Origin of the sequence: Tepidimonas taiwanensis, assembly GCF_020162115.1 — a bacterium.
Classification (GTDB): Bacteria; Pseudomonadota; Gammaproteobacteria; order Burkholderiales; family Burkholderiaceae_C; genus Tepidimonas; species Tepidimonas taiwanensis.
In genome coordinates this window covers 166,523-224,193 of the sequence record NZ_CP083911.1, presented here as the reverse complement: position 1 = coordinate 224,193, position 57,671 = coordinate 166,523, and the positions used below count along the sequence as shown (strand labels likewise).

Below are 57,671 nucleotides of genomic sequence, written 5' to 3'. Positions count from 1 at the left end.
AGTGCCAGGACGACCGCAGCCAGCACCGCAACAAGGCCAAAGCGCTGCAGATCCTGCTCGCGCGGCTGCAGGAGCGCGAGCGGCGCGAGCGCGCGGCGCGCGAGGCGGCCACCCGCAAGGGCCTCATCGGCAGCGGCGACCGCAGCGACCGCATCCGCACCTACAACTTCCCGCAAGGACGCGTCACCGACCACCGCATCAACCTGACGCTGTACAAGCTGCCGGCGGTGCTTGAGGGCGACCTGGACGACCTGATCCACGCGCTGCAGCTCGCACACGGGGCGGAGCAGATGGCAGAGCTGGAAGCGCAGGCGAACGCATGATGGGGGCCGGCGACGATCCCACGCCCCCGATGCCCGCCAGCGCCTCGGCGCTGGACGCGATCGGCACCGCCGAAAGCGTGACGGACGCGGTGCGCGCCGCGCAGGCCGCGGGGCTGGAGCGACTGGACGCCCAATGGCTGCTGCTGCATGCGCTCGGCCGGCCGCTGGCGCGCGCCTGGCTGCTCGCGCATGGCGACGAACCACTCGCCCGCGACGCCGCGCAGCGCTACGCGGCGCTGTGCCGGCAGCGGCTCGACGGGGTGCCGCTCGCGTACCTGACCGGGGAGCGGGGCTTCCACGGCCTGCTGCTGCGTGTGGACGCGCGCGTGCTCGACCCCCGCCCGGACACCGAGACGCTGGTCGATTGGGCGCTGGAGCGGCTGCCCCCCGACGCGCCCGCGACCGTGCTGGACCTGGGCACCGGCAGCGGCGCGATCGCGCTGGCGATCCAGTACGCGCGGCCCGCCGCCCGCGTCTGGGGGCTGGACGTGAGCGCGGACGCCCTGGCAGTGGCCGCCGACAACGGCCGCCGGCTCGGCCTGCCGGTGCGCTGGCTGCGCGGACGGTGGTGGAACGACTGGACGCCCTACCCCGACGCGCCCGCAACGGGCCCGGCCACCCCGCACCATGATCGCGACCACACCGCCCCGGCGGAATCCACGGATCCGGCGCAGCCCCTGGCCCTGGCGGGATCCGCGGATCGGGCGCTGCCCACCGCCCCGGCAGAAGGCGCGTCGCCGTGGCCCGCGCGCTTTGACTTGGTCGTCGCCAACCCGCCGTACCTGCGCGCCGACGACCCGCACCTTGCCGCGCTGCGGCACGAGCCGCGCCAGGCGCTGGTCGGCGGTCCCGACGGGCTGGACGACCTGCGCGCCATCGCCGCCGGCGCCCCGTCCCGGCTGGCCCCGGGCGGCTGGCTGCTGCTGGAGCACGGCTGGGACCAGGCGGACGCGGTCGCGGCGCTGCTGCGGCACCTGGGCTACGCGGACGTCGAGCACCGGCGCGACCTCGGGGGCCACCGGCGCTGTACCGGCGGACGCTGGCCGGGGACGGCACCCTCGGGCGCACCGCTGACGCGGGCTTGAGCGCGGCCGCCCCCCGGCGCACGCCGCGGCGCGATAATGCACGGCATCGTCTTTCGCGACGCTTCACACCGATCGAAACCCATGAGTGACGTTCAGCAGCGCATCGACCAACTGGTCAAATCCCACGACATCGTGCTGTTCATGAAGGGCACGGCGAGCTTTCCGATGTGCGGCTTCTCCGGCCGCGCGGTGCAAATCCTCAAGGCCTGCGGGGTCGACCCCAAATCCGTGGTCACCGTCAACGTGCTCGACGACCCGGAAATCCGCCAGGGGATCAAGGAATACAGCAACTGGCCCACGATTCCGCAGCTATACGTCCGCGGGGAGTTCATCGGCGGCTCCGACATCATGATGGAGATGTACGAGTCGGGTGAACTGCAGCGGCTGCTGGGCACTCCAACAGCGTGAGCCGGCACCTGTGGGGACGGCGCATCATCCGGAAAAATCCGGATGGGTGCCTTGGCACGGCACGTGCTTCAATGACCGCAGGAACCGGTCGTCGAAGGAGAGTGTCATGGATGCGCATCCCGTTCCCGCCATCTCCCCCGCACGGGGATTGCCCATCGCGCGCGTGCGCGACGTGTTCAGCCCGGAGGACGTCGAACAGCGGCTGCGGCGCCTGAAGGCACAGGGGCAGGAGCGCGAACAGGCCACGCTGTGCCAGACCTACGAGCGCATGCTCGAGCGCGGCCCGCAGCGCTTCGCGGTCAAACCCTCCGGTATCCCGGACATCGAGCCACTGGTCGAGCAGCTGCCCAACTTCCGCGCCGTGCTCGACGACATCAAGCGGCACGTCGCGCTGGCGCAGGACAGCAGCGACAGCCTGGAGATCACGCCGCTGTTGCTGCTGGGGCCGCCCGGCGTGGGCAAGACGCACTTCGCGCAGCAGCTCGCCGAGCTGCTCGCCACCACGATGACGCTGGTGCCGATGAGTTCGATGACCGCCGGCTGGCTGCTCTCGGGCGCGTCATCGCAGTGGAAAGGCGCCAAACCCGGCAAGGTGTTCGAGGCACTGGTCGAGGGTAACTACGCCAACCCGGTGATCGTCGTCGACGAAATCGACAAAGCCAGCGACGCGCAGTACGACCCGCTGGGCGCGCTGTACGGGTTGCTCGAGCCGCAGACGGCGCAGCGCTTCGTCGACGAGTTCGCCGAGGTGCCGATCGACGCCAGCCAGGTGATCTGGATCACCACCGCCAACGACGAGCGCGGCATCCCGGAGCCGATCCTCAACCGCATGAACGTGTTCGAAATCGCGCCGCCGACGCGCGACGAGGCACGCCGCATCGCGCGCCAGCTCTACCAGCGGCTGCGCGCCGCGCACGACTGGGGGCGGCTGTTCGACGAGGAGCCCGCCGACGACGTGCTCGACCGCCTCTCGACACTGGCGCCCCGCGAGATGCGGCGCGCGCTGATGACGGGCTTTGGCAACGCGCGGCTGGATAAGCGCGAGCGCATCGAGGTCCAGGACCTGCCAGCCGCCAGCGGCGGCAAGACCCGCATCGGCTTCGTGCAGTAAGGCCATGCGCTGTGGGCGACGCGGCCATGCCGCTCAGTGGCGCCGCCCGCCATCCACCGTGCCCCACACGACGGTGCGGTGCGTGGGCAGGCGCCCGACGAGCCAGTGCAGCCCGATCGCCCCGGCCAGCAGGACGGCGGTGCCCAGTCCCCAAACGACCCACGCGAGTGGCACCAGCCACCCCGCCACGGTGGCCGCGACCGGCAACACCTTCGTCAACCACGCCCACGACTGCGCGACCGCAGCCGCCATCGTGTCGAGCCAGGCGCGGTCCACCCACGCCAGCAACCAGGCAGGCCACGGGATCGCCTGCACCGCCTGCGCGACGTTCCCGCCGTCACCGGCGCCCAGCACCGACGCGAGCCAGCCGAGCAGCTGCGCCGCCACGGCCACCCCCGCGGTCCATACGCCCCACACCAGCGCAAACCCGACCCAGATCAGCCACCGCATGCGCACCTCTCCTCGCCCCGCCGGCCCGCCACCGGGCCGCGCTCGGGCGTCATGGGGGTCAGACGCTCGGGTGCGCGCAAAAGTTCGCCCAATCAGGCCAGCCGCCAGCGCCGCTGCGCCGCGAACACGGCGTTCGGGTAGGCGGCCCGCCCCCGGCTGCCGTTGTAGCGTCCCAGCGCCAAAAACAAGTCGCCACGCTCGCGGTCCAGGTAGTGGCGCAGGATCACGCAGCCGTAACGCAGGTTGGTCTGCAGGTGGAACAGCTTGTCCGCGTCGCCGTCTCCAATGAGCCGCGTCCAGAACGGCATCACCTGCATATAGCCGCGCGCCCCCGCGCGCGAAATCGCGTATTTGCGAAAGCCGCTCTCGACCTCGATGAGGCCGAGCACCAGCGCCGTGTCCAGCCCGGCGCGGCGGCTCTCGTACCACACCGTTTGCAGGAAGTCGGTGCGTGCCTGCGGCTCCGGCTTGCGGCGGCGCAACTGCCAGCTTGCTTTCGTCAGCCAGCGCACATACGCCAGCCGGTCGTCGGCCGTCTCGAACACCGGCTCCGGGGGATCGAGCTGCTCCACCGCCGCGCGCAGCGCGTGCCGCACCGCGTCCGAGAGCGGCTCCTCGATCTGCGCGCCGGCGTGGGCCGCGCGGTGAACCGCCATCGCCCCCGCCGCCGCGATCGGTGCGAAGGCACGGCCGAGCACGGCGGCCGCCCCACCCACCAGCGCTGCCGAGAGCCAGCGCCGACGCCCTCCCGCCGGCCCAGCGCCCGCGTCCATGATCACACCGTGATGCGCTCGCGCAGCCACTCCACGATCTGCGCCAGCGGCACCGGCGTGGCCGCGCTGTCGCGCCGGTGCTGGTACTCGACCATCCCGTCCTTCAGCCCACGCTCGCCGAGCGTGACCCGGTGGGGGACACCGATCAGCTCCCAGTCGGCAAACATCACGCCCGGGCGCTCGCCGCGGTCGTCCAGGATCACATCCACCCCCTGTGCGACCAGCTCGTCGTGCAGCCGCTCGGCCGCCTCGCGCACCGTGGCGCTGCGGTCCATGCCGATCGGGCAGATGACCACCGTGAAGGGCGCGATCGCATCCGGCCAGATGATGCCGCGCTCGTCGTGGTTTTGCTCGATGGCCGCGGCCGGCAGCCGCGTGATGCCGATGCCGTAGCAGCCCATCTCGAAAGGCTTGGGCTTGCCGTCCTCGTCGAGGAAGGTCGCGTTCATCGCGCGGCTGTACTTGGTGCCGAGGTAGAACACGTGGCCGACCTCGATGCCGCGCTCGATCGCGAGCACCCCCTTGCCGTCGGGCGACGGGTCCCCCGCCACCACGTTGCGGATGTCGGCCACGAGGTCCGGCTCCGGCAGGTCGCGCCCCCAGTTGACGCCGGTCAGGTGGTGATCGACCTCGTTGGCCCCGCAGATCCAGTCGGCCATCACCGCCACCTCGCGGTCGGCCACCACGGTGACCGGGCGGCGCGTGCCCACCGGCCCCAGGTAACCGGGCCGACAGCCGAAGTGCTCGACGATTTCCGCCTCCGTCGCGAAGCGCCAGCCCAGCGACAGCCCTGGCAGCTTGCCGACCTTGACCTCGTTCATGTCGTGGTCGCCGCGCAGCAGCAGCAGCCAGATCCGCGTCGCGACGATCTCGTCGCGCTCGTTGATCTCGTCCGTGGCGAGCACGATGGACTTGACCGTGCGCTGCAGCGGCACGCCCAGCAGTTCGGCCACCTGGGCGCAGGTGCTGCGCCCAGGGGTGGGCGTCTTGGTCAGCGGCTCGCTGGGCGCTGGACGGGACCCCTGAGGCGGCAGCGCCTCGGCCTTTTCGATATTGGCCGCGTACTCACTGGTCGGGCAATAGACGATCGCGTCTTCGCCCGTCGCGGCGATCACCTGGAACTCCTCGCTGAGGTCGCCGCCGATCGCGCCGCTGTCGGCGGCCACCGCGCGGTAGCGCAGCCCGAAGCGGTCGAAGATGCGCCGGTACGCCTGCGCCATGATCTGGTAGCTGCGCTGGGCGCCTTCGGCATCGCGGTCGAAGCTGTAGGCGTCCTTCATGATGAACTCGCGCCCGCGCATCAGGCCAAAGCGCGGCCGCCGCTCATCGCGGAACTTGGTCTGGATCTGGTAGAAGTTTTTTGGTAGCTGCTTGTAGCTGCGCAGTTCCTGGCGCGCGATGTCGGTCACCACCTCCTCGGAGGTGGGCTGGATGACGAAGTCGCGCTCGTGCCGGTCCTTGATGCGCAGCAGCTCGGGGCCCATCTTGGCGAAGCGCCCGGTCTCCTCCCACAGCTCGGCGGGCTGCACGATCGGCATGGTCAGCTCGATGGCACCGGCGCGGTTCATCTCCTCGCGCACGATGCGCTCGACCTTCTGGATCACGCGCAGGCCCAGCGGCATGTAGGTGTAGATACCGGCGGAGAGCTTCTTGATCATGCCGGCGCGCACCATCAGGCGGTGGCTGACGACCTCGGCATCGGCCGGGGCTTCCTTGAGCGTACTGATGTGGAACTGGGAGGCTTTCATGTCTCGACACCAACGGACCCGCGTTGCATAATCGGGTCAGTTTTTCAGAATTGGGGTTGATTATGCTTGACAGAGACGGCTATCGGCCGAATGTCGGCATCATCCTGCTCAACCACCGCAACCAGGTGTTCTGGGGCAAGCGCATCCGCACGCACTCGTGGCAGTTTCCGCAAGGAGGCATCGACCGCGGCGAGACGCCCGAGCAGGCGATGTACCGGGAGCTGCACGAGGAAATCGGCCTCAAGCCCGAGCACGTGGAGGTCATCGCCCGCACGCGCGACTGGCTGCGCTACGAGGTGCCGGACCGCTACATCCGCCGCGACGCGCGGGGGCACTACAAGGGCCAAAAGCAAATCTGGTTTCTGCTGCGGCTCATCGGCGGGGATTGGAACCTGAACCTGCGCGCCACCGACCACCCGGAGTTCGACGCCTGGCGCTGGAACGACTACTGGGTGCCGCTGGACCTGGTGATCGAGTTCAAGCGTGGTGTGTACCAGCGCGCGCTGGAAGAGCTGTCGCGCTACCTCCCGCCGGTGTCGCGCCCTGGCGGTGGTGGCCGCGACGCGCGCAACCGCTACCTGCGTTCGTCGCCCCGGCCGCGCGGGACCGGCGCGCCGGCGGGGGCCGAAGGGGCGCGGCGCTCCCGCCCCCTGCCGGCCCACCTGGCCGTCCCCCCGCACATGGAGCTGCCACCTGGCGCCAGCTTCGATCCGCAGCCTGGTGCGCCCGCGCCGGCTCCGGTCGCCACGCCGGCGACGGCCACCACGCCCACCGGCGACCCGACCCTGTCATGAACGTTTGTCTTCTCGGCTCGCCCCGAACCGGGGCGCTCTTTCGCTTGAGCACGCTGCGCCGCGCCCACGCACTGCGCCGCGGGCTCGCCGCGCTGCTGCTGGCGGCCGCACTGCCCGGTGGGCAGGCGCAGCTCCTCACCGACCCCAACCGCGACTGGCGCGAAGCCGACGCACCGCCCCCGCCGGCGCTGCGCACCGACGGGCTCGTACCGTTCGTCGTATCCGTGCACAGCCAGCTGCGCTTTGGCGTCGATCCGGCCTCGGTCACGCTGGGCCCGGACGGCGTGATCCGCTATGTCATCGTCGCGCAAAGCGACAGCGGCACGCTCAACGCGTGGTACGAGGGGCTGCGCTGCGCCACCGCCCAGGTCAAGACCTACGCCCACTGGAACCCGGGCCCGCCGGGCGAATGGCGGATGAACGCGAATGCCGCCTGGCGTAACCTCGGCGGCGAGTTCGCCTCGCGCCCCGCGGTGGCGCTGGCACGCGGAGGATTTTGCGACGGCGCGACCCCGAACGGCCGACCAGCGGACATGCTGCGCGCGCTGCGACAGCCCAAGGCGTTCGAGCGCTGACATGCCTGAGGGCGTGCACGGCCGACGATCGTCCCAATCGGATGACCGGCAGCGAACGATGCGCGCCGCTGTCACCGCGATTCCTCGCGGCACCCCTGCGCCGTTGGCAACCGTGCTCGCCCGACCGTGGCCTTCTTACCTCAGTGGCGGCACCTGGTGTCCTGTCGTGTACTGCCGTCAGCGCGCCGTGACGACGAGGTTGTCGCGGTGGATCATCTCGGGCTCGGCGGCGTAGCCGAGCAGGCGCTCGAATTCGGCCGAGGAGCGGCGGCACAGCAGGCGCGCTTCCGCGGCGGCGTAGTTGGCCAGCCCGCGCGCGATCTCGCGGCCGTCGGGTCCCCGCACGGCGATGACATCGCCGCGGTGGAAATCCCCCTCCACCGCCGTCATGCCGATCGGCAGCAGGCTCTTGCCCTCGCGCACCAGCTTGTCCACCGCGCCCGCGTCCACCGTGACGGCGCCGCGCAGCTGCAGGTGGTCCGCCATCCACTGCTTGCGCGCCTGCTGTTTGGGCATGTCGGCGACGAGGCAAGTGCCGATCGGCTCGCCGCCGATCAGGCGCAGCAGCACGTCCGGCTCGCGCCCCCAGGCGATGACGGTGGAGGCACCGGACCCCGCCGCGCGCTTGGCCGCCAGGATCTTGGTGATCATGCCACCGGTGCCGACGCGGCTGCCCGCGCCGCCGGCCATTGCCTCCAGCCGCGGATCGCCCGCCCGCGCCACGTGCACGAACGCCGCGGACGGGTCTTTGCGCGGGTCGGCCGTGTAGAGCCCGCGCTGGTCGGTGAGGATGATGAGCAGGTCGGCCTCGACCAGGTTGGCCACCAGCGCGCCCAGCGTATCGTTGTCACCGAACTTGATTTCGTCGTTGACGACGGTGTCGTTCTCGTTGATGACCGGCACCACGCCGAGCGCGAGCAGCGTGCGCAGCGTCGAGCGGGCGTTGAGGTAGCGCTCCCGGTCCGCCAGGTCCGCGTGGGTCAGCAGCACCTGCGCGCTGCCCACGCCCTGCTCGCGCAGCTTGGTTTCGTACATCTGCGCCAGGCCCATCTGGCCCACCGCCGCCGCGGCCTGCAGCTCGTGCACCTCCTTCGGACGGGTGGTCCACCCGAGGCGCTTCATGCCCTCGGCGATCGCACCGCTGCTGACCATGATGACCTCGCGCCCGTCGCGCACCAGCGCCGCGAGTTGACGGCTCCACTGCCCGATCGCGTGCTCGTCCAGCCCGCGGCCCTCGTTGGTCACCAGGCTCGAGCCGACCTTGACGACGATGCGGCGCGCCCCGCGCAACACGTCGGCGGGCGCGCGGCGCGGCGCCTCCAGCCCGGTGTCGGCCGCGGCGGCAGTCGTTACGGGGGCGGTCGTCGAATCGTTCATCGCGGTCGGGCGAAGCAAGGGGGATGAGGAAGAAAGAATATCCGCAGCCAATCCATATCCGCCGCCATCAGCGGCGTCGCGCGGGCGGTGCCTCCGGCGCCACGTCGGCATCGGCGCGGCCCGCGTCGAAGCGCGGATCGACCCGCACCGGGGCCGCCTCGGCCGCGCGCAGCCCGGCCAGATATTCGTACACTTTCAGCATCAGGTGCTCGCACCCCTCCCGGGTCAACGCCGAGATGGCAAACACCGGCCCCTTGAAGCGCAGCCGCCGCACCACGTCGCGCACGCGCGCCTCGCGCTCCTCGGCCGGCACCATGTCCAGCTTGTTGAGCACCAGCCAGCGCGGCTTGGCGGCGAGCTGGGGGTCGTATTTTTTCAGTTCGGCCACGATCGCGCGCACCTGTGCCACGGGATCGACGCTTTCGTCGAACGGCGCCATGTCGACCAGGTGCAGCAGCAGCCGCGTGCGCTGCAGGTGGCGCAAAAACTGGTGCCCGAGGCCCGCGCCTTCGGCCGCGCCCTCGATCAGGCCGGGCACGTCGGCGATGACGAAGCTCTTCTCCGGGCCGACGCGCACGACGCCCAGGTTCGGGTACAGCGTCGTGAAGGGATAGTCCGCGATCTTGGGCCGCGCGTTGGAGACGGCCGCGATCAGCGTGGACTTGCCGGCGTTGGGCATGCCCAGCAGCCCGACGTCGGCCAACACCTTCAGCTCCAGCCGCAGCGTGCGCCGCTCGCCGGGCCGCCCCATCGTCCGCTGCCGCGGCGCGCGGTTGGTCGAGCTCTTGAAGTGCAGGTTGCCGAAGCCGCCGTCCCCGCCTTTGGCGAGCATGACCTTCTGGCCCGGCTGCAGCAGTTCGGCCAGCACCTCGCCGGTCTCGGCGTCACTGATGACCGTGCCCACCGGCATGCGCAACACGACGTCCTCACCCTTGGCGCCGAACATGTCGGAGCCTTTGCCATGTTCGCCGCGCTGCGCTTCGAAGCGGCGCGTGTAACGGTAGTCGACCAGGGTGTTGAGGTTTTCGTCGGCCAGCGCCCAGACGTGGCCCCCGCGGCCGCCGTCGCCCCCGTCGGGGCCGCCAAATTCCTTGAATTTTTCGTGGCGAAACGACGCGCAGCCGTTGCCGCCGTCGCCGGCGGCAACTTCGATCGTGGCTTCATCGACGAACTTCATGCTGGCTCCTCGCGCCGTCCGACAAACGACAAGGGCCCGCAGCGCGGGCCCGTGCCGGGTAAGGCCTGTGGCCGGCCGTGGCCCCGGGGGCGTCGCCGCCCCCGCCACGCGCGCGTCAGGCCGGGATGACGTTGACCACCTTGCGGTTGAGCGCGCCCTTGACGGCGAACTCGACCTTGCCCGCGACGGTGGCGTAGATGGTGTGGTCCTTGCCGATACCGGTGCCGGTGCCGGGGTGGAACTGGGTGCCCCGCTGGCGCACGATGATCGCGCCGGCGCTGACGTCCTGGCCGCCGAACACCTTCACGCCCAGCATCTTGGGCTTGGAATCGCGGCCGTTACGGGTGGAGCCGCCGCCTTTTTTCTGTGCCATGGTGGGTCACCTCGTCAGACGTTGATCGAGCCGATTTCCAGCTCGGTGTAGTTTTGGCGATGGCCCTGGCGCTTCTGGTAGTGCTTGCGGCGACGCAGCTTGAAGATGCGCACCTTCTCACCCCGACCATGCGAAACGACCTTGGCCGTGACCGTTGCGCCGCTGACCAAGGGGGTGCCCACCCGGATGTCCGCGCCGTTGCCGACGGCCAACACCTGGTCGATCACGATCTCTTGGCCTACGTCCGCAGCGATCTGTTCTACCTTGATTTTTTCGCCGGCAGCGACGCGATACTGCTTGCCACCGGTTTTTATGACCGCGTACATAGGTTACCTCTCGATAAAACGTTGCCACCGCAGCGAGCCGCCACGGCAACGACCCTCTTCGACACCCCGTGGCAAGACACCCCAAAGCGCCGAACCCAAAATTGTACACTTTTCCGTTCCCTCGTACACAGCCCCGCCCGCGCGGCGTCGAACCGCCGAATGAACACCCCTGTGCCACTTTCGTCCCCCTCCCCCGCCCACCGCGGTCTGCTGGCCGTGTTCGGCTCGACGTTCTTCGAACTCACGGGCTACTTCATGCTGACGCCGTGGCTGGTGCTGCGCTTGACGGAACAGGGGGCGCCGACCGCGCTGATCGGTCTGTTTGCCGCCAGCGCCTGGATCGGCATCCTGCTGGTAACGCCGTTTGCCTCCGCGATCACACGCGCGCTGGGGCGGCGGCGCACGCTGTGGCTGTCGGGCGCGGTGCCGGTGGTGGCGGGCATCGGCTACGGCTTGCCGCTGGAGGGGGCCACCGCGTTGACCCTGTGGTTCGCGCTGAAGATGCTCGCCGGAATGGCGTCCGGTCTGCGCTGGGTGCTGGCCGAGGCACTCGTCGCGGAATTCGCCCCCGCACACCTGCGCGGTCGTGCCGTCGGGCTGTTCGAGACGATGGTGGGTGCGACCTTCGTGCTGGGGCCCGCGCTGCTGGCGGCAGTGGGGCCGTCGAGCACCATGGCGCTGTGGTGCGCGGTGGCGCTGCTGGCCGTCGGGCTCGTCTGGACGCTGGCCGTGCCGCCGCTGCCGCGCGAGGGCGACGCGCACACCGCGCACGTCGGCTGGCGGGGCGTATGGGCCGCGCTGCGCGCGCATCCGGTGATCATGGCCGCGGGCTTCTGCGGCGGCTTTTTCGAGAGCGGCCTGACGTCCGTGCTGCCGCTGTACGGCGTGAGTCTGGGGCTGACCGCCGCAGCGGCGACGCTACTGGTGTCGGCCAGCGGTCTGGGCAGCGCGCTGCTGATGCTGCCCGCCGGGGCCCTGGCCGACCGGCTGGGCCGGCGTCCGGGCCAGCGCGGCGGCGCAGGCGGCGCGCGGCTGCGGCTGATGCGCGCGTGCGCCGCGGTGACCTTGCTCGCGACGCTGGCCGTGCCGTGGGTAGCCGGCACCCCCTGGCTGGCGTGGCCGGTGGCGTTTCTGTGGGGCGGCGCGGGCGGGTGCCTGTACACGCTGGCGATGATCGACATCGGCGCGCGCGAACGCGGCGTGACGCTGGTCAACAGCACGGCGGTGCTGGTGATGGCCTACACCCTCGGGGGCGTGCTGGCACCGTCGCTGGTCGGCGCGGCGCTGCAATGGGCACCGCGCGTGGGGCTGCCCGCGCTGCTCGCGTCGGTGGCGTTGCTGTGCCTCGTGCTGCTGGCGCGGGCGCGCGCCGGCCGGCGCATCTGACGCCCGCGCGGCTCAGGGCGCGCGCGCCGGTTCCACCCCCGTGGGGACCGTACCTGGGACCGTGCCCGCCGCGGGCGCTGCGGGGTGCGGCCGGTCGATCAGCCGGTCGGCGATGCCGCCGCCGACCCACATCCCGACCAGCGTCAGCCACGCGGTGACGGCGAAAATCGACCCGCCCGTCATGCCCGCCCCGACGGCGCAACCGCCCGCGAGCATCGAGCCGAAGCCCATCAAGATCGCGCCGACGATATAGCGCGGCATCGTGTAAGCGCCGCCAAACCCCTCGAGCTTCCACTCGCGTCCGACCAGCGCACCGGCGAGCGAACCGAGAAAGACCCCGGGCATCAGCCCCAGGCCGAACGACCACGGCTTGTCCGCCTCGGCGAGCACGCGCATCAGCCACTCCGCCGACGGACCGCTGAACGTCATCCCCTGGATCTGCACCGGCTCGAACGAGTGCGTCATCACCTGGTAGCTGAACGCCCACGCCAGCGCGACCATCAACCCCGTGGCGGCGCCGCCGAACCACTTCCAGAACCCCCAGCCGCTGCGCACCGCGAAGTAGAGCGCCGCGGCCATCCACACGAGGCCGAGCGCCAACCCCAGCGCGGGCCCGCCGCCGAGCAGCGCGAGCAGGTCGCGCGACGGCCCGCCATCGACCACCCACCACGCGCTCACCGCCTCGCGCCACGGCGCGAGCACACCGCCCAGCGACGCCTGCGCCGTGACGGCGAAGATCAGCCCCGACAGCAGCGCGCGCAGGTTGCCGTTCGCCGACAGCACCAGCAGCCGGCTGGCGCACCCGCGCGTCATCACCATGCCCAACCCGAACAGCAGCCCGCCGATCAGCGCGCCGGAGAGGCTGCCGCGCGTCGCGAGTTGGCGCGCGCTCGAAACGTCCAGCCAGCCGAGCAGCACCATCGCCTGCACCGCCACCACTGCCGTGGAGAACGCGAGCAGCCACACCGCCAACTTGTCGCCGAAGCGCCGGTGCCAGAACTCGATGACCGCTGCGCGCAGACAAAACTTCGAGCGCTGCCCGAAAAACCCAAAGCCGAGGCCGAGGAGCAGCCCACCCCACGCGAGCACCGCGGGCTCGCCCCAGCGTTCGATCCACGCGGTCACGTCCATGAAAACCCCGTTATCTGCTAATGCGAATATACGAATGGTATTCATGCGCCCGCGTTATGTGTTGACCGGCGTCAAGGATCGTGCGGCGGCTCGACGGTGGCGTCGCAGTCGCAGCCGCGGCCGGCGGCGATCCAGCGCCCGAGCAGCCACCGGTACCCGCGGGTGATCGCCCGCGCCAGCGGCCCGCGGGCGGAACGGGCGGCGGCCTCGGCGGCGAGCAGCGCGCCGCAGCGGTAGCGGCGCTCAGCCCCCACCCAGCGCAGCGCCGCACACGGCCCGCGCCAGCGGCGGCTGAGCACGATGCCCACGGGGCAGGGCGCGAGCAGGCAGCACACCCCGCAGCCGTTGCACGGGGCGCCCGGTGGCGGCTTGGCGGGCGCGTCCGGCTCGATCCACACGATGCGCCCGCGCGTGGCCATCGCCCCCGCCCTCAGCCGCCGCGCGCCAGCACCGGCGCGAGCGCCCGCCCGGTGTGCGTGCCTAACCGCACGAGGTCTTCCGGCGTGCCCGCTGCGACCAGCCGCCCGCCCCCGGCGCCGCCCTCGGGGCCGAGGTCGAGCACCCAGTCGGCCTCGGCGATCAGGTCCAGATCGTGCTCGATGACGACGACGCTGTGCCCCGCGTCCACCAGCCGGTGCAGCACGCGGATGAGCTTGTCCACGTCGGCCATGTGCAGGCCGACGGTCGGCTCGTCCAGCACGTACAGCGTGTGCGGTGCGCGCTGCCCGCGGCGGCCGATGTCGTCGCGCACCTTGGCAAGTTCCGTCACCAGCTTGATGCGCTGCGCCTCGCCACCGGAGAGCGTGGGGCTGGGTTGCCCGAGCGTCAGATACCCCAGGCCGACATCGCGCAGCAGCTGCAGCGGGTGGGCGATCGACGGCATCGACGCGAAGAAGTCCACCGCCTCGTCCACCGACATCGCCAGCACGTCGCCGATCGACTTCCCGCGCCACGTGACGGCCAGCGTCTCCGGGTTGAAGCGCGCGCCGCCGCAGGCTTCGCACGGCACCTTGACGTCGGGCAGGAAACTCATCTCGATGGTGCGCAGACCCTGCCCCTCGCACACCGGACAGCGGCCGTCGCCGGTGTTGAACGAAAAGCGTCCCGGGCCGTAGCCGCGCGCCTTCGCCTCCAGCGTCTCGGCGTAGAGCTTGCGGATCGTGTCCCAAAAGCCGATGTAGGTCGCCGGGCAGGAGCGCGGCGTCTTGCCGATGGGCGTCTGGTCCACCTCCAGCACGCGGTCCACCGCCTCGAACCCCTCCAACGCGTCGCAACCGCTCCAGGCGATCGCGCGGGTCGCTGCCGCAGAGGCCGCCGCTGCGCTTTTACGGCGGCCTTTGGCCTTGGACTCGGCGGTCAGGGGCTCGGCCGCGCGCGCCCGGGGCTGCGCCAGCGCCGCCGCCAGGTTGGTCAACAGCACGTCGCGCGCCAGCGTGGACTTGCCCGAACCGCTGACCCCCGTCACCGCGACCAGCCGGTGCAGCGGAACCGCCACGTCGATACCCTGCAGGTTGTGCCGGCGCGCGCCGCGCAGCACCAGCGCGGGGCCGGCCGGGTCGACCGGACGGCGCGGCTGCAGGGGGTGACGCATCGCGTGCGCCAGGTAGCGGCCGGTCTGCGAGTCGGGCGCGCGCGCGAGATCGTCGACGCTGCCCTGCGCCACCACGCGACCGCCCAGCCGCCCGGCACCGGGGCCGATGTCGATCAGGTGGTCGGCACGTCGGATCGTGTCCTCGTCGTGCTCCACCACGACCAGCGTGTTGCCGTGCTGGCGCAGCGCGTGCAGCGCGTCGAGCAGGATGTGGTTGTCGCGCGGGTGCAGCCCGATGGTGGGCTCGTCCAGCACGTAGCACACGCCCTGCAGGTTCGAGCCCAGTTGCGCGGCGAGCCGGATGCGCTGCGCCTCGCCGCCAGAGAGCGTCGGCGCGCCGCGGTCCAGCGTCAGATACCCCAGCCCCACCTGCTGCAGGAAGCGCAGGCGGCTTTCGATCTCGGGCAGCAGGTCGCGCGCGATGTCGGCCTCGCGTTCGCTCAACACCCCCGGCTGGCGCAGGGCCTGTACCCACGCCAGCACGTCGTCGACGCTCAGGCGCGCGATGTCGGTGATGGGCCGGTCGTGAAAGCGCACCGCGCGCGCCACCGGGTTGAGCCGCGTGCCGCCGCAGGTCGCGCACGGCTGGTCGCCGAGGTCGTCGAGGTCCGGTTCGGCGAAGGTCTGCTCGCGCCCGCGCGGGTCGTCGTCGCGCTGGCTGTCGTCGAGCGCGCGGCGCTGCTCGCGCGTGAGCTGCACGCCCGTGCCCACGCAGTCCGGGCACCAGCCGTGCGCGCTGTTGTACGAAAACAGCCGCGGATCGAGCTCCGCATAGCTCGTGCCGCACACGGGGCAGGCGCGCTTGGTGGAGTACACCGTCACCTCGCCCATCCCGCGGCCGGTGCCCCCGGCCGCAAGCGCCGCCGCCAGCCCGTCGATGCCGCTCAACACGTGCACCACGCCCTTGCCGTGCTGCAGCGCGAGCTGCACCGCGGCGCGCAGCTCGCCCTCGGTGGATGGCGTCACGTGGACGGTGGCCACGGGCAGCTCGACCGTGTGTTCCTTGAAGCGGTCCAGCCGCGGAAAACCCCGCGTGGGCAGCCACTCGCCGTCCACCCGCAGGTGGGCGTAGCCGCGCTGCGCCGCCCACTCGGCCCATTCGGTGTAGAGGCCCTTGCGGTGGATGACGAGCGGCGCCAGCACGGCCAGCGTCTGCCCGCGGTGGCGCTGCAGCAGCTGCGCGACGATGCGCTCGGGCGTCTGCGGCTGCACCGGCGCGCCGTCGTGCACGCAGTGCTGCACGCCCAGCTTGACGTAGAGCAGCCGCAGGTAGTGCCAGACCTCGGTCACCGTGCCGACGGTGGACTTGCGCCCGCCGCGCGAGAGGCGCTGCTCGATGGCCACCGTCGGCGGGATGCCCCAGACGGCGTCCACCTCCGGCCGGCCCGCGGGCTGCACGATGCTGCGCGCGTAGGCGTTGAGGCTCTCCAGGTAGCGCCGCTGCCCCTCGTTGAACAGGATGTCGAACGCCAGCGTCGACTTGCCCGAACCGCTGACGCCCGTGATGACGGTGAAGCGCCCGCGCGGGATGTCCACCGACAGGTCGCGCAGGTTGTGCTCGCGCGCGTGCACGATGCGGATGGCCTCGGGCGCTTGCGCGGGACGGGTCGGCGGCGCGGGCCAGGCCGGGCGCGGCTCACCCGCCGCGGCGGCCTCCCCGAGCGCCTCGGCGTATTCGCGCAGCGCCGCGCCGGTGTGGCTGGTCGGGTGCTGCCGCAGGTCCTCCGGCGTGCCGGTAAACACCACCGTGCCGCCGCCGTCGCCGCCCTCCGGCCCGAGGTCGATCACCCAGTCCGCCGCACGGATCACGTCCAGGTTGTGCTCGATGATGACCAGCGAGTGCCCAGCCTCCAGCAGCTTGCGCAGCGCGCGCATCAGCTTGGCGATGTCGTCGAAATGCAGCCCGGTGGTCGGCTCGTCGAACAGAAACAGCGTGCCGCGCGCCCGGCCCTTGCCGGGCCACGGGGCCGCCGGCGCGGGATCGCCGCCGCGGGTGCGGCGCGCGCGCGGGGTGGCCGCGGCCGCAGCGGCCAGATGGCCCGCGAGCTTCAGGCGCTGCGCCTCGCCGCCGGAGAGCGTGGGCACCGGCTGCCCCAGCCGCAGGTACTCCAGCCCCACGTCCAGCAGCGGCTGCAAGGCGCGCATCACCTCGCGGTCGGCGGCGAAGCACTGCGCCGCCTCGGCCACCGTCAGCTCCAGCACGTCGGCCACGCTGAGCCAGCGCCCGCCGCGCTCGATGGTCACCTCCAGCACCTCCGGCCGGTAGCGCCGCCCGTGGCAATCCGGGCAGCGCAGGTACACGTCCGACAGGAACTGCATCTCCACGTGCTCGAAGCCCGAGCCGCCGCACGTCGGGCAACGCCCGTCGCCGCTGTTGAAACTGAACTTGGCCGCGGTGTAGCCGCGCTGCTGCGCCAGCGGCGTCTGCGCAAACAGCGTGCGGATCGCGTCCCACGCACCGACGTAACTGACCGGGTTGGAGCGCGCGGTCTTGCCGATCGGCGACTGATCGACGAAGACGACGCCCTCCAGATGGTCGGCCCCGAGCAGCCGCTCGTGCGCGCCGGGCGCCTCGGTGGACTGGCCGAAGTGCCGCAACAGCGCCGGGGCCAGGATGTCCTGCACCAGCGTCGACTTGCCCGAGCCGCTCACGCCCGTGACCACCACCAGCCGCTGCAGCGGAAAGGCCACATCGATGCCGCGCAGGTTGTGCTCGCGCGCCCCTTCCAGAATCAGGCGCGGGGTGGCGTCGGTCACCATGCGCTTGACGCCAAAGCCGATCTGCCGCCGCCCCGACAGGTACTGGCCGGTCAGCGTGTCGGCCGTGCGCAACTGCTGCGGCGTGCCATCGAAGACGATGCGCCCGCCGCGCTCGCCCGGTCCCGGCCCCATGTCCAGGATGCGGTCGGCGGCCAGCATCACGGCCGGATCGTGCTCCACCACCACCAGCGTGTTGCCCGCATCGCGCAGCCGCACCATCGCCTGGTTGATGCGCGCCATGTCGCGCGGGTGCAGGCCGATCGAGGGCTCGTCCAGCACGAACAGCGTGTTGACCAGCGACGTGCCCAGCGCCGTGGTCAGGTTGATGCGCTGCACCTCGCCGCCGGAGAGCGTGCGGCTTTGCCGATCCAGCGTCAGGTAGCCCAGCCCCACATCGCACAGGTAGCGCAGCCGCGTCGTGATCTCGTCGTACAACAGCGCCTGCGCTTGCCGCTCGCCGGCGGGCAGGGTGTCGAGCCGCGCCTGCAGCCGCTCGAAAAAGACCCGCAGCCGCTCGATCGGCAGGCCCATCAGGTCGTGCAGGCACAGCCCGGGCAGCGCGCGCAACTGCTCGTCGCTCCACGCGACGCCGCGCGGGCGAAAACGCTGCTCGGGCGGCAGCACGGCGTCGGCGTCCTCGCGCGTGCCGATGCGCCACAGCAGGCTCTCGGCCTTGAGCCGCGCGCCGCCGCAGTCCGGACACTCCGTGTAGCTGCGGTATTTGGAGAGCAGCACGCGGATGTGCATCTTGTACGCCTTGCTCTCCAGGTAGTCGAAGAAGCGCCGGATACCGTACCACTGCCGCTGCCAGTCGCCGTTCCAGTTCGGCGACCCCTCCAGCACCCAGCGCCGCTGTTCGGGCGTGAGCTGGTACCACGGCGTGTCGCGCGGGATGCCGGCCGCTTCCGCGTGCCGCATCAGGTCGTCCTGGCACTCGCGGAACGCCGGCGTCTGGATCGGCTTGATCGCGCCGGCGCGCAGCGTCAGCTTGTCGTTGGGGATGACCAGCCCCCAGTCCACCCCGATCACGCGCCCGAAGCCGCGGCACGTCTCGCACGCCCCGGCCGGGGAGTTGAACGAGAACAGCGACGGCCGCGGGTCCGCGTAGCGGATGTCGCTCTCGGGGCAGTGCAGCCCGGTGGAGTATCGCCACAGGGCCGGCTCGGCGTCGTCGGCCAACGCGTACACGGTCAACCGCCCACCGCCGCGCTTGAGCGCCGTTTCCACCGCCTCCGCGACGCGCGCCGGGTCCGCGTTGCCGAGGCGAAAGCGATCCGCCACCACGTCCAGCACCTGCTTCGGGCCGCTGGGCGTGGCCACGACGCGCTGCGCCTGCACGCGCGTGTAGCCGCTGGCCGACAGCCACTGCTGCACTTCCGCCTCGCTCGTGTCGGCCGGCAGCTCGACGGCAAAGGTCACGACCAGCCGCGGATCACCGGCCGCCGCGGCGCGCGCGCGCAGGTCGGCGACGATCGTCTCCACCGTGTCGTGCCGCACCGGCAGCGCCGTGACGCGGTCGAACAGCTGCCCCGCGCGGGCAAACAGCAGCTTCAGGTGGTCGTTGAGCTCCGTCATCGTCCCAACCGTCGAGCGCGATGTGCGCACCGGGTTGGTCTGGTCGATGGCGATGGCGGGTGGCACGCCGTCGATGCGATCGACCGCCGGCTTGTCCATGCGATCCAGAAACTGCCGCGCATACGCCGAGAACGTCTCGACATAGCGCCGCTGCCCCTCGGCAAACAGCGTATCGAACACCAGGCTGGACTTGCCGGAGCCGCTCGGGCCCGTCACCACCGTGATCTCGCCGGTGCGGATGTCCACGTCCAGCCCGCGCAGGTTGTGCTGGCGCGCACCGCGGATGCGGATCACACCGGCATCGGCAGCCCCATCGACGCCCCCATCGACGCCTCCATCGGCACCCCGACTGGCACCCGCATCAAACGCCGGACCGCCACCGGCATCGGCCACGGGGCGTACACCCTCGACCGGCGCGGGTGCCCGCCGGACCGACGCGGCGTCATCGGGGAGGGTGTCATCGGCAGCGGAATGGGCGGTCACGGCGGGGTCCGGATACACTGGGCAGGGCGAAACATTGTAAAAACGCCCCCAAGGGCTTGCTGCGGGCGGGGACGCCCGCGCACCGCCCGATGACGCGAGGACACCAACGACTGCACACCGACCCAGGAGACGAACGACGATGGCCGCCATCCCACCCGTGTGTGACTTCGGCTGGAAAGCCCCCGGCTTCGACCTGCCGGGCACCGACGGCAAGCGCTACCGCTACGAAGATATCCGCGGCTCGCGCGGCACGCTGGTGATGTTCATCTGCAACCATTGCCCGTATGTGCAGGCCATCCTGCCGCGGCTGATCCCGGTCACCCGCGAGCTGCAGGCGATGGGCATCGGTGTCGCGGCCATCTCCGCCAACGATCCCGAGGCCTATCCCGAGGACTCGTTCGAGAACATGCAGCGCGTCGCGCGCGAGCGCGGGTTTCCGTTCCCGTACCTGTACGACGAAACGCAGGACGTCGCCCGCGCGTGGGGGGCCGTGTGCACGCCGGACTTCTTCGGCTTCAACGCCGCGGACGAACTGCAGTACCGCGGGCGCTTCGACGCGTCGCGCAAAGAGAGCGCCCCCGAGGGGACGCCGTGCGACCTGTTGGAGGCGATGCGCCTGATCGCGCAGACCGGACAGGGGCCGCGCGATCAGATCGCCAGCATCGGCTGCTCGATCAAGTGGCGTTCGGCTTGACGATCAGCACCGGCACCTTGGCGTGTGTGAGCACCTTCTGCGCCACGCTGCCCAGGATCAGCGCCTGCACGCCCTTACGGCCGTGCGAGCCCATCACGATCAGGTCGCAGCCCTCGGCGTCGGCCGTCTCCAGGATGCCTTCGTAGGTCACGTTGCGCTCGATGGTGTCGCCGGAAAACGACACCCCGCGCGCGACGCACACCTGCTTGAGGTCCTCCAACGCCCGGTTGGCCGCCGCCTGGGCCTCGGCCAGATACGCCTGCAGCCCGACGGCCGACGCGTCGCCGATCCCGATGTACGGGAACGGGTCGATCACGTACACCCCGACGATCGCAGCGCCGTGCTGCTTGGCCAGATCGGCCGCCAGTTCACCCGCGGCGTGAGACAGGGCCGAGCCATCGACGGGGACGAGGATCTTCTTGAACATCGCTGGGTCTCCTTGCTAGCGTGGTGCCCACATCTTAGCCCACGCCAACGCGCCCGCGGCCACCGCTGCGCCGGCGAATCCCGCGGCTTTGCGCTGCGTCAAATGGGCTCGGCGACGGCGCAGCGTCAGCCGCCGGCACGGCCCAGCACCACAGCGCGGCCGGTTTGCCCGTGCGGTGAATCGCGCCCATAATCACCGCATGTTTTGCGGTGAATCGCGTTACATCTGGCAGGCGGAGTACTGGCCGAACTGGCGATACGACCTGGCCACGCTCGCCAGCCCGATGGCCGAGGTCGCCCGACTGCAGGGGGTGCTGCTCGGGCGTCTCGCCGACGTCGGCTTTGCGCTGCGCGACCAGGCGAGCCTCGCCGCCCTGACCGAGGACGTCATCAAAACCAGCGAAATCGAGGGTGAACGGCTGGACGCCGCGTCGGTGCGTTCGTCGATCGCGCGCCGCCTCGGGGTGGACATCGGCGCCCTGGCGCCCGCCGACCGCCACGTGGACGGGATCGTGGACATGATCCTCGACGCCACGACCAACTGCCACGCCCCGCTCACCCGGGAGCGGTTGTTCGGCTGGCACGCCGCTCTTTTCCCGACGGGGTATTCTGGCCTGTCCCGTATCACCGTGGGCGCGTGGCGCGATGACGCAAAGGGCCCCATGCAAGTCGTCTCCGGTCCCATCGGGCGCCAGCGCGTGCACTTCGAGGCCCCGCCGGCCGACCGGCTGGATGTGGAAATGGATCGCTTTTTGCACTGGGTCAACACCCCGACCGACGAACATCCACCCTTGCTCAAGGCTGCGTTGGCGCACCTGTGGTTCGTCACGTTACATCCGTTCGATGACGGCAACGGCCGCATCGCCCGCGCGATCGGCGCCATGCTGCTCGCCCGCGCCGACGGCAGCCCACAGCGGTTCTACAGCCTTTCCGCACAAATCCAGCGCGAACGGCAGGACTATTACGACATCCTCGAACGCACGCAAAAAGGCACGCTGGACGTGACCGACTGGTTGGCCTGGTTCTTGCGTACGCTACACCGCGCGCTGGAACGGGCACACGAATCGCTGGACGCCGTCCTGTACAAAGCACGATTCTGGCAACGCCACGCGAGCATCCCGATGAACGCCCGCCAAATCAAGGTTCTCAACCGACTGCTGGACGGCTTCGATGGCAAAATGACCACGCGCAAGTGGGCCGTTATCGCAAAATGCTCGCCCGATACCGCGCTGCGGGATATCAATGATCTGCTTGCGCGCGGGGTATTGCAAAAATGCAATGCAGGCGGGCGATCGACGGCGTACACCATTGACTTGTGAACGCCCCTCACACTAGAATTGGCTAGTGCTCGATGAAGCACTCATGAAGACAATACCGGCTCACTGGCCTTGGCATCGAGCCGCCGGCGTATCCAGGCACTGCTGGGTACTCTCGACAGCCCCAGGGCTTCTTTGAAGAATCGATCGGCCCGGAACGGTTCGATGGCTTCGAAGTCGCGCTTGCCCAGACTCAGCAGGCCCGTCATCGCCTTGACCATGTCCGAGGTCTTCATGCCTTGCGAGACCGGCAGCCGGGAATCGATCACCGCATCGACTTGCGCCACTTCGCAACACTGGCCAATGAGCGCCAGTCCAGAATAAGAGGTCAGGTTCGGCTTGCCTGTCTGGCGGACTTCAAATTTCGGCATGATCAGTTGGGTGATGAGTAACGATGCGACATTCCTACAATGAATCAACAGGTTGTATTTGATATATGACAAATGAACACGGATTCAGGGTAGTCAGTTACACGCCTAACAACGCCATCAATCCGGACGTGCAAAAGCGCTGCTTCGCTCTGCTTTTGCACGCCGGTTATGGCCAACGTTAGGGCTTCCCATGACCACTGCCAACTACTTTCGTAACCGGTGGAACACGGAGCTGAAATACTGGCGTCTTCGCTGGTGGCAGTTTGCACTGCTCTTGCTGTGGTCTGCTTGGTCATTGATCTGCGGCTGGCTTTTCCCTGCGCACCCAGAGCTATGGCTGTTCCCCCAAGCGCCCTTCTTACCTTTCGGTTACCTTGGTGGTGGGCTATTCATGTTTATCTTTCCGGGACAACCATGGGCCTATCCACTCGGTTTATGCTTAACGGTTTTTCTGCTCACCTATCTCGCTCTGGTTAGTTGGCGGCGGCATCGTAACGGCAAACACCCTAACCCCTCGCTCCAGAGGGACGCTCCGCCGGCAGGTGATGCGCGGCGTTAGGCTTCAACCTGAATCCGTGGTCATCAAAGTTGAAGCCTCTCCTATGAGCTTTCTGGCATATCCGCCTGGAAGCCTGAATTTTCTGTCAGCCGATGGTCTTTCCAGGGGCGGCGCACGGCCTTTTGGCACCGAAAGTCGGTTCTGGTGGGACGGCGTCAGGTCAATTTCCTGCTCCAGGACGAGCCCCAGCCTTCCGTGAGACCGTTGCACAGGTAGCGCATGGGCCACCATCGGTGGCTGGTGGGACGCGCATCATGTGTGACACACAGCCGCAGTGCGCCCAAAAGGCGCCAAAAGGCCCGGAGCGGGGGCAGAAAAGGGCCGCTGAAGGCCCCAAAAGCGTGCTGACCTGCTCAAAACCATCGGCGGCGGCGGAAAAGAGCGGCTTCGGTGCGGACTTTTTCAACAGCCTGGTAAATCATTTGATTGCACGAGTCCGGCGACAACTATGTTTGCTCCGCCTTCGACACGTCACGCCGCCTAATTTTACCTGCCCGAAAACACCTCTCAAACCCCCCTGCAATTTATTCTGGCGAGTAGAAAAGCCTTGTTCCACAGTTGGCGCAAGAATGAACTTTCACGTACGTTTGCCCCATCTTTTTGTGAACCGAAATCCTAGACGATCCGCAGGCATAACAAGTTGCCTTAGGACCCCGCATCGCCTGCGGGTAAGTCTTTTTGTACCAATTGTAGCCTCTACTCAAATAATAATACCTTACCCCAAACTTGAGCGCAATAATGAAAATTACAAACGGAATGAAGAACGCAAAGAAATTATTCTCGCCCAAGACTTTCTCCAGTATTAAGTTGATTGACGCATCCAGCGGGACTTCAGCCTACAACCCCAAATTTAGAAGGTCGCAGCTCTGTCCGATTGAGCCGTGGGCGCTCAGTATATCATACCTTGGGTTTACCCCCATCCAAATTGCGTCTGGCGGCAGCAGCTGAAAACGCCGCTTGTGCATTGACAATGCACGCACAGCCCAATCGTAAAAGAACACAGCACCCCGAATAATTGAGAGCGCAATTTAGGGCTTATGCTTTTTCAACGAGCCCAACCGCCTTTTCTTAGCGCAATCACCGCACCAACGGCAACAACCCCAGCACACGCAATTGGCCGTTGGCGTCGGATTCGGTGACGACGGCGGTGGTGGTATCCGGTTGTTCGCCGGTGAGGGCGTCGATGTTGGGCAGGTGGGTGACGATGATGAGCGGCTGCGGGCCGCGCAAGCGGCGCACCCAGTTCTCGGCGGCGTCCATCGCCGCGTTCATCCCGGGCCCCTGACCGGAGAGAAATTCGCGCAGCGCGGGGTCGAGCGTGGCCTTGCCGAAGGCCAGCATCGCGGTGTCGCGCGTGCGGCACATCGCGGAGGCGACGACCTGCACCTTGTCCGGGGTCAGGCCCCGGCGGGCGAACGCCTGGCCGATGGCCTCGGCATCGCGCCGCCCCTTGCCGGTGAGCATGTTTTCGCCGCGGCACTGGCCGGTTTCGTCGTAGTGCGATCCCTGGCGGCCGCTGGCGTCGGTGTGCCGCATCAGCACGACGATGTTCGGTCGGGTGGTGATGGCCTGCCACAGCGCTTCGGCATCCCGCGCCGCGGCGGGCGCTGTCGCCACGAAGTAGCTTCCAAGAACCGCGCCCATCAACGACGCGCGCCACGCCCACTTTCGCATCGCTCGCCCCTCCACGCTCAACCGTCCATCCCCAGCGGTGCCATCGCCGGCACCGCTTCGATCGCCACCGCACAGTATTTCACTTCGGCGATTTTGGCAATCGGGTCGAGCGCGGGGATGGTGAGCAGGTTGGCCGCCGCCTCGGCGTACGCAAACGGCATGAAGGCGACGTCCGGGGGGACGGCCTCGTCGGCGCGGGTGGCGACGGTGATCTGCCCACGGCGGCTGCGCAGCACGACGCACCCGCCCGCCGCCACGCCCAGTCGCGCCAGCGTCTGCGGGTGCAGGCTGACGTGCGGCACCGGCTCGATCGCGTCGAGCACGGCGCTGCGGCGCGTCATCGCGCCGGTGTGCCAGTGCTCCAGCTGGCGACCGGTGATGAGCACGAACGGGTAGTCCGCGTCCGGCGGCTCGGCGGGGGCACTGAGGCGCGCGCTCACCAGGTGCGCGCGGCCGTCTGCGGTGGGGAAACGGTCTGTGAAGACGATGGGGTGGCCGGGGTCGTCCGCGGTGGGCACGGGGTGCGTGATCGCCCCCACGCGCAGCAGCCGCTCCCACGACAAGCCGGCGAGCGCGGGCATGAGGCCGCGCATCTCGTCGAACACGCGGCCGATGCCACTGCCCGGTTCGGCCCCGCCGCCGTGCGGGTCGATCCCGTAGTTCCACGCCAGCCCCAGCCGGCGCGCGAGCTGCTCCAAAATCCACGCGTCGGCGCGCGCGTCGCCCGGCGGCGCGACGGCGGGCCGGCCCAGTTGCACGGTGCGGTCGGTGTTGGTGACGGTGCCGGTCTTTTCCGGCCAGGCGGTGGCGGGCAGCACGACGTCGGCCAGCGCCGCGGTCTCGGTGAGAAAGATGTCGATGACCGTCAGGTGTTCGAGCCGCGCGAGCGCCTCCCGCGCGTGCGCGGCGTCGGGGTCGCTCATCGCGGGATTTTCGCCTTGGATGAGCATCGCGCGGATGCGCCCCTCATACGCGGCATCGAGGATTTCGACGACGGTCAGTCCCGGTTCGTCCGGCAGGAAGCCCGCGGGCAGGCCCCACGCCGCCTCGGCCGCGGCGCGGTGTTCGGGCACGCCGACGCGGTGGTAGTCCGGCAGCACCATCGGGATCAGACCGGCGTCGCTGGCCCCCTGCACGTTGTTTTGCCCGCGCAGCGGATGCAAGCCGGTACCGGGGCGGCCGATCTGGCCGGTCAGCAGGGCGAGTGCGATGAGGGCACGGGCGTTGTCCGTGCCGTGGCTGTGCTGCGCCACGCCCATGCCCCAGAAAATCATGCTGGCCGGCGACGTGGCGTAGGCGCGCGCCACCTCACGGATCGTCGCCGCGTCGATGCCGCACAGCGGGGCCATCGCCTCCGGGGCGAAGGCCTGCAGGTGCGCGCGCAGCGCGGCGAGATCGCCCGGGTGCACCCGCTCGGCGACGAACGCCTCGTCGACCAGCCCCTCGCTGACGATGACGTGCAGCATCGCGTTGAGCAGCGCCACGTCCGCCCCCGGCGTGAAGGTGAGCGTGCGCCACGCGTGGCGGGCCAGTTCGGTGCGGCGCGGGTCGGCCAGCACCAGCCGCGCGCCGCGGCGCACGGCGTTCTTGATCCAGGTGGCCGCCACCGGGTGGTTTTGCACCGGGTTGGCCCCGATGACGAAGATGAAGTCCGCGTGCGCCACGTCGCGCACGGGGTTGCTGACGGCGCCGGAGCCGATGCCCTCCATCAGCGCGGCGACACTGGAGGCGTGGCACAGCCGCGTGCAGTGGTCCACGTTGTGGGTGCGGAAGGCGCTGCGGATGAGCTTTTGGAAGAGGTACGCCTCTTCGTTGCTGCCCTTGGCGGAGCCGAAGCCCGCGACGGGCACCGCACGGCCGCGCAGGCCCTGCGCCCGCGCGGCGTCGCGCATGCGCGCGAGGCCCGCCGCGGCGGTGTCCAGCGCCTCGTCCCACGTCGCGGGGCGGAATTGCGCCAGCAGCTTGGCGTGATCGGCCCGCCCGTCGGGCCCGCGCGTCAGGATCGCGGGGTCCTTGGGCGCGTCGGCGCGGCGGATCAGCGGTGTGGTCAGGCGCTGCGGGTGGTGGACGTAGTCCATGCCAAAGCGCCCCTTGACGCACAGCCGGCCGTCGTTCGCGGGGCCGGGGGCACCTTCGACGCGGTCGATGCGGCCATCCTTGACGTGGATGGCCACGGCGCACCCGACGCCGCAGAACGGGCAGACCGACGCGACGACACGGTCGGCGCGGCGCGTGTAGGCCCCGTTGGCCGGGGCCAGCGCGCCGGTGGGGCACGCCTGCACGCATTCGCCACAGGCCACACAGGTGCTGTCGGCCACGGGGTCGTCCTGGTCGAACACGATGTGCGCGTGCGCCCCGCGCCCGGCGAGCCCGAGCACGTCGTTGCCCTGCACGTCGCGGCAGGCGCGCACACAGCGCGTGCACTGGATGCAGGCGTCGAGCCGCACGGTGAAGGCGGGATGGCTGGTGTCCGGTTGCGCCGCCTGCTGCGCCGCTCCGCGCGCGGGCCAGCGCTGCGGGTCTGCGCCCAGCGCCTGCTGCCAGTGGGCGAGCTCGCTGTCCCAGCGTAGCGTGTCACGCTGCGGCGCGTCCGCGGCCAGCAGCTCCAGCACCGTGCGACGGGCACGTACGGCGCGGGCGCTGTCGGTGCGTACCTGCATCCCGGGCGTCGGGGCGCGGCAGCAGGACGCGGCCAGCGTGCGCTCGCCCACCACCTCCACCACACACACGCGGCAGTTGCCCGCCGGGGGCAGGCCGGGGCGGTGGCACAGGTGCGGCAGCGTCGTGCCTTCGCGGCGCGCGACGTCCCAGATCGACTCGCCGGGTCGCGCCGTCACGGCGCGGCCGTCGAGGGTAAAGGGAATGGTGCCGGGGATAGCGCCGGGGACGGGGCCGGGTGCAGCCGGTGCGGTCATGGGGCCACCTCGTGCGGAAAGTAGCGCAGCACGCTGTCGATCGGGTTGGGCGCCGCCTGCCCGAGGCCGCAGATGGACGCCTCGCGCATCACGTGGGACAGGTCCGAGAGGCGCTCGCGGTCCCACATCGGTGCCTGCGCCAGGGCCACGGCCTGCGTGGTGCCGGCCCGGCACGGCGTGCACTGGCCGCATGACTCGTGCGCGAAGAAGCGCAGCAGCGACAGCGCTGCGTCGCGTGCGCGATCGGCCTCCGACAGCACCACCACCGCCATCGAGCCGATGAACGCGCCGTAATCGGCCAGCGTGTCGAAGTCCAGCGGTACGTCGGCCAGAGCCGCCGGGAGAATGCCGCCCGACGCGCCGCCGGGCAAAAAGGCGTACAGCCGGTGGCCGTCGGCCATGCCACCGGCGGCGGCGATCAACTCGTTGAGCGTGCTGCCGGCCGGCAACCGATACACCCCGGGCCGCCGCACGCGGCCGCTGACGCTGTAGCGCCGCCAGCCGCTGCGGCCGCGCACGCCACCCGCAGCCCACGCCGCGCCACCGTCGCGCAGCAACGTCGGCAGCCACCACAGCGTCTCCACGTTGTGCGCCAGCGTCGGGCGGCCGTACACCCCGCGCACCGCGGTGATCGGCGGCCGCAGCCGGGGCAGCCCCCGCTTGCCCTCCAGCGACTCGATCAGCGCCGATTCCTCACCACAGACGTAGGCCCCCGCGCCGCGGCGCAGCTCAATGGTCGGGCCGCCGGGCGGCAGCAGCGCACCGCCCCCTTCCGCGCCGCCGGCCGACCGCGGGCCAAATGCCGCCGGATAGCGCCGCTGCCAGTCGGCCAGCCGCGCGCGCAGCGCGTCCAGCTCCTGCGCCAGCAGCGCGCGCACGTCGTGGTACTCGTCGCGCACGTACAGCCACAGGTGGTCGAGCCCCACCACCGCCGCCGCGATCAACATGCCCTCCAGCGCCGGTCGCGGATCGTGCGCCAGGACGTGCCAGTCCTTGAACGTGCCGACCTCGCCCTCGTCGATATTGACGACACCGTGGCGCGGGGTGGGCTGTCCGGCGACGGTAACCCATTTGCGCCACGCCGGAAAACCCGCGCCGCCCAGCCCGCGCAGGCCGCTGGCCTCCAGTTCCCGCAGCACGTCGATGGGCCGCAGCTCGCCGCGCAGCAACCGCTCGAACTGCGCGTAGTCTTCCGCGCGCGCCGGTGCACCCGTGGCCGGCAGCGCGCGCGGCCCGGTGTCGCCCGCGCGCACGAGTGCCACGAGCTGCGCGGCGTCGGCGGGGGCCACCTGACGCTGCCCCACGCAGGCCGCGGGCGCGCGGTGGCACTGGCCGATGCACGGCACCGCCTCCACCGCCACATCAGCGTCGTCCGCGAGCGCCTGCCGCACCTGCTCCAGCAGCGTTTCAGCCCCCGCCATCTGGCACGGCAGGCTGGTGCACACGCGCACGGTCGCCCGCGGTGGGGTTGCGCCGTCGTCCAGCACCCGGAAGTGGTGGTAGAAGGTCGCGACCTCGTATACCTCCGCCTGGCTCAGGCGCAGCCGCTCGGCCAGCGCGGCCAGATCGTCGCGCGTGAGCCCCCCCAGCGCGTCCTGCAATCGGTGCAGGTGCTCGATCAGTAATTCGCGCTGCGGTGCCAGGCCGCCGCAGAGTTGCTCCACGCGCGCGCGCGCCGCGTCGGTCGGCTGTCGCCCTTTGGGTGTAGACCTGCCGCGGCGCAGACGGCCATCGGCCGCCGTGCCGTTGGGTTGATGCCGGGATGCGTAAGACGCCACCAGTGACTCCTGTGCTTCGACCGATGCGCCATCATCCCGGAAACAGCCCCCGCCGGGTAGCAGGGAAACCCCTTTTGAGGCACAGCCGCCACCGCTGTGTCGGGGGCACGCGCTACCAAAACCTGGCCACACGTCCGGCTGCGGGTTCTGCCGCGACCGCGGTGCCGTGGGCACCACGCGGCACACCCCTCACGGCCGGTGAGCCGCCTGGCGCACCTCGATGGACCGCCAAATGCGACACCTGGTCTCGTCGTCGCTGCTGCCCCACGCGGCGATTTCGTCGAGCGTGCGCCAGCAGCCGGCGCACCAGCCGGTGGCCTCGTCGATGCGGCACACCCCGACACACGGCGACGGCACCGGCGCGCCGGGTGGACGGCGGCGCAGCGCGTCGGCCAGCGAAAGGGGCGCGCGGGCGGAAGACGGTGAGGACATGCCCGCGATGCTAGCGGACGGTCACGTCGGCCACCGGCGCACCGGTCCAAGCCTGCAGCTCGTGCGGGGTCAGCCGGAACACCGCGTGCGGGTGCCCGGCCGCGGCCCAGATCACGTCGAACCGAAACAGCTCTGCGTCGATCAGCGTCACCGGCGGCTTGATGTGCGCCAGCGGCGCCACGCCGCCGATGGAAAACCCCGTCGACGCCTTCACGAACGCCGCATCCGCCCGCGCCAGCGACTGCCCAGGCGCGCACACCCGCGGCGCGACCTTGGCCTCGTCGACGCGGCGGTCGCCGCTGGTGATGACCAGCACCGCCGCGTCGTCCGGCACACGGCGAAAGATGATGCTCTTGGCGATCTGCCCCAGCGCCACGCCCAGCGCGTGCGCCGCCTGCTGCGCGGTGCGCGCGGCGTCGCTGAGCATCACCGGCTCGTGCCCGGCGCCGTACGCCTGCAGCGCGGCCGCGACCCGACGCACCCCCTCCGGCAGCGGTTTTACTTCGGCCCCGCACATCTCACGCTCCCTGTTCACCGGCCGACGTGGCGCGGGCGCGCCGGGCCAGCAGCGCCCGCCCGGCGCGCGAGCCGGTCGGCCGGCCCAGCTGCTCACTGATCCAGGCGCCCGTTTCGGCCAGCGCCAAGAGGTCGATACCGGTGTCGATCCCGAGCCCGTGCAACAGGTACACCACGTCCTCCGTCGCGACGTTGCCGGTGGCCCCGGGTGCGTACGGGCAGCCGCCCAGCCCCGCGACCGAACACTGGAAGTTCCACACCCCCATCTGCAGCGCCGCCAGCGTGTTGGCCAGCGCCTGGCCGTAGGTGTCGTGGAAGTGCCCGCTGACGTGGTCGATGTCGTAGTGCGCGAGCACCGCCTCGATGGCGCGCTGCACCTTCAGCGGCGTGCCCACGCCGATGGTGTCGGCGACGTCCACGCGCTGCACGCCGATGTCCTTCATCAGCCGCGCGAGCATCCCGACGCGCTCGGGTGGTATGTCGCCCTCGAAGGGGCAGCCAACGGTGCAGCTCATCGCGCCGCGCACCGCGATGCCGGCGTTGCGCGCCGCCTCCACCACGGGCGCGAAGCGCTCGATGCTCTCGGCGATGCTGCAGTTGATATTGCGTTGGCTGAAGGCCTCGCTGGCCGCGCCAAAGACGACGATCTCGTCCGGCCGGTCCTGCAGCGCCGCTTCCAGTCCCTTCATGTTGGGCGTGAGCACCGAATAGCGCACGCCCGCGCGGCGCTCGATGCCCTGCATGACCGCGTGGTTGTCCGCCATCTGCGGCACCCACTTGGGGCTGACGTAGCTGGTGACCTCGATTTCCCGCAGGCCGGCGGCCTGCAGGCGGTGCACCAGCTCGACCTTGACGGCGGTGGGCACCGGCTGTTTTTCGTTTTGCAGCCCGTCGCGCGGGCCGACGTCGATGAGGCGTACGCGCCGGGGGTATGTGGTGAGGTTCATGCCATGGTCTCGCGCAGGTGACGAACGTACATTTCGGTCGTTTCAGTGCTCGTTCCGCGAATCTTCCGCGCATCACGACGCACGGAACCCGCTTCCCCTGGAGCCGCGGATGGGATCCGTCGCCCCGTGGAGGCGGAACGTGGCGTCGATGGGGGCCCGTTTTTCATACGGCGACGGGGTTCTTGCGGCGGCAACCCTTCAGTAACCCCGCTGCGGATCGACCACGCCGGAGATCGGCTCGCCGCGCTCCAGTGCGCGGATCTTGCCCGCGATCTGGGCGATGCTCTCGTCGCGCAGCGTGCGCGCGGCGGTGTGGGGCGTGACGGTCACGCGCGGGTGGCGCCAGAAGGGATGCTCCGGCGGCAGCGGCTCGGAGGCAAACACGTCCAGCGTCGCCCCGGCCAGGTGACCGCTGTCCAGCAGCGCGAGCAGGTCCTCCTCCACCACGTGCGCGCCGCGCGCGACGTTGATGAGGTAAGCCCCGGCGGGCAGCTGTCCCAGGGTCGCTCGGTTCAGGATGCCGCGCGTGGCGTCGGTGAGCGGCAGCAGGTTGACGAGCACCCGGCTGCGCGCCAAAAACGGGGCCAGCCCCTCCTCGCCGTGGAAACTGGTGACGCCCGGCAACGCCTTGGGTGTGCGGCTGTAGCCGACCACCGGAAACTCGAACACCTGCAACGCCTGCGCCACGCGCGTACCCAGCACCCCCAGGCCCAGCACGCCCACGGTGAAGTCCGCCCGGGCGCGCGGCTTGCGAAACGCCCAGCGGGCCTCGCGCTGGGCGGCCTCGTACGCATCGAACTCGCGGAAGTACCGGATGACGCCGTGGCATACGTATTCGGCCATCTGCACGGCCATGCCGGCGTCGTCCAGCCGCACCACGCGCAGCCCCGGCGGCAGGCGCAAGCGCAGCAGCGCGTCCACCCCGGCGCCGATGTTGAACAGCGCCCGCAGCCGCGGCTGCTCGTCGATGAAGCGTTGCGGCGGCGCCCACACCACGGCGTAGTCGGCAGGCGGATCCCCGCTCGCCCATTCGCGGACGGTGGCGCCGGGCAGCGCGGCGCGCAGCCCGGCCAGCCACGGCTCGGCCTTGGTATCGGTGCAGCAGAAGGCGATGTGCATGGGGCGCAAGCGTAGCGCAGCGGGCGCGGCCACCGTGTCGCGGCCGCTCGCGCGGCTCAGGCGCTGGCCAGGCGCAGCAGCTCCGCCCCCTCGGGCACCTGGTCACCGGGGGCGTAGAGGAGTTCGGCCACCGTCCCGTCCGCGGGCGCGGCGATGGTGTGCTCCATCTTCATCGCCTCCATCACCGCGAGCGCCTGCCCTTTTTTGACGGTGTCCCCCGCGCGCACGAGGAAGGCCACCACCTTGCCCGGCATTGGCGCGGTCAGGCGCCCGCCCTCGGTCGCGGCATCGCCCGCGTGCGCCAGCAGATCCATCTCGACGATGGCGGCCGATCCCTGCGGCGTGAACAGGTGCAGCCGCTCGCCCTGCGCGTACACGGTGGCGCGCCAGTCTCCGCCGGCAAACGACACGCCCAGCGCCCAGCCACCGCCCGGATCGGCGCGCCACGCCAGCGGCCCGGTCACGGCACCGTCGCCCTCGCCCACCGTCAGCGCGACGGTGCCGTCGCGCCGCCACGTGACGCGGGCGTTCACCGTCTCGTCCCCCCACTCGAAGGCAAAGCGCCGGGTGCGCTCGCCGTGGCTGGCAAAGCCGTCACGCGCGCTCCACGGGTCGGCGCCCGCCGTTTCGCGCCACTGCTGCAGCGTGTGCGCCAGCGCGATGGCCACCGCCGCGTGGCGCGGCAGCGCGGTCGGACCGAACAGCACCTCGCGCTCGCGCTCGATCAGCGCCGTGTCCAGCCGCGCGTGCGCAAAGGCGTCGCTTTTCACGACCCGGCGCAGAAAGGCCACGTTGTTGGCCACGCCGACGATGTGCAGCCGCGCCAGCGCCTCGTCCAGCCGCGCCAGCGCCTGCGCGCGCGTCTCGCCGCGCACGATCAGCTTGGCGATCATCGAGTCGTAGTGCGGGCTGATGGTGTCGCCCTCGGCCACCCCGTCGTCGATGCGCACGTCCGCGACGGTAAACGCGCTGCACGCCGGCTTGCGGTACACCGCCAGCCGCCCGGTGGCGGGCAGGAACTGGTTGTCCGGGTTCTCGGCGCAGATGCGCGCCTCGATCGCATGGCCGTGCAGGCGCAGCGCCTCCTGCCGCAGCGGCAGCGGCTCGCCCGCGGCGACGCGCAGCTGCCACTCGACCAGGTCCAGCCCCGTGATCGCCTCCGTCACAGGGTGCTCGACCTGCAGCCGCGTGTTCATCTCCATGAAATAGAAGCGCATCGCCTCCGGGTGGTCGTAGCCCTGTGGCTGCTCGACGATGAACTCGACCGTCCCCGCGCCCACATAGCCCACCGCGCGCGCTGCGGCCACCGCCGCCAACCCCATCTGCTGACGCAGCGCCGGCGGCAGGCCCGGTGCCGGCGCTTCCTCCAGCACCTTCTGGTGGCGGCGCTGCACCGAGCAGTCGCGCTCGAACAGGTACACCGCATTGCCGTGCGTGTCGGCAAAGACCTGGATTTCGATGTGGCGCGGGCGCTGCACGTATTTTTCGATCAGCACCGCCGCGTCGCCGAAGCTGTTGAGCGCCTCGCGCTGGCAGGCGGCGAGCGCCTCGTCGAACGCCTCGGGCGTGTCGACGCGTCGCATCCCCTTGCCGCCGCCGCCCGCACTCGCCTTGATGAGCACGGGGTAGCCGATGCGGTCGGCCTCGGCCTTGAGCAGCCGCGTATCCTGGTCCGCCCCGTGGTAGCCCGGCACCAGCGGCACGCCGGCGGCTTCCATCAACCGCTTCGATTCGGCCTTCAGGCCCATCGCGGCAATCGCCGCGGGCGGCGGGCCGATGAAGACCAGTCCTACGTCCGCGCAGGCCTGCGCAAAGCCTTCGTTTTCGCTGAGGAACCCGTAGCCGGGGTGGATGGCCTCGGCGCCGGTGGCCCGTGCGGCCTCGATGATGCGCTCGCCGCGCAGGTAGCTGTCCTTCGGGGCCGCGCCGCCAATGTACACCGCCTCGTCGCACGCCGCCACGTGGCGCGCCTGCGCGTCGGCCTCGGAATACACCGCCACGGTGCGGATGCCCAACCGGCGCGCGGTGGCCGCGACGCGGCAGGCGATCTCCCCGCGGTTGGCGATCAGAATCTTCTGGAACATCGGGATCACTCCATCACGCCAGCCACTGCGGCTTGCGTTTCTGCAAAAACGCCTGCACGCCCTCGCGCCCCTCGGCGCTGGCACGGATGTCGGCAATCGCCTCGACCGTGCGGGCGATCAGCGCCTCGTCCAGCGGCGCATCGGCCACATCGCGCACCAGGCGCTTGGCGGCCGCCACGGCGGCCGGCCCCGCCTGGCACAGCGCGCGCACGATCGCGTCCACCTGCTCGTCCAGCCGCTCGGGCGGTACCACCGCGTGCACGAAGCCGATGCGCAGCGCCTCCGCCGCATCGAGCCGCTCGGCCGTCAGGAAGTAGCGCCGCGCGGCACGTTCGCCCATCGCGCGCACGACGTAGGGGCCGATGGTGGCGGGGATCAGCCCCAGCTTGACCTCGCTCAGGCAAAAGCCCGCCGTTTCCACCGCCACCGCGATGTCACACGCCGCCACCAAGCCCATGCCGCCCGCGTACACGTCGCCCTGAATGCGCGCCACCGTCGGCTTGGGGCAGTCGTGGATGGTGCGCAACATCGCCGCGAGCCGCCCCGCGTCGGCCAGGTTCTCCGCGCGGCTGTAGTCCGCCATGCGGCGCATCCAGTTCAGGTCCGCCCCGGCGCAAAACGCGGGCCCCTCGGCCGCGAGCACGATCGCGCGCACGTCGTCGCGCGCGCCCAGCGTCTGAAACGCCGCGGTCAACTCGGCGATCACCTCGTCGTTGAACGCGTTGCGCAGCTCGGCCCGCGTCAGCGTCACGGTGGCGCGCGGTCCGCTGATGTCGATAGTCAGGTTGGCCATGGTCGCCCCCTCACATCCGAAAGACCCCGAACGTCGTGTCCGGGATGGGTGCGTTCATCGCGGCGGAAAGCCCCAGCGCCAGCACCCGGCGCGTGTCGGCCGGGTCGATGACGCCATCGTCCCACAGGCGGGCGGTGGCGTAGTACGGGTGGCCCTGGCGCTCGTATTGGGCGCGGATCGGTGCCTTGAAGGCCTCTTCCTCCTCCGCGCTCCAGGTGCCGCCCTTGGCCTCGATGCCGTCGCGCTTGACCGTGGCCAGCACCGACGCGGCCTGCTCGCCCCCCATCACGCTGATGCGCGCGTTGGGCCACATCCACAGGAAGCGGGGCGAGTACGCCCGCCCGCACATGCCGTAGTTGCCCGCACCGAACGAACCGCCGATGATGACGGTGAACTTGGGCACTTGCGCGCACGCCACCGCCGTCACCATCTTGGCCCCGGCGCGGGCGATACCGGCGTTTTCGTACTTGCGCCCGACCATGAAGCCGGTGATGTTTTGCAGGAACACCAACGGCACCTTGCGCTGGCAGCAGAGTTCAATGAAGTGCGCCCCCTTGTCGGCGCTCTCGGCGAACAGAATGCCGTTGTTGGCCACGATCCCCACCGGCATGCCCTCGATGTGCGCAAAGCCCGTCACCAGCGTCGTGCCGTAGCGCGCCTTGAATTCGTGGAACTCCGACCCGTCGACGATGCGCGCAATCACCTCGCGCACGTCGAACGGCTTGCGCGTGTCGGTCGGGATGACGCCGTAGAGCTCGTCGGCCGGGTAGAGCGGCGCGCGCGGCTCGCGACGCTGCACGGGCCACGCCTTGCCGCGGTTGAGGCGTGCCACCGCCTCGCGCGCCAGGGCCAGCGCGTGCAGGTCGTTTTCCGCCAGATGGTCGGCCACGCCGGACAGGCGCGTGTGCACGTCACCACCGCCCAAGTCCTCGGCGCTGACCACCTCGCCGGTGGCGGCCTTGACCAGCGGCGGCCCGCCCAGAAAGATCGTGCCCTGGTTCTTGACGATGATGGTCTCGTCGCTCATCGCCGGCACGTAGGCACCGCCGGCCGTACACGACCCCATCACCACCGCGATCTGCGCGATGCCCTGCGCGCTCATGTTGGCCTGGTTGTAGAAGATGCGGCCGAAGTGATCGCGATCCGGGAAGACCTCGTCCTGGTTGGGCAGGTTGGCGCCGCCCGAATCGACCAGGTAGAGACACGGCAGACGGTTTTGCTGCGCGATCTCCTGCGCGCGCAGGTGTTTTTTCACCGTCATCGGGTAGTAGGTGCCGCCCTTGACGGTGGCGTCGTTGCAGACGATGACGCACTCCACCCCCGCCACGCGCCCGATGCCCGCGATCAGCCCCGCGCACGGCGCTTCGTTGCCGTACATGTCGAGCGCCGCCAGCGGCGCGATCTCCAGAAACGGCGTGCCGGGGTCGAGCAGCATTTCCACACGTTCGCGCGGCAGCAGCTTGCCGCGGGCCGTGTGCTTGGCGCGGGCGGCTTCGCCGCCGCCTTGCGCCACCTGGGCGATGCGCGCGTGCAAGTCGTCCACCAGCGCCCGCATCGCGGCGGCGTTGGCCTGAAAGTCGCTGGATCGGGGGTTGAGTCGGGTGGCAAGGACGCTCATGGTAGGCGCGATTGTCCCGCCGCCCGCCGCGCGCGACCAGCGGACAAACCCCGGCCGATGGTTGCAAAATGCGCCAATGACGTTGCAGCATCGCCCGCGCCGCCCTGCCCGGCGCGACCGTGCGCCCGTGGCCGCCACGCCCGCGGCGTTTGCGCGCGCCATCCTCATCGCCTACGCGCGCCGGGGGCTGTCGCCGGCGGCGGCGCTGGCCGCGGCGGGGCTGACCGCCTCGGCGTGGGATCGGCCCGACGCGCGGCTGACCAGTCTGCCGTTCGAGCGGCTGAGCCTGCACGCGATGCGCGAGCTCGACGACGAGGCGCTGGGCTGGTTCTCTCGCCGGCTGCCTTGGGGCAGCTACGGCATGCTGGCGCGCGCGTCGCTGACGGCACCGGACCTGGGATTGGCGCTGGCGCGCTGGTGCCGCCACCACCGGCTGCTCACAGACGACGTGACGCTGACCCTCGCGCACGCGGACGGCTTGGCGACGCTGACCCTGACGGAACAGCGCGCCCCCGGTGCGGACCTGAGCGACCCCACCGAACGCGCCACGGTGCGCGAGTTCGCCCACGTCTCGCTGCTGCGCAACGCGCTGGGGCTGGCGGCCTGGTTCATCGATTCGCGCATCGCGCTGCGCGAGGCGGCGTTCGCCTACCCCGCTCCGGCACACGCGGACGCGTATGCCGTGCTGTTCCCGGGCGCGCGGCTGCACTTTGACGCCGAGACCACCGCCGTGACCTTCAACGCTGCGTATCTGGCCCAGTCGCTGCGACGCGACGATGCCGCGCTGCGCGCCATGCTGCCGCGGGCGGTGGCGCTGATGGTGCGCCCGTACCGGCGCGACCGGCTGCTACTGGAGCGCGCCCGCGCGTGGCTGCGCGTCCACCCCGGCGACGCCGACGCGTGCGGCCTGGCCGCGGCGCTGCACGTTTCGGTGCGCACGCTGCAACGCCAGTTGCGCGACGCGGGCACCAGCGTGCAGGCCCTCAAAGACGAGGTGCGCCGCGAGCTGGCCACCGACTACCTGCTGCGCACCTCCTGGCCCGTCAAGCGCATCGCCGCGCTGGCCGGTTTCGACAACGAAAAAAGCTTCATCCGCGCCTTCAAGGGGTGGACCGGCAGCACCCCGGCGGCGTGGCGGCGCGGACAGCCCGACGACAGGGGCCGCGCCACCGGGCGCTGACCCGCGCCCCTCTCACGCGCCGCCGGTCGATGCCGCCGCCAGCCAGGCCCGCCAACCGCCGAACGCGGTGATGTCCCGGGCGTCGGCGATGCCGATCGGCTCGCAGATGAACCCGTTGACGAGGGTGCCGTCCGCCAGCTCCACCTGGCCCATGCCCAGCGGCGCCGGGATACCGGCGACGAAGGAGCCGAACTGGTCCAGCGGCAACTCCCAAACCTCGCAGGCGATTGCAGCGCCCCCTGAAGCGACCCGGGCCAGTCCCGGCCGTTTCCCGTCCGGTAACGCGTAGAGGCGGTATCGCGGGGCCGTCCGGGTGGCGGTCACCAGACGCCCTCCGCGCCCCGTGAGTTGCGCATTCAGCGGCAGCCCGGAGAGGTGTGCGCCGACCACCGCCACACGCACCTGACCACTGGGCAACACCGACAGCGATTCCGCCGGCGGCAGCGGCTGCGCCGTGGCGCCGAGCGTGCCCCCGAGGGCCTGGTGCAGGCGGGACGCCAGGTGCAGCAACGGGGCATCCTGGTGCGCGGGCGCGATCAGCGTCACCCCAAACGGCAGCCCATCGGACTGAAAGCCGGCCGGCACCGCGGTGGCGGCCAGGTCGAGCAGGTTGACGAAATTGGTGTAGTGACCGAGATTCGCATTCAGGCGGATCGGGTCGGCCTCCATCTCGGCGATGCGGTAGATCGTGCCCACGGTGGGCGTCAGCAGCACATCGATGTCGTCCCACACCGCGTCACACACGCGTTTGAGCCCCCGCAGCCGGTAGAGGTGCGCAAACGTGTCGGCGGCACTGTACCGCCGTCCGCCGCCGATGATCTCCCGCACCGGCGCGAATACCGCGTCGGGATATGCCTCGAAGAAGTCGCGGATCGCGAGGTAACGCTCCGCGACCCACGGCCCGCCGTAGAGCAGGCGCGCCGTCTCGAGGAAGGGCGCCAGGTCGATGTCCACTGGCGTGCCCCCGAGCGCCTTCATGCGGTCGACCGCTGCGCCGAACAGCCGCTGCGCCTCGCCGTTGCCGAAGAACTCGAGATCCTTCGCCATCGGCACGCCGAATGTGAACGAGGCGGCGCGGCCGAAATCGAAACCGTGCGGCGCGAGCGGGCGCGAGTATTCGTCCTCCGCATCGAACCCGGCCGCGACCGCCAACACGCGTTCGGCGTCGTCCGCCGTGAGGGCGAAGATCGACACCTGGTCGAGCGAGCGACAGGCGGGAACGACGCCACGGGTGGACAACGCCCCACAGGTGGGCTTGTGACCGATCAGGTGGTTGAACGCCGCCGGCACCCGGCCGGAGCCAGCGGTGTCCGTGCCCAGGGCAAAGCTCACGAGCCCGAGCGCCACCGCGACCGCCGAGCCGGAGCTGGAGCCACCCGAAATGTAGTCCGGGTGGAAGGCGTTGCGGCAGGCGCCGTAGGGCGAGCGGGTGCCGTTCAGGCCGGTCGCAAACTGGTCGAGGTTGGTCTTTCCGACGGGAATCGCACCGGCGTCGAGCAGGCGTTGCACCACCGTGGCGTGTCGCGTGGGCGTATAGGCAAACGCCGGGCAGCCTGCGGTGGTCGGCACGCCCGCGAGATCGATGTTGTCCTTGATCGCAAAGGGCACACCATAGAGCGGCAGGCTGGCCGGGTCCTGGCCCTCCAGCGCCCGCGCGTAGCCCCGCAGCGCGTCGGCGTCGAGACGCTGAATCCAGACACGGTGCCGGTCCTCGCCGTCCAGGCGGGCGATCAGTTCCTCCACCAGTTGCGACGGTGTCAACGCCCCGGTCGTGTACAGGCGGCGCAGGGTGGCGATATCGAAGGAAAACGTCATGATCACCTCACGCGCTGACGAGCACCAGCAGGTCCTGCCCGGCGGCGACCTGCCCGCCCTCACGGCAATACACCCGGTACACGCGCCCGTCACAGGGCGCGAGCACGGCGAACTCCATCTTCATCGACTCGATGACGATGAGCGTATCGCCCCGCTTCACCTCGGCGCCCTCCTGCACGTGCACCTTCCAGACACTCCCGGCCACCTCGCTCGCGACGGCACGGCCGTTGTCCGGCAGGTCGAGCTCGCTGTCAGGGGCCGCCTCCGCCACCGTCAGGTCGGTCGCGTAATCCGCCTGACCGCTTTGCCGCCAACGCTCGCGCTCGGCCTCGAACGCCGCCTGCTGTTTCGCCTTGAACGCCGCGATCGATGCGGCGTTCTCCCGCAGGAAGGCGTTGTACTCCCGCAGGCGGAAGGTGGTCTCCTCGATTCGCAGCGGGTAACGGCCGAGGGGAAAATCCTCGCGGATTTTCAGGAGTTCGGATTCGCTCACCGGGTAGAAGCGGATCTGGTCGAAGAAGCGCAACAGCCACGGCTTGCCGCCCGTAAACGCGTCGGTCTGCCGCCAGCGGTTCCACATCTGCAGCGTACGGCCGACGAACTGGTAGCCGCCCGGGCCTTCCATCCCGTAGATGCACAGGTAGGCGCCGCCGATGCCGACGGCGTTTTCCGGTGTCCAGGTCCGCGCGGGGTTGTATTTCGTGGTGACGAGGCGGTGGCGCGGATCGATGGGGGTGGCCACCGGGGCGCCCAGGTAGACGTCGCCCAGCCCCAGCACCAGATAGCTCGCCTCGAAGACGATGCGCTTCACGTCTTCAATGCTGTCGAGCCCGTTGATGCGGCGGATGAACTCGATGTTCGACGGACACCAGGGCGCGTCCTTGCGCACCGACTGCATGTATTTCTCGATCGCAAGCCGGGTCGCGGCGTCGTCCCAGGACAGCGGCAGATGCACGATGCGGGCCGGCACCTCCATGTCCTCGATGGCCGGCAGCCGCTTCTCCGCGGCGAGCAGCAGGTCCATCAGCTTCGCCAGCGGCAGCACGCGCGAGTCGTAATGCACCTGCAGGGAACGGATACCCGGGGTGAGATCGAGAATGCCGGGAATCGCCTCGCGTTGCAGATGCGTCATCAGCGCGTGCACGCGGAAGCGCAGGTTCAGGTCGAGCACCAGCGGACCGTATTCGACGAGCAGGTACTTGTCGCCGGCGCGGCGGTAGACGACGGCGACCGGGTTCTCGGTTTCGGGGATGCGATGCAGAACGGCTTCCGCCGGCGGCTCGGCGGCCGCGCGCGCGGACGCCGTCACCGGGGGTGGCGCGAGCGCCGCGATCGCGGCGTCCTGCACCGCCTCCAGGCGCTCCGCCTCGCCCTGGGAAAGGCGCTGGAAGCGCACGGTGTCCCCGGGGCGCAACTGCCCCAGCTTCCACAGCTCCGCCTGCACGACGGTCGCCGGGCAGACGAAGCCCCCCAGGCTCGGCCCATCGGGCCCGAGGATCACCGGCATGTCGCCGGTGAAATCGACCGCGCCGATGGCGTACGCGTTGTCGTGGATGTTCGAGGGGTGCAGGCCCGCCTCGCCGCCGTCCTTGCGCGCCCATTGCGGCTTGGGGCCGATCAGCCGCACGCCGGTCCGGCTGGAGTTGTAATGCACCTCCCAGTCGGTGGCAAAGAACATCTCGATGTCGGCGTCGGTGAAAAAATCCGGCGCACCGTGCGGGCCGTAGAGCACGCCGATTTCCCACGCGTGGGTGTAAGTTGGGATCAGGTCCGCCGGCAGAGACGCGGCAGGAGCGTCCGATGCCCGGGTGATGTGCAGCACGTCCCCCACCCGCAGGGTGCGGCCGGCGTGGCCGCCAAACTGCCCCAGTGTGAAGGTGGACTTGCTGCCCAGGTAATCCGGCACGTCCAGGCCCCCGCGCACCGCGAGATAGGCGCGGCAACCCGCCCCCTGCACCGCCCCCAGTTTGAGGATGCTGCCGGCCTTGACCGCATGGGCCGCCCAGTTGGCGAGCGGTCGTCCGTCCAGCGTGGCCCCCATCTCGGCGCCGGCGAGCGCGATCACGGCGTCGCAGTGAAAGCGCAGCGTCGGGCCGGCGAGCGTGAGTTCGAGGCCGGCTGTGCCCTCGGCGTTGCCGACCAGCCGGTTGGCGACCCGGAACGCCAGCGGATCCATCGGCCCCGACGGCGGCACGCCCACGTCCCAGTAGCCCATCCGCCCCGGCCAATCCTGCACGCTCGACTGCACGCCCGGCTCGATCACCTCGATCGTCGCCGGGCGATAGCGAAACGCGTTCAGATAGCGCGTGGTCTGGCGGCCCTCGGCAAAGACCGCATCGGCGACGACCTGGCGCAGGTAGTCGAGGTTGGTCTCGATGCCGGCCACGCGCGTGCCGGCGAGCGCCTGCGTAAGTTTCGCCAGCGCCTCGGCGCGGTCGCGTCCCTTGACGATCAGCTTGGCCAGCATCGGGTCGTAGAACGGCGGCACTTCGGCGCCGCGCTCGACCCAGGTTTCCACGCGGGCGTCGGTGGGGAATACGACTTCGGTCAGTACACCGGACGAGGGCTGGAAATCCTTGGCCGGATCCTCGGCATAGAGCCGCACCTGGATGGACGAGCCCTGCGGCGATACCTCGAAGTTCGAAAGATCGAGCTCGCCGGCGGCCTCCCGCACCATCCACTCGACCAGATCCACCCCGGTGACTTCCTCGGTGACGCCATGCTCGACCTGCAGGCGCGTGTTCACCTCCAGGAAATAGAATTCGCCGCTCATGGCGTCACAGACGAACTCCACCGTGCCGGCCGAGCGGTAGCCGACCGCCTCGCCGAGCCGCACGGCCGTGGCGAGCAGGTTTTTCCGCTGCGCATCGGTCAGGCCCGGCGCCGGCGTCTCCTCGATCACCTTCTGGTTGCGCCGCTGCACCGAGCAATCGCGCTCGCCCAGCGCCACCACATAGCCCTTGCCGTCGCCGAAGATCTGCACCTCGATGTGGCGCGCATGCTCGACGTATTTCTCCAGGAAGAGGCCCGCTTCCTTGAAATTGGCGCGCGCGAGGCGATCGACCGATTCGAAGGCCTCCTTCAGCTCGTCCGCGCTCCAGACGAGGCGCATGCCGATGCCGCCACCGCCGGCGGTGCTCTTGAGCATCACCGGGTAGCCGATGCGTGCGGCCTCGGCCTGCGCGTGCCCCGCGTCGGTCAGCAGCCCAGAGCCCGGCAACAGCGGCACGCCGTTTTGCGCGGCCAGTGCGCGCGCCGTGTGCTTGAGACCGAAGGCGCGCATCTGCGCCGGTGTCGGGCCGATGAAGGCGATGCCCGCGGCCGCGCAGGCCTCGGCAAACCCCGGGTTTTCCGACAGGAAACCGTAGCCGGGGTGGATGGCCTCGGCCCCGGTGGCGATCGCGGCCTCCAGGATCTTGTCCACCCGCAGGTAGCTGTGGGCGGCAGGTGCCGGGCCGATCTCGACCGCTTCTTCTGCGAGCCGCACGTGCATGCTGTGGCGGTCGGCTTCCGAATACACGGCCACGGACTGCACCCCCATGCGTCGCAGCGTGCGGATGATGCGGCAGGCGATGGCACCGCGGTTACCGATGAGGACTCGTTGGAACATCTTCAGGGCTGGCGGGCCGTCCCGCATGCGAGGGGCGGCGGCGGGTCGTCCCGACGCCGGTCAAGGTCACGAATGGGGCGCGTCCCAGATCAACACCCGGATGGGCGTGGGGTTGTACGCGTTGCAGGGGTTGTTGAGCTGCGGGCAGTTGGAGATCAGGCACAGTACGTCCATCTCGGCGCGCATCTCGACGTACTTGCCGGGGGCCGATACGCCGTCCGCAAAGGTCAGCCCCCCTTGCGGGGTCACCGGCACGTTCATGAAGAAATTGATGTTGCTTGTAAGGTCGCGCTTGGTGAGCCCCCCGTCGTACTGGGCGAGCGCGTGGAGGAAACTGTCGCGGCAGGAGTGCATCGGCCGCTTGTCCAGTGCGTAGCGCACGACATTGCTCTCGCAGGAACAGGCGCCCCCGAGCGTATCGTGGCGGCCACACGTGTCGGCAGTGATGGTCAGCATCACGCGGCCTTCGGACGACATCAGCTGGGTGCCCGCGGTCAGGTACAGCGCGCCCTGCGCGCGCACCGTGTCCGCGGCGCTGTAACGCTCCTCGGGGTTGTGCAGGTTGTAGAACAGCGTGTCCACCGCCTGGTTGCCCTCCAGGTCGAGGATGCGCAACACTTGGCCCTTGCGGATTTCGTGCAGCCAGGGGTCGCCCGCTTTGACCACGGCGTCGTAGATGGCCGTGCCGGGATCGAGTGGACTTTCGACGAGACGGAAGGTCGTCATGGTGGCACCTCAGCAGAACAGGATTTCGGTCTGGTAGAAGCCGCGCTGGTTTTCCGGGCAGTGGTTGCGGCAGACGTCGTCCGGCCCCGGCACACCGGCGTGCCACGCGGTGAGCATCACGTCGCCCGGCGCGTAGTCGGGCCGCGGGTCGAGCGGGTGCGGCGCGGCGGAGAGCACGACCAGCACGTTCATCTCGAAGCGAAGGTCGACGCAGGCCCCGGGGCGCCCGTGTGCGACGTCGAAGTGCAGGCAACCATCCTCGTCGGCGACGACCTTGCTGAAGAAATTCACGTTCGGCACCAGGTCACGCTTGCCCAGCCCCCACTTGCCGAGCTCGATCAGCAAGCCGTCACGGCCGTTGCGGTACATCGCGTTGCGGTGCGTCTGATAGCTCGTTTCGCCGTATTTCGCGCGGATCAGCTCGGCGCTCGTGACGCCACAGACCGTGTCATGCCATCCGGCGGTGTCCGCGACGATCGAGCACAGCACGTGGCCCATGTCGGAGTAGAGTGCGTGGCCCCGCGTCAGGTAGGCGGTGTGCTGCGCCTTCAGCGTGTCGGCCATGTTGTAGCGCTCGAGTTTTTCCTCGGCGTTGTAGAAGAGCGCCGAGACGTTGGCGCGGCCGCTGAGATCGGTCAGCCGCAGCGCGTTGCCGCGCCGGATCACGCCGGACCAGTGGCAGCCGCCGGGCAGCCTTTCTTCCCACAGGAACCGGTCGGGAGGAATGGGGTTGAGGTTTTGCGCCATGGGGACTCCTTGCAGAGACGGGGTTCAGGCCGCGGCCTGCCCCCGATTGAGCTGGTCGAGCATGTCCTGGTCGGTCTTCATGCCCGAGGTCTCGCGGATGCGCGCGAGGATTGCCTTCTTGAGCCGGAGAAATTCCGGCGTGTGCTTCATGTCCTGCTCGCGCTCGGCCGGCAGGGGCACGTCGTAGATCGTGTCGATGCGCCCCGGCCGCGGCGCCATCAGCACGACGCGCCCGCCCAGGTAGATCGCCTCTTCAACGTCGTGGGTGACGAAGACGATCGTGGTTTTTTCCAGGCGGTGCACGTGCAGGATCAGGTCGTGCATCACCTCGCGCGTCTGCGCGTCGAGGGCGCCAAAGGGCTCGTCCATCAGCAACACCTGCGGCCGCCCCATCAGCGCACGGGCGATGGCGACGCGTTGTTGCATCCCGCCCGAGAGCTGATTGGGCCACGCATGGGCCGCGGCGGTCAGTCCCATCAGGGCCAGCAGCGCATCGGCGCGGCCGGACGCCGCCTCGACGTCGGCCTCGGTCAGGGACTCGCGCCCGTGGCGCAGACGACGGCTGAACTTGATGTTCTCCGTCACCGACAGCCAGGGGTAGAGGCTGTAGTGCTGGAACACCATGGCGCGGTCGGCGCCCGGCCCGCGGATCGGCCGCCCGTCCACCAGGACTTCCCCGGCGGTGTGGTGCTCCAGTCCGCCAATGATGCGCAGCAGCGTCGACTTGCCGCAGCCCGACGCCCCGACGAAGGTGACGAATTCGTTGTCGGCCACATCCAGGCTCACGTCCCGCAAGGCCTCCACCGCGTGGCGGCCGTCGCCGAACACCTTGCCGACGTGTTGGATCGAGATCTTGGACGGCATGGTGGTCACCGCAGGTAGAGCCACGGGAACGCCTTGCGATGGGCAAAGCGAAACAGTTGGTCCATCACCAGCCCGATGAGGCCGATGAGCAGAATGCCGACGAAGATCTTGTCGGTCTGCAAAAACCGCTGCGCTTTCAGGATCGCGTAGCCGAGGCCGGAGTTGGCCGCCACGAGTTCCGCCACGACCAGGTAGGTCCACGCCCATCCCATCGTCACCCGCAGCGTATCGAGCAGCGCCGGTTTGGCCGACGGCAGGATCACGAGCTCGACGATTTCGCGCGTCGAGGCGCCCATCGTTTGCGCGGCCTCGATCTGCGCCAACGGCACCCGCCGTACGTCCTCGGCCATCATCAGCACCATCTGGAAAAAGGTGCCGATCCAGATGATGGCGATCTTGGACGACTCCTCGATGCCGACCCACAGCATGACCAGCGGAATGAAGGCCACCGCCGGCATATAGCGGATGAAGTCGGTGAGCGGCTCCAGCAGCGCCTGCACCGATCGGAACGTGCCGATCAGCAGCGCCAGCGGCAGGGCGATCACCGCTGACAGCAGGAAGCCCATGGTCACGCGGTAGACGCTGATCCAGACGTCGGACAGCAGGCCCTCGTCGGTGAACCAGCTGATGAGCCGGTGATAGACATCCGCTGGCCCCGGCAGGAACACCTTGTCCACCCCCAGCACGCTCGACGCGCCCCACCACAGCGTGAAGGGCACCAGCAGCCCCAGCGCGGCGAACAACCAGTACTGCCGACGGGTCAGCGGGCCACGGATGGTCCAGATACCGGGCCGACGCTCGTGGGCCCTGGGTCGGGTGGTCATGGTGACGGCTCCCCCTACGGATCATTTGACGCCCGCGACTTCCCGGACCAGCGAGGCATCGATGCCTCGGGCGTAATCGACCTTGCCCTCCATCAGCTTGTTGTCGAGCAGGAACTTGCTGATCGTCGGCGCCACGCCGAGCAGCGAGGTGGGATCGGACGCCGGACCGAACGCCTTCAGGTTGGCCGGCTGGTCGAAGAATTTCGTGCCGGGCAGGAAAACCTTGTAGTCCTTCGGGTCCATGCCGACCACCTTGGCCATGATGCGGGTGGCCTCGTCCGGGTTATCCCGGATGAATCGCTCGACGTCGTACCAGGCGCGGATCATCCCGAGGAAATCCTTGCGCTTCGCCTTGAGCGACTTTTCCTGCGCGACCAGCAGGTCCGGAATCATGCCGGGCACATCCGCCGATGTGAACAACGGCTTGCCCTTGCCGCTGGTCTGGATGGTGTTGACCCACGGGTTCCACACGACCGCGGCATCGACGCGACCGGCCATGAAGGCGGCCGCGGCGTCCCCCGCCGACAGGTTGACCACCTGCACGTCCTTGAGGGTCATGCTGTTTTTGGCCAGCGCCAGCGTCAGCAGGAAATGCGAGACGCTGTACTCCTCCAGCGCGATCTTCTTGCCCTTCAGATCGGCGAACGACCGGATGCCCGGGCCCACCATCAGCGCGTCGTTGCCTGCCGAGTTGTCATTGACCAGGATGGCTTTCAGGGCAATACCCTTCGCCAGCGGCGCCATCGTGTCGCTCCAGGTCTGTGAGTTGGCGTCGAGCTGACCCGCGGACAACGCGCTGATCGAATCGGTGTAGTTGGCAAACCACACCAGTTTGACGTCCGCCCCGTGTTTCTTGAAAAACCCCTTTTTCTCGGCGATGTACCACGCCACCCAGCCCGGCCAGTCGGAGACACCGACCCGAACCTGCGCCGCAACGGGCAGCGACACGGCCAAGGTGCCGGCCATCACGGCGACGGCCATCAGACGGCGGGAGAAGCGGTTTAGCAGCGACATGTCTGGCTCCTGAGGGTTGAACGGTCCGAGAGGGCGATGCGTCATCGCGACCTCCCGGGCTTTTGTCCCTCCGTGGAGCCCCGCCAGCGGCGGAACCGGTCGCTCTCGGACCAGACATCCCAAGCGGGACCGGAACCCTAGCGACCTTGCGGGCCCGCATGACCGAGGCCCTCTCGCGCCCAAGACCAAGCAAACCCCGTGCCACACGGTCCGCGGACCGGGCATTGATCCGTTCCCCCACACCCGCGCATGCTTCGCGATCGCCACGTCGGGGTTCCGCTCGCATCCGCTGCGCGGGCGCGCGCACAGGCGCGGTGCAACCCGGCTCCCGCCGCACCCCGTCGGTGCACCGGATCGGGCGATGGCAGCGACGCCCGCTGCTTAACACGGTGTCGGTGGCGGTGGCGGTGCACCACGGCGCTCGCTGCCTGCCACCGATCGCCTCCTGTCGCGGATCGCCGCGAACCGTAAAACCCTCCTTACCCTCCGCCTCGCACAGAGATGGGGCATGATCACGGGATGACGCCATCGCACCGCGCCCGTGAATGCCTCGCCATCGCCGCCTGCTTCCTGCGCCTGGGGCTGACCAGTTTCGGCGGGCCGGTCGCGCATCTGGAGGTGTTCCGGCGCGAGTTCGTGCAGCGCCGTGCTTGGCTCGATGCGCGCGCCTATGGCGATCTGGTCGCGCTGTGCCAGATCTTGCCGGGTCCGGCCAGCAGCCAGGTGGGCATGGCGCTGGGGCTGCTGCGGCAGGGCTATCCCGGCGCGCTGGCGGCGTGGGCGGGGTTCACCCTGCCCTCGGCGATCGCGATGGCGGCGCTCGCCCTCTGGCTGGCGGCGCCCGGGGCGCGCGTGCCGCCCGGTGTGTTGCAGGGGCTGATGGTGGCCGCCGTGGCGGTGGTGGCGCATGCGGTGTGGGGCATGGCGGGCGCGTATGCACCGGACGCCCGGCGCCGGTTCTGGGCGGTGCTCGTCGCCGCCGTGGCGCTGGGATGGTCCCACGCGTGGATGCAGCCGGTGTTGATCGCCCTCAGCGCTGGGTTCGGCCACATCACCCTGCGCCACGGGGCGCCGCCGCCCGCCGTTCACCCGTTGCCCCTGCGGGTGGGACGCCGCGCCGGCTGGGTCGGGCTCGGCCTGTTCGCAGCGGGGCTTGGGGTGCTGCCGCTGTTGGCGCAGGGGGCGCCCGGCGGGTGGTGGCCCGTGGTCGACGCGTTCTACCGCATCGGCGCGCTCATTTTCGGCGGGGGGCACGTGGTGTTGCCGCTGATCCAGGCCGAGGTGGTCGGCCCGGGCTGGATCGACGCCGCCACCTTCCTGGCCGGCTACGGCGCGGTCCAGGCGATGCCCGGGCCGCTGTTGACGATCGCCAGCTACGTGGGCGCGGCGCTGGCGCCGCCGCTCGGGGGCTGGCCCGGTGCGGCGGTGGCGCTGGCCGCCATCTACGCGCCGGCGTTCCTGATTCTGGTCGGCACGCTGCCCGGCTGGACCCGCTGGCGCCAGTACCCTGCGCTGCGCCCGCTGCTGGACGGGGTGCACGCGGGGGTCGTCGGACTGCTCGCCGCGGCCCTCGTCCACGCGGGGCGCAGTGCGATCGATGGCCCCGCATCGGCGGTGGGCGCCGCGGCGGCGCTGATGCTGCTGCTCACCGGCCGCGTGCCCGCGTGGGCCCTGGCCGGTCTGTGCGCCGCCGCCGGTTGGGTTCTGGGGGCCGGATGACGCGCAAGCGCGGTTTCAGCGCCGCCAGAACGCGCGCGTGAACAGCACCAGCACCGTCAGCAGTTCCAGCCGCCCCAGCAGCATGGCAAAACTGAGCACCCAGAGCTGAAACGGCGTCAGCCCGCCGTAGTTGCCCGCCGGTCCCACCTCACCCAAGCCGGGGCCAATGTTGTTGACCGTGGCAACGACCGCGGACAGGGCCGTCACCAGATCCAACCCCGACAACAGCAGCAGGAAGGTCAACCCCATCGTCGCCGCGCCGTAGATCAACATGAAACCGAGCACGGCGTTCATCACCTGCGCAGGCACGGCCTGTCCGCCGAGGGTCACCGGATTGACCACGTGCGGGTGGATGATGCGCACCAGCTCCCGCCGCGCCTGCTTGATGAGCAGCACCATGCGCACCATCTTGATGCCGCCACCGGTGGAGCCGGCGCAGGAGACGAACGTCCCGAGGAACAGCAGCAACACCGGGATGAACGGGGGCCACTGCAGGTAATCCGTGCTGGCATAGCCCGTGGTGGTGGCCAGCGACAGCACGTGAAAGGCCGCCATGCGCAGCGCCGTGGGCGCGTCCGGATAGACGCGCTGCGCCAGCAGCACCAGCGTCACCAGCGCGATGGCGCCGAGCAGCACGACCGCGTAGGTGCGGATTTCGCGGTCGCTCCACAGCGGCCGCAAGGTCAGCCCCCGCAGCACCATGAAGTAGCGCAGGAAGCTGATGCCCGCCAGCGCCATGAACACCACCGCCACCCACTCCACCGCGGGGGACTGGAAGTGCCCGATGCTCGCGTCGTACGAGGAAAACCCCGCCAGCCCCATCGTCGAGCACATGTGCATGAACGCATCCGCCCAGCCCATCCCGGCCCAGCGGTACGCGAGCAGGCACAGCACCGAAAAGCCGAAGTACACCGCCCACAGGCCGCGCGCCGTCTCCGCGATACGCGGCGTGAGCTTCTGGTCCTTCATCGGGCCGGGCGTCTCGGCCTTGTAGAGCTGCATGCCGCCCAGCCCCAACATTGGCAGCACCGCCACCACCAGCAGCATCACGCCCAGCCCGCCGACGTACTGCAAGAAACAGCGCCACACGTTGACCGACACCGGCAGCCGCTCCAGCCCCGACAGCGCGGTCGCCCCGGTGGCGGTGAGTGCGCTCATCGCCTCGAAATACGCCTGGTGCCACGTGATGCCCGGCACCATCAACATCAGCGGCAACGCCGAATACGCCGGCAGCACCAGCCACACCAGGTTGACCAGCAAAAAGCCGTCGCGCGCCTGCAGCTCACACCGATACGCGCGCGTGAGCGCCCACAGGATGACACCGCTGACCAGCGTCACCCCAGCGCACACCGCCCACTGGTACTCGTGCGTCAGGTCGTCGTGAAACCACGCCCAGCCCATCGGCACCAGAAACACCAGCGCAAACGCGGTGAGCACGTGCGCAAACACGTGCAGCGCCGGGCCCAGGGTCTGCACCACCCGCATCGCCGCCCCCTATTTGCGCCAGTAGTCCGGCGTGAAGAGCACCAAAAAGCTCAGCATCTCCAGCCGCCCCATGAGCATTGCCAGCGCGCAGATCCACAGCTGCACCGAGGTCAGGCCCGCGTAATTCCCTACAGGGCCGACTTCCCCCAGACCGGGCCCGGTGTTGTTGACGCAGGTCACCACAGCCGAAAAAGCCGTATCGAACGGCAGCTCGGTCAACAGCATCGCCATCGTCAGCACCGCGATCGTGCCACCATACACCAGCATGAAGGCGAGCACCCCATACACCGTCGGCGCATCGACCACCCGCCCCCCGATCGTGACCGGATTGACCACCCGCGGATGGATGATGCGCGCCAGCTCGCGCCGCGCGAGTTTGAGCAGGATCAGCAGGCGCAGCATCTTCACGCCAGCCCCGGTGGAGCCGGCGCTCGTCGCCATGCCGGAGAGCATCAGCATCCACAGCGGCGCAAACACCGGCCACTGCAGATAGTCCGTGGTGGCGTAGCCGGTGGTGGACGCCACCGATACGACGTTGAACGCGGCCAGCCGCAGCGCCTCGCCCGGATCGGCCACCGTGCCGCGCACCACCAGCAACGCGGCAATGAAGACACTGGAGGCCAGCATCAGCCACCATGTACCGCGCCACTCGGCATCGCGCAGGATACGCAGCGGGCTGCGCTTGACCACTGCCGCGAAATACAGCGCAAAACTGCCGCTGGCCACGAGCATGAAAAAGGTCGCCAGCCACTCCAGCCGCGGCGATTGGAAATGGGCAAAGCTCGCGTCGTGCGACGACATGCCCCCCAGGCTCATCGTCGTGAACATGTGGATCCACGCATCCAGCCACGACATCCCCCCCCAGCGGTAGGCCAGCAGGCACGCCAGCGAAATCACCGCGTACACGCTCCACAAGCCCTTGGCGGTCTCGCGGATGCGCGGGGTAAGCCGCGCGTCCTTCATCGGCCCAGTGGATTCGGCACGGAACAGCTGCCCGCCCACGCCCAGCATCGGCAGAATCGCCACCGCCAGCACCAGGATGCCCATGCCCCCGATCCACTGCAACTGACCGCGCCACAGGTTGATCGAGGGCGGCAGGTCGTCCAACCCCACGAGCACGGTGGCCCCGGTGGTGGTCAGCGCCGACATCGTCTCGAAATACGCCTGCGTGACGGTGATCGGCTGCGCCGTGTCACGGAAATAGACCCACAGCGGCACGGCGGCCACCGCCGGCAGCACCGTCCACGCCAGGACCACCAGCAGCATCCCGTCGCGCGGCAGCAGGTCCGGCTCGTCCCCCACCCGCCGCCGCCCCCAGGCCCACACGCCCGCTCCCACGAGCAGCGTGCCGAGCATCGGGGCGGACCACACGCCGGCGGCCCCATCGTGCAGCGACGCGGCCACGGCCCACGGCACCGCCATGGTCAGCGCGAACACCATGACCACAACACCCAGCACGGGAGCGATGCGCACGAAAGGCATGGTGCGTCGTCAACCGAAGAAGGTGGCACCGACCTGGAAGAGTTTTTCGACCTCGCGCACCAGCCGCTTGTTGGGGATGAAGATGATGATGTGGTCGTCGGCCTGGATCAGCGTGTCGTGGTGCGGCATCAGCACCTCGGCGTCGCGTCCCTCGCCGCGCACGATGGCGCCGATGCGCGCACCCTTGGGCAGCTTGACCTCCTCCACCCGCCGGCCCACCAGTCGCGAGGTCTTCACGTCACCGCGCGCCACGCCTTCCAGCGCTTCGGCCGCGCCGCGGCGCAGGCTGTGCACGGCCACCACGTCGCCACGGCGCACGTGCGCCAGCAACTCGCCGATCACCGTCTGCGCCGGTGAGATCGCGATGTCGATCGTGCTGCCCTGCATCATTTCGGCATAGGCCCGGCGGTTGATCAGCGCCATCACCCGCCGCGCCCCCAGCCGCTTGGCCAGCATCGCCGACATGATGTTGTCCTCGTCGTCGTTGGTCAGCGCCAGAAACAGGTCCATGTCGGCGACGTTCTCTTCCTCCAGCAGCTCTTCGTCGACGCTGTCGCCGTGCAGCACCAACGTGCTGGAGGGGAGCTGGCTGGCCAGGTATTCGCAACGCTTGGCGTTGCTCTCGATGATCTTGACCTGACACTGCCCGATCAGCGAGCGCGCTAGCCGCAGCCCCACCTTGCCGCCCCCGGCGATCATCACGCGCTGCACCGGCTTGTCGATGTTGTGGATCGCCGCGAGCACCAGCCGGATCTTGTCGCTCGCGGCCAGCACGAACACCTCGTCCCCCGGCAGGATGCGCGTCTGGGCGGTGGCATCCATCTCGGTGTCGAGCCGGTACAGGGCCACGACGCGCATTTCCGCCTGCGGAAAGCGCTCGCGGAACTCCCCGATCGTGTGCCCCACCAGCGCGCCACCCGCCGTGGCGCGCACGACGATCAGGCACACCCGCCCCTCGGCAAACTCCACCACCTGCAGCGCCTCGGGGTAGTCGATGAGCTGGTGGATCGTGCGCATCACCGATTCCTCGGGACAGATCACGTGATCCACCGCGAAGCCGCTCTTGCCCAGCAGCTCGCTGCCCTCCTCGAACTCGGGCGAGCGCAGGCGCGCGATCGTCGTCGGCACCTGAAAAACGTCGTGCGCCACCTTGCACACGACCAGGTTGGACTCGTCCAGCGCCGCGCAGGCGATCAGCATGTCGGCGTCCTTCGCGCCCGCCTCGGCGAGCACCGACGGCTGGATGCCATTGCCGACCACGCCGCGCAGGTCGAGCCGTTCCTCCAGCGCGCGCACGCGCGCCGGGTCCTGGTCGATGACGGTGATGTCGTTTTGCTCCGAGACCAGGCTCTCGGCGACGCTCTCGCCGACCCGGCCCGCGCCAAAGATGATGATGTTCACGGCGCCGATGATACGCCGGCGGATACGGTCAGAGCTGCACCCGCGACGCCGCGGCCGTCATCGCCCTTTGGGCCGATCCGGCGGGGCAGAGACGCGTACGAGGGCCGATCGGTAAACCTGGTCGCGCTCCCGTCTGTCGATCGCCAGCACCAGGACGATGGGGCGGTCGTCCTCGACCGCGTACACCAACCGCACCCCTTGCTTGCGCAACTTGATTTTGTAGCAGCCCGCCAACGGACCCGTCAGGGCACCACCGGGTACATGAGGCTGTACGAGACGCTTTTTGAGCAGCTTTTTCAGGCTGGCCTTGACCGATCCATCCAGACGGTGCCACTCCTCCAGTGCCTCCGGCATGAAATGCAAGCGGTACGGCTGCGGTGGCTGCGCGCCAGGGGGGTCAGAGGTCCTCAAGGTTCACCTCGACGGCCCGCCCTTTCTCGGCCAGACGGCTGGCGGCCCGACGGTACAGATCCTGATCCGCCAACGCTTCCATGATGTCCTCGAACAGTCGGGGTTCGATCATGTAGAACGCGGGGCGGTTGTGACTCAAGACCGCCACCGGACGACGGTGTGCGTGCCGCAGCACCGCGGCAGGGTTCTTCTTGAATTCCGACATGCTGACGGCGACATCGGCCAGTATGGTTTCCATTTCTCAGCTCCAAATTTGGATCGAAATGTAGAGCTCGCCGATGGAGTCGTCAACCAGACTGGAGAACACCAGACTGGAGAGCACACACAAACGCGGCGTGCAAGCCCCGCCCCCCGCCCATCCAGGCAGGTCGGGGTGCCCCGATCACAACGCCCGCTGGATCAGGATCTTTTGCACGTCGCTCGTGCCCTCGTAGATCTGGCATACGCGCACGTCGCGCCAGATGCGCTCGACGGGAAAGTCGCTGACATAGCCGTAGCCGCCCAGCGTCTGGATCGCGACGGAGCACACCCCCTCCGCCGTCTCGCTGGCGATGAGCTTGGCCATCGCCGCCTCCTTCAGGCAGGGCCGCCCCGCATCGCGCAGCGCTGCCGCGTGCCAGGTGAGCTGTCGTGCCGCTTCCAGCTTGGCTGCCGCGTCCGCCAGCCGGAAGCCCACGGCCTGGTGCTCCCAGATCGGCTTGCCGAAGCTCTCGCGCTGCTTGGCGTAGTCGATGGCCACCTCGAGCGCGCTGCGCGCCATGCCGATGCTCTGCGCGGCGATGCCGATGCGCCCACCCTCCAGCGCAGACAAGGCGATTTTGTACCCCTCACCCTCCTCGCCGATGCGGTTCTCGACCGGGATGCGGCAGTTTTCCAGCCGGATCTGCGCGGTGTCGCTGGAGTGTTGGCCGACCTTGTCCTCCAGCCGCGCGACGATGTAGCCCGGTGTGTCGGTGGGGACGATGAAGGCGCTCATGCCGCGCTTGCCCGCCGCCTTGTCGGTCACGGCGATGACGATGGCGACCTGGCCGTTTTTGCCGCTGGTGATGAACTGCTTGACGCCGTCGAGGACGTAGGTGTCGCCCTCGCGCCGCGCGGTGGTGCGCAGCGCGGCCGCGTCCGACCCCACGTGCGGCTCGGTCAGGCAGAAAGCGCCGAGCATCTGCCCCTGCGCCAGCGGTACCAGCCAGCGCTGCTTTTGCGCCTCGCTGCCGTAGCGCAGCAGGATCGCGCACACCGGGCAGTTGTTGACGCTGATCGCAGTGCTGGTGCCGCCGTCGCCCGCGGCGATCTCCTCCAGTACGACGGCCAGGCTCAGGTAGTCCAGTCCCGCCCCGCCGTACTCGGTGGGCACACACACGCCGTAGCAGCCCAGCGCCGCCAGCCCCCGGTGCGCTTCGTGCGGAAAGGTGTGCTCGCGGTCCCAGCGCGCGGCATGGGGCCAGAGCTGTTCGCGGGCGAACGCGCGCACCGCATCACGAATCATCTCTTGATCGGGGCTGAGCAGCATCGAAACCTCCTGTCGGGCGGCAGGGTCAGCGAACAAGGCAAGCGGGGCCCCGGCGGGCCCCGCGAATCACGATCGCCGCGTCACAGCATCTCGATCGCCACGGCGGTACCCTCGCCGCCACCGATGCACAGCGTGGCGACACCGCGCTTCAGACCCCGCGCGCGCATCGCGTGCATCAGCGTGACCATGATGCGCGCCCCGCTGCAGCCGATCGGGTGCCCGAGCGCGCAGGCACCGCCGTTGACGTTGACGATGTCGTGCGACACGCCCAGCTCGGTCATCAGCGCCATCGGCACGACGGCGAACGCTTCGTTGACCTCCCACAGCTGTACGTCCGACACCTGCCAGCCGATCTTGGCCAGCAGCTTGCGCGTCGCGCCCACCGGCGCGGTGGTGAACCAGTTCGGCTCCTGCGCATGCACCGCGTGGCCGACGATGCGCGCCAGCGGCTGGCAGCCGAGCTTGGCGGCGGTGGAGGCGCGCATCAGCACCAGCGCGGCCGCGCCGTCGTTGATGGAAGAGCTCGACGCCGCGGTGATGGTGCCATCCTTCTTGAACGCGGGCTTGAGCTGCGGGATCTTGTCGAGCTTGATCTTGCCCGGGCCCTCGTCCTGGGCGACGACGCGCTCACCCGCGCGGTCCTTCACCGTCACCGGGGTGATCTCGGCGGCGAAGCTGCCGTCCGCGACCGCCCGCTGGGCGCGGCGCACGCTCTCGGTGGCAAAGGCGTCCTGCTGCTCGCGGGTGAACTGGTATTTGGCGGCGCAGTCCTCGCCGAACGTGCCCATGCTGCGGCCGGGCTCGTAGGCGTCCTCCAGCCCGTCGAGCATCATGTGGTCGAAGACGCGATCGTGCCCCATGCGGTAGCCGCCGCGCCCCTTGAGCAGCAGGTACGGGGCGTTGGTCATGCTCTCCATGCCACCGGCGACGACGACGTCGGCCGTGCCGGCGACCAGCATGTCGTGCGCGAACATCGCGGCGCGCATGCCCGAGCCGCACATCTTGGACAGCGTCACCGCGCCGGCGCTCTTGGGCAGACCGGCCTTGAGCGCCGCCTGGCGCGCCGGGGCCTGGCCCTGACCGGCCATCAGGCAGTTGCCCATCAGCACCTCGTCCACCGCGTCGGGGGCGATCCCGGCGCGCTCGACGGCGGCGCGGATCGCCGCCGCGCCCAGGTCATGCGCAGCCAGCGACGAAAAATCACCCTGGAAACTGCCCATCGGGGTGCGCGCGGCACCGACGATGACGATCGGATCGGCTTGGCTCATGGGGTCACTCCTATCGGTTGGGGGGAGGGGGAAGCGGCCGACGCACTGGCGTCCTCCGCCGTCGGGGACAGGGGCACGATGCGGTGCGCGCGAAAGCGCCGCTCGCGCTCGTAGGGGAAGACGTCGTGCACGTGGCCGGCGAGGATGCGCTCCTTGTGCGCCTGCCAGTAGGCGGGGTCGAGCAGGTCCGCGTGGTGGCGCATGAAGACCTCGCGCACCAGGGGGTTGGCCAGCAGGAACGGCCCGAACGTCTCCGGGAACACATCGTGCGGACCGACCGAGTACCACACCTCGCCCGACAACTCGTCGTCCTCGTCGCGCGGCGGCGGCACGCGGCGAAAGTTGCAGTCGGTGATGTACTCGATCTCGTCGTAGTCGTAGAAAACCACCTTGCCGTGGCGCGTGATGCCGAAGTTCTTCCACAGCATGTCGCCCGGGAAGATATTGGCCGCCACCAGGTCCTTGATCGCGTTGCCGTATTCGATGACGGCGTGTTCGAGCTGCTGGCGCGCGCGCGCGTCGTTCGGATCGCGCTGCAGTGTGTCGAAACACTCCTGCAGGTAGATGTTGAGCGGGATCATGCGCCGCTCGATGTAGACGTGCTTAATCAGCACCTCCTGCGTGCCGTCGCCGTCGCGGTCGCCGATCTCGACCTGGCTCGGCGCGTGCTCCAGCAGCTCGGCGATCAACTCGTCGCTGAAGCGCGCGCGCGGAAAGCCGACGTTGGAGAACTCGAGCGTGTCGGCCATGCGCCCCACCCGGTCGTGCTGCTTGACGAGCTGGTACTTGGCGCGGATCTGTTCGCGCGTCGTTTCCTTCTGCGGCGGGAAGCGGTCCTTGATGACCTTGAAGACGAACGGAAAACTCGGCAGGTCGAACACCAGCATCACCATGCCCTTGATGCCGGGGGCGATGCGGAACTGGTCC

The 57,671-nt window shown here is 69.8% G+C and carries 47 protein-coding genes, 1 pseudogene and 1 riboswitch (2 of these 49 running past the window's edge); of the genes and pseudogenes, 11 read left to right on the top strand and 37 right to left on the bottom strand.

Annotation, left to right across the window (positions count from 1 at the left end):
* The 4 genes from prfA to LCC91_RS01025 all read left to right on the top strand — a co-directional run.
* Positions 1-323 carry the 3' end of a peptide chain release factor 1 gene (prfA, locus tag LCC91_RS01040; RefSeq protein ID WP_058615660.1) on the top strand. It extends 784 nt beyond the left edge of the window, so only the last 323 of its 1,107 coding nucleotides appear in the window; the start codon falls outside the window, past its left edge; its stop codon occupies positions 321-323.
* Between the two features lie 29 nt (positions 324-352).
* Positions 353-1,408 (top strand): N5-glutamine methyltransferase family protein, encoded by a 1,056-nt coding sequence (locus tag LCC91_RS01035; protein ID WP_058615659.1) that lies wholly within the window; start codon positions 353-355, stop codon positions 1,406-1,408.
* 81 nt (positions 1,409-1,489) lie between these two features.
* Positions 1,490-1,816 (top strand): Grx4 family monothiol glutaredoxin, encoded by a 327-nt coding sequence (gene grxD / locus LCC91_RS01030; RefSeq protein ID WP_058615658.1) that lies wholly within the window; start codon positions 1,490-1,492, stop codon positions 1,814-1,816.
* 106 nt (positions 1,817-1,922) lie between these two features.
* On the top strand, positions 1,923-2,927 hold the full coding sequence (locus tag LCC91_RS01025) for an AAA family ATPase (RefSeq protein ID WP_058615657.1): 1,005 nt from the start codon (positions 1,923-1,925) through the stop codon (positions 2,925-2,927).
* 33 nt (positions 2,928-2,960) lie between these two features.
* Here the strand turns inward: LCC91_RS01025 and LCC91_RS01020 are convergent, their stop codons facing one another.
* The 3 genes from LCC91_RS01020 to LCC91_RS01010 form a co-directional block, all read right to left on the bottom strand.
* Positions 2,961-3,377, bottom strand: a complete 417-nt coding sequence (locus LCC91_RS01020) for a hypothetical protein (RefSeq protein ID WP_143897402.1) — start codon at positions 3,375-3,377, stop codon at positions 2,961-2,963.
* A gap of 92 nt (positions 3,378-3,469) precedes the next feature.
* On the bottom strand, positions 3,470-4,150 hold the full coding sequence (locus tag LCC91_RS01015; protein WP_143897403.1) for a lytic transglycosylase domain-containing protein: 681 nt from the start codon (positions 4,148-4,150) through the stop codon (positions 3,470-3,472).
* Between the two features lie 2 nt (positions 4,151-4,152).
* Positions 4,153-5,898: a proline--tRNA ligase gene (locus tag LCC91_RS01010; RefSeq protein WP_143897404.1), complete on the bottom strand. Its 1,746-nt coding sequence runs from the start codon at positions 5,896-5,898 to the stop codon at positions 4,153-4,155.
* Between the two features lie 62 nt (positions 5,899-5,960).
* Between LCC91_RS01010 and LCC91_RS01005 the strand changes: the two genes are divergently transcribed.
* Both LCC91_RS01005 and LCC91_RS01000 read left to right on the top strand, forming a co-directional pair.
* Positions 5,961-6,692, top strand: coding sequence for an RNA pyrophosphohydrolase (locus LCC91_RS01005; protein WP_143897405.1), 732 nt, complete (start codon positions 5,961-5,963; stop codon positions 6,690-6,692).
* Positions 6,689-7,267 carry a CNP1-like family protein gene (locus LCC91_RS01000; protein WP_143897406.1) on the top strand — a complete coding sequence of 193 codons (579 nt, stop codon included), beginning with the start codon at positions 6,689-6,691 and terminating at the stop codon, positions 7,265-7,267. Before LCC91_RS01005 ends, LCC91_RS01000 begins: the two co-directional genes overlap by 4 nt.
* 177 nt (positions 7,268-7,444) lie before the next feature.
* On the opposite strand, the gene proB is transcribed toward LCC91_RS01000, so the two are convergent.
* The 4 genes from proB to rplU form a co-directional block, all read right to left on the bottom strand.
* Positions 7,445-8,557, bottom strand: coding sequence for a glutamate 5-kinase (proB, locus tag LCC91_RS00995; RefSeq protein ID WP_224441053.1), 1,113 nt, complete (start codon positions 8,555-8,557; stop codon positions 7,445-7,447).
* Between the two features lie 154 nt (positions 8,558-8,711).
* Complete coding sequence (cgtA, locus tag LCC91_RS00990) at positions 8,712-9,821, bottom strand: Obg family GTPase CgtA (RefSeq protein ID WP_043699765.1); 1,110 nt, start codon at positions 9,819-9,821, stop codon at positions 8,712-8,714.
* Between the two features lie 115 nt (positions 9,822-9,936).
* Complete coding sequence (gene rpmA, locus LCC91_RS00985) at positions 9,937-10,194, bottom strand: 50S ribosomal protein L27 (protein WP_043699768.1); 258 nt, start codon at positions 10,192-10,194, stop codon at positions 9,937-9,939.
* Positions 10,195-10,208: 14 nt separating this feature from the next.
* Positions 10,209-10,520: a 50S ribosomal protein L21 gene (gene rplU / locus LCC91_RS00980; protein ID WP_043699771.1), complete on the bottom strand. Its 312-nt coding sequence runs from the start codon at positions 10,518-10,520 to the stop codon at positions 10,209-10,211.
* Positions 10,521-10,679: 159 nt separating this feature from the next.
* Here rplU and LCC91_RS00975 point away from each other — a divergent pair, with 159 nt between their 5' ends.
* Entirely contained in the window at positions 10,680-11,906 is a 1,227-nt protein-coding gene (locus LCC91_RS00975) for an MFS transporter (RefSeq protein ID WP_082007509.1), read from the top strand.
* 12 nt (positions 11,907-11,918) lie between these two features.
* Here the strand turns inward: LCC91_RS00975 and LCC91_RS00970 are convergent, their stop codons facing one another.
* From LCC91_RS00970 to uvrA, 3 genes are all read right to left on the bottom strand, one after another.
* On the bottom strand, positions 11,919-13,037 hold the full coding sequence (locus LCC91_RS00970) for a YeeE/YedE family protein (RefSeq protein WP_043699778.1): 1,119 nt from the start codon (positions 13,035-13,037) through the stop codon (positions 11,919-11,921).
* A gap of 71 nt (positions 13,038-13,108) precedes the next feature.
* Complete coding sequence (locus tag LCC91_RS00965) at positions 13,109-13,456, bottom strand: hypothetical protein (protein ID WP_043699781.1); 348 nt, start codon at positions 13,454-13,456, stop codon at positions 13,109-13,111.
* Between the two features lie 11 nt (positions 13,457-13,467).
* Positions 13,468-19,257: an excinuclease ABC subunit UvrA gene (uvrA, locus tag LCC91_RS00960; RefSeq protein ID WP_043699810.1), complete on the bottom strand. Its 5,790-nt coding sequence runs from the start codon at positions 19,255-19,257 to the stop codon at positions 13,468-13,470.
* Between the two features lie 328 nt (positions 19,258-19,585).
* Here uvrA and LCC91_RS00955 point away from each other — a divergent pair, with 328 nt between their 5' ends.
* Positions 19,586-20,140 (top strand): thioredoxin family protein, encoded by a 555-nt coding sequence (locus tag LCC91_RS00955; RefSeq protein WP_043699783.1) that lies wholly within the window; start codon positions 19,586-19,588, stop codon positions 20,138-20,140.
* Here the strand turns inward: LCC91_RS00955 and LCC91_RS00950 are convergent.
* Entirely contained in the window at positions 20,121-20,567 is a 447-nt protein-coding gene (locus tag LCC91_RS00950; RefSeq protein ID WP_043699785.1) for a universal stress protein, read from the bottom strand. The genes LCC91_RS00955 and LCC91_RS00950 overlap by 20 nt on opposite strands.
* Positions 20,568-20,766: 199 nt before the next feature.
* On the opposite strand from LCC91_RS00950, the gene LCC91_RS00945 reads away from it, so the two are divergent.
* Positions 20,767-21,885 (top strand): Fic family protein, encoded by a 1,119-nt coding sequence (locus LCC91_RS00945; RefSeq protein ID WP_043699789.1) that lies wholly within the window; start codon positions 20,767-20,769, stop codon positions 21,883-21,885.
* Between the two features lie 59 nt (positions 21,886-21,944).
* Here LCC91_RS00945 and LCC91_RS00940 read toward each other — a convergent pair.
* From LCC91_RS00940 to LCC91_RS00890, 11 genes and pseudogenes are all read right to left on the bottom strand, one after another.
* Positions 21,945-22,253 (bottom strand): annotated as a pseudogene (locus tag LCC91_RS00940) (IS1380 family transposase); the annotation flags it as partial.
* A gap of 1,636 nt (positions 22,254-23,889) precedes the next feature.
* A complete protein-coding gene (locus LCC91_RS00935; RefSeq protein ID WP_052231527.1) occupies positions 23,890-24,486 on the bottom strand; it encodes a histidine phosphatase family protein in 597 nt (198 codons plus the stop codon).
* 17 nt (positions 24,487-24,503) lie between these two features.
* Positions 24,504-27,401, bottom strand: coding sequence for a molybdopterin-dependent oxidoreductase (locus tag LCC91_RS00930; protein WP_185974859.1), 2,898 nt, complete (start codon positions 27,399-27,401; stop codon positions 24,504-24,506).
* Positions 27,398-29,179, bottom strand: coding sequence for an NAD(P)H-dependent oxidoreductase subunit E (locus LCC91_RS00925; RefSeq protein ID WP_058616490.1), 1,782 nt, complete (start codon positions 29,177-29,179; stop codon positions 27,398-27,400). Before LCC91_RS00925 ends, LCC91_RS00930 begins: the two co-directional genes overlap by 4 nt.
* 189 nt (positions 29,180-29,368) lie before the next feature.
* A complete protein-coding gene (locus tag LCC91_RS00920) occupies positions 29,369-29,611 on the bottom strand; it encodes a DUF1289 domain-containing protein (RefSeq protein ID WP_082668437.1) in 243 nt (80 codons plus the stop codon).
* A gap of 10 nt (positions 29,612-29,621) precedes the next feature.
* Positions 29,622-30,128, bottom strand: a complete 507-nt coding sequence (locus tag LCC91_RS00915; RefSeq protein ID WP_043700484.1) for a YbaK/EbsC family protein — start codon at positions 30,126-30,128, stop codon at positions 29,622-29,624.
* A 1-nt stretch (position 30,129) separates the two neighbouring features.
* On the bottom strand, positions 30,130-31,074 hold the full coding sequence (locus LCC91_RS00910; RefSeq protein ID WP_143897408.1) for a hydroxymethylglutaryl-CoA lyase: 945 nt from the start codon (positions 31,072-31,074) through the stop codon (positions 30,130-30,132).
* A gap of 198 nt (positions 31,075-31,272) precedes the next feature.
* Positions 31,273-32,193 carry a 2-hydroxyacid dehydrogenase gene (locus LCC91_RS00905; protein WP_043700480.1) on the bottom strand — a complete coding sequence of 307 codons (921 nt, stop codon included), beginning with the start codon at positions 32,191-32,193 and terminating at the stop codon, positions 31,273-31,275.
* A gap of 56 nt (positions 32,194-32,249) precedes the next feature.
* Positions 32,250-34,277, bottom strand: a complete 2,028-nt coding sequence (locus LCC91_RS00900; RefSeq protein WP_043700477.1) for an acetyl/propionyl/methylcrotonyl-CoA carboxylase subunit alpha — start codon at positions 34,275-34,277, stop codon at positions 32,250-32,252.
* 13 nt (positions 34,278-34,290) lie between these two features.
* On the bottom strand, positions 34,291-35,070 hold the full coding sequence (locus tag LCC91_RS00895) for an enoyl-CoA hydratase/isomerase family protein (RefSeq protein WP_043700475.1): 780 nt from the start codon (positions 35,068-35,070) through the stop codon (positions 34,291-34,293).
* Between the two features lie 10 nt (positions 35,071-35,080).
* Positions 35,081-36,688, bottom strand: coding sequence for a carboxyl transferase domain-containing protein (locus tag LCC91_RS00890; protein ID WP_143897409.1), 1,608 nt, complete (start codon positions 36,686-36,688; stop codon positions 35,081-35,083).
* Between the two features lie 76 nt (positions 36,689-36,764).
* Between LCC91_RS00890 and LCC91_RS00885 the strand changes: the two genes are divergently transcribed.
* Positions 36,765-37,868 carry an AraC family transcriptional regulator gene (locus tag LCC91_RS00885; protein WP_043700471.1) on the top strand — a complete coding sequence of 368 codons (1,104 nt, stop codon included), beginning with the start codon at positions 36,765-36,767 and terminating at the stop codon, positions 37,866-37,868.
* Between the two features lie 12 nt (positions 37,869-37,880).
* Here the strand turns inward: LCC91_RS00885 and atzF are convergent, their stop codons facing one another.
* The 7 genes from atzF to LCC91_RS00850 form a co-directional block, all read right to left on the bottom strand.
* Complete coding sequence (gene atzF, locus LCC91_RS00880) at positions 37,881-39,683, bottom strand: allophanate hydrolase (RefSeq protein WP_043700501.1); 1,803 nt, start codon at positions 39,681-39,683, stop codon at positions 37,881-37,883.
* Positions 39,684-39,690: 7 nt separating this feature from the next.
* A complete protein-coding gene (gene uca, locus LCC91_RS00875; protein WP_143897410.1) occupies positions 39,691-43,293 on the bottom strand; it encodes an urea carboxylase in 3,603 nt (1,200 codons plus the stop codon).
* A gap of 66 nt (positions 43,294-43,359) precedes the next feature.
* Entirely contained in the window at positions 43,360-44,019 is a 660-nt protein-coding gene (locus tag LCC91_RS00870; protein ID WP_043700469.1) for an urea amidolyase associated protein UAAP2, read from the bottom strand.
* A gap of 9 nt (positions 44,020-44,028) precedes the next feature.
* Entirely contained in the window at positions 44,029-44,766 is a 738-nt protein-coding gene (locus LCC91_RS00865; RefSeq protein WP_043700466.1) for an urea amidolyase associated protein UAAP1, read from the bottom strand.
* 24 nt (positions 44,767-44,790) lie between these two features.
* A complete protein-coding gene (locus LCC91_RS00860; RefSeq protein ID WP_043700463.1) occupies positions 44,791-45,630 on the bottom strand; it encodes an ABC transporter ATP-binding protein in 840 nt (279 codons plus the stop codon).
* Between the two features lie 5 nt (positions 45,631-45,635).
* Positions 45,636-46,454: an ABC transporter permease gene (locus tag LCC91_RS00855; protein ID WP_043700462.1), complete on the bottom strand. Its 819-nt coding sequence runs from the start codon at positions 46,452-46,454 to the stop codon at positions 45,636-45,638.
* A gap of 21 nt (positions 46,455-46,475) precedes the next feature.
* Entirely contained in the window at positions 46,476-47,513 is a 1,038-nt protein-coding gene (locus LCC91_RS00850) for an ABC transporter substrate-binding protein (protein ID WP_224440977.1), read from the bottom strand.
* A 4-nt stretch (positions 47,514-47,517) separates the two neighbouring features.
* Positions 47,518-47,620: riboswitch (guanidine-I (ykkC/yxkD leader) on the bottom strand.
* A 367-nt stretch (positions 47,621-47,987) separates the two neighbouring features.
* Between LCC91_RS00850 and chrA the strand changes: the two genes are divergently transcribed.
* A complete protein-coding gene (gene chrA / locus LCC91_RS00845) occupies positions 47,988-49,187 on the top strand; it encodes a chromate efflux transporter (protein WP_043700459.1) in 1,200 nt (399 codons plus the stop codon).
* A 15-nt stretch (positions 49,188-49,202) separates the two neighbouring features.
* On the opposite strand, the gene LCC91_RS00840 is transcribed toward chrA, so the two are convergent.
* The 8 genes from LCC91_RS00840 to aceK form a co-directional block, all read right to left on the bottom strand.
* Positions 49,203-50,663, bottom strand: coding sequence for a TrkH family potassium uptake protein (locus tag LCC91_RS00840; protein WP_390612122.1), 1,461 nt, complete (start codon positions 50,661-50,663; stop codon positions 49,203-49,205).
* 18 nt (positions 50,664-50,681) lie between these two features.
* Positions 50,682-52,154: a TrkH family potassium uptake protein gene (locus tag LCC91_RS00835; RefSeq protein ID WP_043700456.1), complete on the bottom strand. Its 1,473-nt coding sequence runs from the start codon at positions 52,152-52,154 to the stop codon at positions 50,682-50,684.
* 9 nt (positions 52,155-52,163) lie between these two features.
* Positions 52,164-53,555: a Trk system potassium transporter TrkA gene (trkA, locus tag LCC91_RS00830; protein WP_043700454.1), complete on the bottom strand. Its 1,392-nt coding sequence runs from the start codon at positions 53,553-53,555 to the stop codon at positions 52,164-52,166.
* Between the two features lie 57 nt (positions 53,556-53,612).
* A complete protein-coding gene (locus LCC91_RS00825) occupies positions 53,613-53,966 on the bottom strand; it encodes a type II toxin-antitoxin system RelE family toxin (protein ID WP_043700452.1) in 354 nt (117 codons plus the stop codon).
* A complete protein-coding gene (locus tag LCC91_RS00820; protein WP_143897412.1) occupies positions 53,953-54,204 on the bottom strand; it encodes a type II toxin-antitoxin system Phd/YefM family antitoxin in 252 nt (83 codons plus the stop codon). The genes LCC91_RS00825 and LCC91_RS00820 overlap by 14 nt, the downstream gene beginning before the upstream one ends.
* A gap of 144 nt (positions 54,205-54,348) precedes the next feature.
* Positions 54,349-55,476, bottom strand: coding sequence for an acyl-CoA dehydrogenase family protein (locus tag LCC91_RS00815; protein WP_043700447.1), 1,128 nt, complete (start codon positions 55,474-55,476; stop codon positions 54,349-54,351).
* Between the two features lie 80 nt (positions 55,477-55,556).
* Positions 55,557-56,744 carry an acetyl-CoA C-acyltransferase gene (locus LCC91_RS00810; RefSeq protein WP_043700444.1) on the bottom strand — a complete coding sequence of 396 codons (1,188 nt, stop codon included), beginning with the start codon at positions 56,742-56,744 and terminating at the stop codon, positions 55,557-55,559.
* Positions 56,741-57,671: the end of a bifunctional isocitrate dehydrogenase kinase/phosphatase gene (gene aceK / locus LCC91_RS00805; protein ID WP_052231522.1), read on the bottom strand. The gene runs 959 nt beyond the window's last position; only the last 931 of its 1,890 coding nucleotides appear in the window; its start codon lies off the right edge, out of view — the gene reads right to left on this strand; its stop codon occupies positions 56,741-56,743. The genes LCC91_RS00810 and aceK overlap by 4 nt, the downstream gene beginning before the upstream one ends.

Coding starts and splice junctions, on each gene's coding strand:
- LCC91_RS00810 (WP_043700444.1), bottom strand. CDS start 56,744: ATGAGCCAAGCCGATCCGATCGTCATCGTCGGTGCCGCGCGCACCCCG.
- LCC91_RS00895 (WP_043700475.1), bottom strand. CDS start 35,070: ATGGCCAACCTGACTATCGACATCAGCGGACCGCGCGCCACCGTGACG.
- LCC91_RS00965 (WP_043699781.1), bottom strand. CDS start 13,456: ATGGCCACGCGCGGGCGCATCGTGTGGATCGAGCCGGACGCGCCCGCC.
- LCC91_RS00835 (WP_043700456.1), bottom strand. CDS start 52,154: ATGCCTTTCGTGCGCATCGCTCCCGTGCTGGGTGTTGTGGTCATGGTG.
- LCC91_RS01015 (WP_143897403.1), bottom strand. CDS start 4,150: ATGGACGCGGGCGCTGGGCCGGCGGGAGGGCGTCGGCGCTGGCTCTCG.
- LCC91_RS00905 (WP_043700480.1), bottom strand. CDS start 32,193: ATGCACATCGCCTTCTGCTGCACCGATACCAAGGCCGAGCCGTGGCTG.
- LCC91_RS01035 (WP_058615659.1), top strand. CDS start 353: ATGCCCGCCAGCGCCTCGGCGCTGGACGCGATCGGCACCGCCGAAAGC.
- chrA (WP_043700459.1), top strand. CDS start 47,988: ATGACGCCATCGCACCGCGCCCGTGAATGCCTCGCCATCGCCGCCTGC.
- LCC91_RS00850 (WP_224440977.1), bottom strand. CDS start 47,513: ATGACGCATCGCCCTCTCGGACCGTTCAACCCTCAGGAGCCAGACATG.
- LCC91_RS00910 (WP_143897408.1), bottom strand. CDS start 31,074: ATGAACCTCACCACATACCCCCGGCGCGTACGCCTCATCGACGTCGGC.
- LCC91_RS00975 (WP_082007509.1), top strand. CDS start 10,680: ATGAACACCCCTGTGCCACTTTCGTCCCCCTCCCCCGCCCACCGCGGT.
- uca (WP_143897410.1), bottom strand. CDS start 43,293: ATGTTCCAACGAGTCCTCATCGGTAACCGCGGTGCCATCGCCTGCCGC.
- grxD (WP_058615658.1), top strand. CDS start 1,490: ATGAGTGACGTTCAGCAGCGCATCGACCAACTGGTCAAATCCCACGAC.
- LCC91_RS00935 (WP_052231527.1), bottom strand. CDS start 24,486: ATGCGAAAGTGGGCGTGGCGCGCGTCGTTGATGGGCGCGGTTCTTGGA.
- LCC91_RS00860 (WP_043700463.1), bottom strand. CDS start 45,630: ATGCCGTCCAAGATCTCGATCCAACACGTCGGCAAGGTGTTCGGCGAC.
- LCC91_RS00870 (WP_043700469.1), bottom strand. CDS start 44,019: ATGACGACCTTCCGTCTCGTCGAAAGTCCACTCGATCCCGGCACGGCC.
- LCC91_RS00970 (WP_043699778.1), bottom strand. CDS start 13,037: ATGGACGTGACCGCGTGGATCGAACGCTGGGGCGAGCCCGCGGTGCTC.
- rpmA (WP_043699768.1), bottom strand. CDS start 10,194: ATGGCACAGAAAAAAGGCGGCGGCTCCACCCGTAACGGCCGCGATTCC.
- LCC91_RS00820 (WP_143897412.1), bottom strand. CDS start 54,204: ATGGAAACCATACTGGCCGATGTCGCCGTCAGCATGTCGGAATTCAAG.
- LCC91_RS01020 (WP_143897402.1), bottom strand. CDS start 3,377: ATGCGGTGGCTGATCTGGGTCGGGTTTGCGCTGGTGTGGGGCGTATGG.
- LCC91_RS00955 (WP_043699783.1), top strand. CDS start 19,586: ATGGCCGCCATCCCACCCGTGTGTGACTTCGGCTGGAAAGCCCCCGGC.
- LCC91_RS00920 (WP_082668437.1), bottom strand. CDS start 29,611: ATGTCCTCACCGTCTTCCGCCCGCGCGCCCCTTTCGCTGGCCGACGCG.
- LCC91_RS00915 (WP_043700484.1), bottom strand. CDS start 30,128: ATGTGCGGGGCCGAAGTAAAACCGCTGCCGGAGGGGGTGCGTCGGGTC.
- LCC91_RS00930 (WP_185974859.1), bottom strand. CDS start 27,401: ATGACCGCACCGGCTGCACCCGGCCCCGTCCCCGGCGCTATCCCCGGC.
- LCC91_RS00900 (WP_043700477.1), bottom strand. CDS start 34,277: ATGTTCCAGAAGATTCTGATCGCCAACCGCGGGGAGATCGCCTGCCGC.
- LCC91_RS01010 (WP_143897404.1), bottom strand. CDS start 5,898: ATGAAAGCCTCCCAGTTCCACATCAGTACGCTCAAGGAAGCCCCGGCC.
- LCC91_RS00950 (WP_043699785.1), bottom strand. CDS start 20,567: ATGTTCAAGAAGATCCTCGTCCCCGTCGATGGCTCGGCCCTGTCTCAC.
- rplU (WP_043699771.1), bottom strand. CDS start 10,520: ATGTACGCGGTCATAAAAACCGGTGGCAAGCAGTATCGCGTCGCTGCC.
- atzF (WP_043700501.1), bottom strand. CDS start 39,683: ATGACGTTTTCCTTCGATATCGCCACCCTGCGCCGCCTGTACACGACC.
- LCC91_RS00815 (WP_043700447.1), bottom strand. CDS start 55,476: ATGCTGCTCAGCCCCGATCAAGAGATGATTCGTGATGCGGTGCGCGCG.
- LCC91_RS01025 (WP_058615657.1), top strand. CDS start 1,923: ATGGATGCGCATCCCGTTCCCGCCATCTCCCCCGCACGGGGATTGCCC.
- LCC91_RS00855 (WP_043700462.1), bottom strand. CDS start 46,454: ATGACCACCCGACCCAGGGCCCACGAGCGTCGGCCCGGTATCTGGACC.
- LCC91_RS01005 (WP_143897405.1), top strand. CDS start 5,961: ATGCTTGACAGAGACGGCTATCGGCCGAATGTCGGCATCATCCTGCTC.
- cgtA (WP_043699765.1), bottom strand. CDS start 9,821: ATGAAGTTCGTCGATGAAGCCACGATCGAAGTTGCCGCCGGCGACGGC.
- LCC91_RS00890 (WP_143897409.1), bottom strand. CDS start 36,688: ATGAGCGTCCTTGCCACCCGACTCAACCCCCGATCCAGCGACTTTCAG.
- LCC91_RS00865 (WP_043700466.1), bottom strand. CDS start 44,766: ATGGCGCAAAACCTCAACCCCATTCCTCCCGACCGGTTCCTGTGGGAA.
- LCC91_RS00945 (WP_043699789.1), top strand. CDS start 20,767: ATGTTTTGCGGTGAATCGCGTTACATCTGGCAGGCGGAGTACTGGCCG.
- LCC91_RS01000 (WP_143897406.1), top strand. CDS start 6,689: ATGAACGTTTGTCTTCTCGGCTCGCCCCGAACCGGGGCGCTCTTTCGC.
- LCC91_RS00885 (WP_043700471.1), top strand. CDS start 36,765: ATGACGTTGCAGCATCGCCCGCGCCGCCCTGCCCGGCGCGACCGTGCG.